Source organism: Kurthia sp. FSL E2-0154 (genome assembly GCF_038003625.1).
Taxonomy (GTDB): domain Bacteria; phylum Bacillota; class Bacilli; order Bacillales_A; family Planococcaceae; genus Kurthia; species Kurthia gibsonii.
On sequence record NZ_JBBOPO010000003.1, the window covers coordinates 1 to 47,428 of the forward strand.

40 protein-coding genes and 4 pseudogenes are annotated in these 47,428 nt (G+C 36.0%); 17 read left to right on the plus strand and 27 right to left on the minus strand.

The genetic code is table 11. The features are described 5' to 3' along the window. Positions 1 to 810: 810 nt before the first annotated feature. Entirely contained in the window at positions 811 to 1,023 is a 213-nt protein-coding gene (locus MHB75_RS14835; RefSeq protein WP_340998865.1) for a helix-turn-helix domain-containing protein, read from the minus strand. 484 nt (positions 1,024 to 1,507) lie between these two features. On the opposite strand from MHB75_RS14835, the gene bcrA reads away from it, so the two are divergent. From bcrA to MHB75_RS14870, 7 genes and pseudogenes are all read left to right on the plus strand, one after another. Further along, entirely contained in the window at positions 1,508 to 2,047 is a 540-nt protein-coding gene (bcrA, locus tag MHB75_RS14840; RefSeq protein WP_031642487.1) for an efflux transporter transcriptional regulator BcrA, read from the plus strand. Positions 2,048 to 2,058: 11 nt separating this feature from the next. Then, positions 2,059 to 2,376, plus strand: a complete 318-nt coding sequence (gene bcrB / locus MHB75_RS14845) for a quaternary ammonium compound efflux SMR transporter BcrB (RefSeq protein WP_031642486.1) — start codon at positions 2,059 to 2,061, stop codon at positions 2,374 to 2,376. 17 nt (positions 2,377 to 2,393) lie between these two features. Further along, positions 2,394 to 2,738 carry a quaternary ammonium compound efflux SMR transporter BcrC gene (gene bcrC, locus MHB75_RS14850; RefSeq protein WP_031642485.1) on the plus strand — a complete coding sequence of 115 codons (345 nt, stop codon included), beginning with the start codon at positions 2,394 to 2,396 and terminating at the stop codon, positions 2,736 to 2,738. A 199-nt stretch (positions 2,739 to 2,937) separates the two neighbouring features. After that, positions 2,938 to 3,513, plus strand: a pseudogene (locus MHB75_RS14855) (recombinase family protein). 150 nt (positions 3,514 to 3,663) lie between these two features. Continuing rightward, the gene (locus MHB75_RS14860; protein ID WP_003725288.1) at positions 3,664 to 4,020 is read left to right on the plus strand and encodes a glyoxalase superfamily protein; all 357 of its coding nucleotides are present in this window, start codon (positions 3,664 to 3,666) and stop codon (positions 4,018 to 4,020) included. Positions 4,021 to 4,415: 395 nt separating this feature from the next. Beyond that, positions 4,416 to 5,279 (plus strand): SDR family oxidoreductase, encoded by an 864-nt coding sequence (locus MHB75_RS14865; protein ID WP_003725287.1) that lies wholly within the window; start codon positions 4,416 to 4,418, stop codon positions 5,277 to 5,279. Positions 5,280 to 5,518: 239 nt separating this feature from the next. Then, on the plus strand, positions 5,519 to 5,767 hold the full coding sequence (locus MHB75_RS14870; protein WP_031642484.1) for a hypothetical protein: 249 nt from the start codon (positions 5,519 to 5,521) through the stop codon (positions 5,765 to 5,767). Between the two features lie 281 nt (positions 5,768 to 6,048). Here MHB75_RS14870 and merB read toward each other — a convergent pair whose 3' ends face one another. From merB to merR1, 7 genes are all read right to left on the minus strand, one after another. Beyond that, positions 6,049 to 6,699 carry an organomercurial lyase MerB gene (gene merB / locus MHB75_RS14875; protein ID WP_031642483.1) on the minus strand — a complete coding sequence of 217 codons (651 nt, stop codon included), beginning with the start codon at positions 6,697 to 6,699 and terminating at the stop codon, positions 6,049 to 6,051. Positions 6,700 to 6,925: 226 nt separating this feature from the next. Beyond that, positions 6,926 to 7,168: a MerR family transcriptional regulator gene (locus MHB75_RS14880; protein WP_049961608.1), complete on the minus strand. Its 243-nt coding sequence runs from the start codon at positions 7,166 to 7,168 to the stop codon at positions 6,926 to 6,928. A 273-nt stretch (positions 7,169 to 7,441) separates the two neighbouring features. Beyond that, the gene (gene merA / locus MHB75_RS14885) at positions 7,442 to 9,082 is read right to left on the minus strand and encodes a mercury(II) reductase (protein WP_031642482.1); all 1,641 of its coding nucleotides are present in this window, start codon (positions 9,080 to 9,082) and stop codon (positions 7,442 to 7,444) included. A 15-nt stretch (positions 9,083 to 9,097) separates the two neighbouring features. Continuing rightward, the gene (gene merP / locus MHB75_RS14890; protein WP_031642481.1) at positions 9,098 to 9,436 is read right to left on the minus strand and encodes a mercury resistance system substrate-binding protein MerP; all 339 of its coding nucleotides are present in this window, start codon (positions 9,434 to 9,436) and stop codon (positions 9,098 to 9,100) included. A 17-nt stretch (positions 9,437 to 9,453) separates the two neighbouring features. Further along, entirely contained in the window at positions 9,454 to 9,756 is a 303-nt protein-coding gene (merT, locus tag MHB75_RS14895; protein WP_031642480.1) for a mercuric transport protein MerT, read from the minus strand. Further along, complete coding sequence (locus tag MHB75_RS14900) at positions 9,753 to 10,022, minus strand: hypothetical protein (RefSeq protein ID WP_033533596.1); 270 nt, start codon at positions 10,020 to 10,022, stop codon at positions 9,753 to 9,755. The genes merT and MHB75_RS14900 overlap by 4 nt, the downstream gene beginning before the upstream one ends. A gap of 13 nt (positions 10,023 to 10,035) precedes the next feature. Further along, on the minus strand, positions 10,036 to 10,434 hold the full coding sequence (gene merR1 / locus MHB75_RS14905) for a mercury resistance transcriptional regulator MerR1 (RefSeq protein WP_031642478.1): 399 nt from the start codon (positions 10,432 to 10,434) through the stop codon (positions 10,036 to 10,038). A gap of 254 nt (positions 10,435 to 10,688) precedes the next feature. Between merR1 and MHB75_RS14910 the strand changes: the two genes are divergently transcribed. The 3 genes and pseudogenes from MHB75_RS14910 to MHB75_RS15155 all read left to right on the plus strand — a co-directional run. Continuing rightward, positions 10,689 to 11,240 carry a recombinase family protein gene (locus MHB75_RS14910; protein WP_031642477.1) on the plus strand — a complete coding sequence of 184 codons (552 nt, stop codon included), beginning with the start codon at positions 10,689 to 10,691 and terminating at the stop codon, positions 11,238 to 11,240. A gap of 36 nt (positions 11,241 to 11,276) precedes the next feature. Beyond that, positions 11,277 to 14,225 (plus strand): Tn3 family transposase, encoded by a 2,949-nt coding sequence (locus MHB75_RS14915; protein WP_031642476.1) that lies wholly within the window; start codon positions 11,277 to 11,279, stop codon positions 14,223 to 14,225. An 84-nt stretch (positions 14,226 to 14,309) separates the two neighbouring features. After that, positions 14,310 to 14,473, plus strand: a pseudogene (locus MHB75_RS15155) (IS6 family transposase); the annotation flags it as partial. A gap of 1,544 nt (positions 14,474 to 16,017) precedes the next feature. Here MHB75_RS15155 and MHB75_RS14920 read toward each other — a convergent pair. The 4 genes from MHB75_RS14920 to MHB75_RS14935 form a co-directional block, all read right to left on the minus strand. Then, positions 16,018 to 17,217, minus strand: a complete 1,200-nt coding sequence (locus MHB75_RS14920; protein ID WP_340998878.1) for a serine hydrolase domain-containing protein — start codon at positions 17,215 to 17,217, stop codon at positions 16,018 to 16,020. Positions 17,218 to 17,864: 647 nt separating this feature from the next. Then, entirely contained in the window at positions 17,865 to 19,415 is a 1,551-nt protein-coding gene (locus tag MHB75_RS14925) for a primase C-terminal domain-containing protein (RefSeq protein ID WP_340998879.1), read from the minus strand. Between the two features lie 775 nt (positions 19,416 to 20,190). Then, positions 20,191 to 20,925: a hypothetical protein gene (locus tag MHB75_RS14930; RefSeq protein ID WP_340998880.1), complete on the minus strand. Its 735-nt coding sequence runs from the start codon at positions 20,923 to 20,925 to the stop codon at positions 20,191 to 20,193. 21 nt (positions 20,926 to 20,946) lie between these two features. Continuing rightward, positions 20,947 to 21,861, minus strand: a complete 915-nt coding sequence (locus MHB75_RS14935) for a Kiwa anti-phage protein KwaB-like domain-containing protein (RefSeq protein ID WP_340998881.1) — start codon at positions 21,859 to 21,861, stop codon at positions 20,947 to 20,949. 201 nt (positions 21,862 to 22,062) lie between these two features. Here MHB75_RS14935 and MHB75_RS14940 point away from each other — a divergent pair, with 201 nt between their 5' ends. The 3 genes from MHB75_RS14940 to MHB75_RS14950 all read left to right on the plus strand — a co-directional run bounded on the left by MHB75_RS14940 (position 22,063) and on the right by MHB75_RS14950 (position 24,213). After that, positions 22,063 to 22,869 carry a ParA family protein gene (locus MHB75_RS14940; RefSeq protein ID WP_340998883.1) on the plus strand — a complete coding sequence of 269 codons (807 nt, stop codon included), beginning with the start codon at positions 22,063 to 22,065 and terminating at the stop codon, positions 22,867 to 22,869. Beyond that, positions 22,862 to 23,269, plus strand: coding sequence for a hypothetical protein (locus MHB75_RS14945; RefSeq protein WP_087681132.1), 408 nt, complete (start codon positions 22,862 to 22,864; stop codon positions 23,267 to 23,269). The genes MHB75_RS14940 and MHB75_RS14945 overlap by 8 nt, the downstream gene beginning before the upstream one ends. A gap of 170 nt (positions 23,270 to 23,439) precedes the next feature. Continuing rightward, the gene (locus tag MHB75_RS14950) at positions 23,440 to 24,213 is read left to right on the plus strand and encodes a hypothetical protein (RefSeq protein ID WP_340998884.1); all 774 of its coding nucleotides are present in this window, start codon (positions 23,440 to 23,442) and stop codon (positions 24,211 to 24,213) included. 293 nt (positions 24,214 to 24,506) lie between these two features. Here MHB75_RS14950 and MHB75_RS14955 read toward each other — a convergent pair whose 3' ends face one another. Further along, positions 24,507 to 25,256, minus strand: a complete 750-nt coding sequence (locus MHB75_RS14955; protein WP_068450220.1) for a hypothetical protein — start codon at positions 25,254 to 25,256, stop codon at positions 24,507 to 24,509. 111 nt (positions 25,257 to 25,367) lie between these two features. On the opposite strand from MHB75_RS14955, the gene MHB75_RS14960 reads away from it, so the two are divergent. Next, the gene (locus tag MHB75_RS14960) at positions 25,368 to 25,538 is read left to right on the plus strand and encodes a hypothetical protein (RefSeq protein ID WP_156422314.1); all 171 of its coding nucleotides are present in this window, start codon (positions 25,368 to 25,370) and stop codon (positions 25,536 to 25,538) included. Positions 25,539 to 25,846: 308 nt separating this feature from the next. On the opposite strand, the gene MHB75_RS14965 is transcribed toward MHB75_RS14960, so the two are convergent. The 10 genes and pseudogenes from MHB75_RS14965 to MHB75_RS15010 all read right to left on the minus strand — a co-directional run bounded on the left by MHB75_RS14965 (position 25,847) and on the right by MHB75_RS15010 (position 39,944). Further along, positions 25,847 to 26,248: a hypothetical protein gene (locus MHB75_RS14965; protein ID WP_325922528.1), complete on the minus strand. Its 402-nt coding sequence runs from the start codon at positions 26,246 to 26,248 to the stop codon at positions 25,847 to 25,849. Between the two features lie 349 nt (positions 26,249 to 26,597). Further along, entirely contained in the window at positions 26,598 to 27,566 is a 969-nt protein-coding gene (locus MHB75_RS14970) for a hypothetical protein (RefSeq protein ID WP_340998888.1), read from the minus strand. Positions 27,567 to 28,135: 569 nt separating this feature from the next. Next, positions 28,136 to 31,186, minus strand: coding sequence for a type I restriction endonuclease subunit R (locus MHB75_RS14975; protein WP_340998890.1), 3,051 nt, complete (start codon positions 31,184 to 31,186; stop codon positions 28,136 to 28,138). Positions 31,187 to 31,214: 28 nt separating this feature from the next. Then, positions 31,215 to 32,438 (minus strand): restriction endonuclease subunit S, encoded by a 1,224-nt coding sequence (locus tag MHB75_RS14980; RefSeq protein WP_340998893.1) that lies wholly within the window; start codon positions 32,436 to 32,438, stop codon positions 31,215 to 31,217. Further along, positions 32,431 to 34,050: a type I restriction-modification system subunit M gene (locus tag MHB75_RS14985; protein ID WP_340998895.1), complete on the minus strand. Its 1,620-nt coding sequence runs from the start codon at positions 34,048 to 34,050 to the stop codon at positions 32,431 to 32,433. The genes MHB75_RS14980 and MHB75_RS14985 overlap by 8 nt, the downstream gene beginning before the upstream one ends. A gap of 56 nt (positions 34,051 to 34,106) precedes the next feature. Next, the gene (locus MHB75_RS14990; RefSeq protein ID WP_340998897.1) at positions 34,107 to 35,948 is read right to left on the minus strand and encodes an N-6 DNA methylase; all 1,842 of its coding nucleotides are present in this window, start codon (positions 35,946 to 35,948) and stop codon (positions 34,107 to 34,109) included. Between the two features lie 241 nt (positions 35,949 to 36,189). Further along, on the minus strand, positions 36,190 to 36,996 hold the full coding sequence (locus MHB75_RS14995) for a tyrosine-type recombinase/integrase (RefSeq protein ID WP_340998899.1): 807 nt from the start codon (positions 36,994 to 36,996) through the stop codon (positions 36,190 to 36,192). A 709-nt stretch (positions 36,997 to 37,705) separates the two neighbouring features. Further along, positions 37,706 to 38,458, minus strand: a pseudogene (locus tag MHB75_RS15000) (IS5 family transposase). Positions 38,459 to 38,904: 446 nt separating this feature from the next. After that, the gene (locus MHB75_RS15005; protein ID WP_340998901.1) at positions 38,905 to 39,138 is read right to left on the minus strand and encodes a hypothetical protein; all 234 of its coding nucleotides are present in this window, start codon (positions 39,136 to 39,138) and stop codon (positions 38,905 to 38,907) included. Between the two features lie 632 nt (positions 39,139 to 39,770). Next, positions 39,771 to 39,944 (minus strand): hypothetical protein, encoded by a 174-nt coding sequence (locus tag MHB75_RS15010; protein WP_340998903.1) that lies wholly within the window; start codon positions 39,942 to 39,944, stop codon positions 39,771 to 39,773. A 1,373-nt stretch (positions 39,945 to 41,317) separates the two neighbouring features. On the opposite strand from MHB75_RS15010, the pseudogene MHB75_RS15015 reads away from it, so the two are divergent. Continuing rightward, positions 41,318 to 41,947: pseudogene (locus MHB75_RS15015) on the plus strand (transposase); the annotation flags it as partial. On the opposite strand, the gene MHB75_RS15020 reads toward MHB75_RS15015, so the two are convergent. From MHB75_RS15020 to MHB75_RS15030, 3 genes are all read right to left on the minus strand, one after another. Beyond that, on the minus strand, positions 41,921 to 42,409 hold the full coding sequence (locus MHB75_RS15020) for an IS110 family transposase (RefSeq protein ID WP_285216450.1): 489 nt from the start codon (positions 42,407 to 42,409) through the stop codon (positions 41,921 to 41,923). The pseudogene MHB75_RS15015 and the gene MHB75_RS15020 sit on opposite strands and share 27 nt — an antisense overlap. Before the next feature lie 261 nt (positions 42,410 to 42,670). Beyond that, positions 42,671 to 42,928 carry a Txe/YoeB family addiction module toxin gene (locus MHB75_RS15025; protein WP_340998907.1) on the minus strand — a complete coding sequence of 86 codons (258 nt, stop codon included), beginning with the start codon at positions 42,926 to 42,928 and terminating at the stop codon, positions 42,671 to 42,673. Next, positions 42,921 to 43,187 carry a type II toxin-antitoxin system Phd/YefM family antitoxin gene (locus MHB75_RS15030; RefSeq protein WP_340998909.1) on the minus strand — a complete coding sequence of 89 codons (267 nt, stop codon included), beginning with the start codon at positions 43,185 to 43,187 and terminating at the stop codon, positions 42,921 to 42,923. Before MHB75_RS15030 ends, MHB75_RS15025 begins: the two co-directional genes overlap by 8 nt. A 445-nt stretch (positions 43,188 to 43,632) precedes the next feature. On the opposite strand from MHB75_RS15030, the gene MHB75_RS15035 reads away from it, so the two are divergent. Then, positions 43,633 to 44,325: a hypothetical protein gene (locus tag MHB75_RS15035; protein ID WP_285216448.1), complete on the plus strand. Its 693-nt coding sequence runs from the start codon at positions 43,633 to 43,635 to the stop codon at positions 44,323 to 44,325. Between the two features lie 107 nt (positions 44,326 to 44,432). Beyond that, positions 44,433 to 45,035, plus strand: coding sequence for a recombinase family protein (locus MHB75_RS15040; RefSeq protein WP_340998912.1), 603 nt, complete (start codon positions 44,433 to 44,435; stop codon positions 45,033 to 45,035). Between the two features lie 1,062 nt (positions 45,036 to 46,097). Here the strand turns inward: MHB75_RS15040 and MHB75_RS15045 are convergent. After that, entirely contained in the window at positions 46,098 to 46,988 is an 891-nt protein-coding gene (locus MHB75_RS15045; RefSeq protein ID WP_340998914.1) for a hypothetical protein, read from the minus strand. Between the last annotated feature and the right edge of the window lie 440 nt (positions 46,989 to 47,428).

Consider the following 47,428-nt stretch of genomic DNA (forward strand, 5'->3'; position numbering starts at 1 on the left):
TAAAAAAACTATTATATATAACCTATATATGCATATTATGCAAAAAACGTCATATTAAAAGTTTTTTCTGTTTCAAACCAGGAACAAAGGGACATCGAGTGATGGTGTACTTTTTGGTTTGTTCATTATTTGCGATAAGATATTTTATGCGATGGCATTTAAACGATTAGCGCATGTGACGAGGTAGCGAGTAGGCGACTTGTTTGATGCACGTGACGGTTCTTTTATAGGGTTTATAATAGAAAGTCATTTCGTGTATGCAAGTAATTGATTTTATAAACAGCTGTCGTCATTACGTTTTCTATATAAAAAATATAAAACATACTAAGATTAGTATGTTTTAGTTTTGGCGTAAACACTTGAAAATATATGAACGGTTGAATAATTCCTAATATTAAATGATCTTAAATAACTAATTCAACCTATTGATTACTGATTTTCTTTTTTCAACTTTACCTCTCTTGAATTCACATCTGTCGGAAGTCCTATTGGCAATTCTTTAACAGTTACCCAAAGATGGTGTACCATTCGGTTGTCATTTTCATATGAACTCTTCGCGGTAGTGTTTTTTTAAAGCTTTTGATAAATTTTGTATCATAAAATACCTCATTTCGCAGTATATTTTTGTAAGTTAAGCTTACTGATAAAAGTATATGGGAGAGTATTGTAAAATAAAATGAACCTAGTGTTCCTATTTTGATAAAACGAAATTAGTATCGATAGATGGACAAATTGAAATGAAGTCTTAGAATGACAACATTTCTCATAAAAACAAAAATCATTTTCTTATTACTAGAAAATGACTTTTCCCTATTCAGCTTTCAATAGCTTATACACCGTACTTCGCCCAATCCCGAATTCCTTTGCAATATCCGTTGCACTTTCTCCAGCTGCATATAGTTTTTTGATTTGTCGTTTCTTATGTTCATCAATTGCCGGGCGACCACCAATCTTCCCTCGTTTTCTCGCGGCTTCTAATCCTGCCTTCGTTCGTTGTTGAATAATATGGGGTATAGCCAACATTTCGGAAATTTTGTACGTTAAGGAACGTTTAAAATATGCAAGATTCTATGCAACATCGTGACGAACGCAGCTATCGCCAAAACACACTCAATCTATTGCTGGCACTGGCTTTTAGTGAAAGTGTATAAAACAACGCATAAACAATGTACCAATAGAAAAGGCGCAAACGTTGATGTAACAGCGTTTGCGCCCTTTTGGTGTGTTACCAAACTTTTATTTGGGAACGTTATTTTGAATGATTTTGCATACTTTATAAATCTTTAATGAACTAAGGTATCTTGAATTTTGAGGCGTTTCTTATATGTATTAAGGACGCTGGTTCATATGTCAGAATAGCGCCCTTTAACAGAATTATTTTCTAAAAAACAATACAAACTTTGATTCTGGAACATCCCTATCAAAATAAATTCAAGGTAAGTTTATTTTGACAAAAAACCGTCCGGACGGTATAATAATCTCATGGAATAACAAAAGGAGGGTAATCATGTCAGCAAAAAAACAGGACAAAAGAGCGCATCTGCTAAATGCTGCAATAGAACTCTTAGGTTCAAACGATTTTGATACTTTGACATTAGAAGCAGTCGCAAAGCAAGCCAATGTTAGCAAAGGTGGTTTATTGTATCATTTCCCCTCAAAAGAAGCATTATATGCTGGAATAACTGAACTTATTTTTCAAGACTTTGTATACCGATTTAATGAATTAGCTGAGAATGATCCTATAGAAAAAGGAAAATGGACTCGCGCCTTAATACATGCATACACTGATGATTTAAACAATTCTCAAGTTCTAAATATAGCATCTCATTCTTTTTCGAAATTGAATCCTACTGTTACAGAAAACATCCTCGTCCACTTCGAGTATATTCAATCAAAAATTGATGAGGATGGTATTGACTCTGTACTAGCAACAACAATTCGGCTTACCCTCGATGGTCTTTATTATTCCGAGTTCTTTAAGTTGGGACAAGTCAATTTTGACTTACGAGAAAAAATCATCGAAAAATTAATTGAATCTACAACCTAGGAGGATATCACATGAATCCATATGTATTATTAATTGGCGCAATCTTATTTGAAGTATTCGGAAGTTCTATGATGAAGGCATCAAATGGCTTTAAGAAATTAGTCCCTACAGTTGGTTTAGTAATAGGTATGGGGAGTGCTTTTTACCTTCTCTCCAAAGCATTAGAACACATTCCGTTAGGAACTGCTTATGCAATATGGTCTGGTGCAGGAACTGCTCTTACTGCGATTGTTGGTATTCTTGTTTGGAAAGAAAAGTTTAATCTAAAAATATTACTTGGCTTACTAATCATTATAGCTGGTGTTGTGGTACTTAAATTGTCTCATTAAAGGAAGGTTGATGGATTATGAAAGGGTATGTTGCATTAGGAATTGCGATTATTGGTGAAATATTCGGAACATCTATGTTGAAATTATCTGAAGGATTTACAAATATATACCCCACAATTGGAGTAGCAATTGGCTTCTTCATAGCGTTCTATACATTATCATTGTCTTTAAAAACTTTGCCTTTAAGTTTAGCTTACGCAATCTGGTCAGGTGTAGGAACAGCTCTGACAGCTTTAATAGGTGTTTTGGTGTGGAATGAACCATTCAACATTCTTACATTTATTGGTTTAGTTATGATTATCGGTGGAGTAATTATACTTAATCAAAGATCTGCTGACACGAAAACAAGCACTTCTGATTAATTAAATGGTATGAGTTCCTTATTGGTATGAGAACATCTTACTTCTTAGAGGGGCAGCATCCGGATTATACGGATTTACAATGATAAAGCAGGAAACCTTGTACAATAAGGTTTAATCTATTGAGATATAATCGAAATTACGTCAAATAAAGCGATTTAGTGTTTTGTTGTATGACTTGTCTCAAAAACGAGGTGAAATTTTGAAGAAAATCGGTTATGTACGCGTCAGTTCGACTAGCCAAAATCCTTCAAGTCAATTTCGGCAATTGAACGAAATTGGAATGGATATTATTTATGAAGAAAAAATTTCAGGAGCAACAAAAGATCGTGAACAACTTCAAAAAATGTTAGAGGATTTACAGGAAGGAGACATTATTTATGTTACAGATTTAACTCGGATCACTCGAAGTACGCAAGATTTATTTGAATTGATTGATTTAATACGAAATAAAAAGGCAAGCTTAAAATCACTTAAGGATACATGGCTAGATTTATCAGAAGATAATCCATATAGTCAATTCTTAATTACGGTAATGGCTGGTGTTAACCAATTAGAGTGAGACCTTATTCCTATGCGTCAGCGTGAAGGAATTGAGCTCGCAAAGAAAGAAGGGAAGTTTAAAGGACGGTTAAAGAAATATCATAAAAATCACGCAGGAATGAATTATGCAGTAAAGCTATATAAAGAAGGAGGTATGACTGTAAATCAAATTTGTGAAATTACAAATGTGTCTAGGGCTTCATTATATAGAAAGCTGTCGGAAGGGAAAAAATAGTCGTTCCCTATTCCATTAAAGGGCCATTTAATGGAGTAATTTAGGTGTTCAAATGAGGGAATTTGATATAATGCTTATTAAGCTATAGAGCAAGAGAATATAACTTAATGATTGGATATAAGAGGTATAACATAATATGAGGAGGTCAATATGCAAAAAGTAATTCCTGCATTACGCATAACTGACTATACAAGAAGTAAGGAGTTCTATATAGATGGGATGGGTTTTCAAATTGACTGGGAACATCGATTTGAACCGCATTTTCCTGTTTTTGCGCAGATCACCAAAGATGAAATGACTATTTATTTGACTGAACATACTGGTGACTGCCAAGTAGGTGGATTAGTACACTTTTTTGTTCCAAATGTTGACAACTGGTACAGCGAATTAAAGAGCAAAAAAGAAGTCCGTATCATTGAGCCTCCAAATGAGGATCTTGAAGGGCTTCGCATGATGACAGTCGTAGATCCTGATAACAATCAATTACGCATTTGTACTTGTTTATAAAAAATCTCTATCATATATAAAAAACACGAAGCATCATAGGTTTATCTAGTTTAGGGAAAGAGAAAATAACTTTTTCATGAGTTGAACAACAGCGGCAAACTATTAAAAAGCTAAAAAGAGGAGTTGACTTGTAAAAATTTTGATTGCACGGCCTTATCTATGATAGGCGCGACAAAATGATAGGAGGCATTCACCTTGTTTAGCAGCACAGGCATAAGATTTGATTTACATTTCTGATGCAATTATAATGGTGGGCAAGAATGGCCGAAATACATAATAAACAGTCATTCCTCAATCCAGTCTTCAATTGCGGCCGCCTTCGTTTATTTTTGGCTTCCGCCACCTAGATGATGTTATTTATTCAAAAAATTTTTAGAAAAAAAGGAGAAATGATTATGTCAATTGCGGTTACAGGTGCTACTGGTCAACTCGGTGGGCTTGTGATTCAACATTTGCTCAAAAAAGTTCCCGCCAGTCAAATCATTGCCATCGTGCGTAATGTTGAAAAAGCCTCTACTCTTGCCGATCAAGGCGTGGAAGTTCGCCATGGCGACTATAATCAACCGGAATCTCTTCAAAAGGCTTTTGCAGGTGTCTCCAAGCTGCTCTTTATCTCAGGTCCGCATTATGATAATACGCTTCTTATCGTTCAACATGCAAATGTCGTAAAAGCTGCCAGAGATGCGGGAGTCAAACATATTGCTTACACAGGATATGCCTTTGCTGAGGAATCAATAATTCCCCTTGCACACGTACATTTAGCAACGGAATATGCCATCCGTACGACCAATATCCCGTATACTTTCCTGCGTAATGCCTTATATACGGACTTTTTTGTAAATGAGGGGCTGCGCGCATCCATAGAGTCTGGAGCAATTGTTACGAATGCGGGAAGCGGGATCGTTAATTCAGTAACACGCAATGAACTTACTTTGGCTGCCGCAACGGTTCTTACAGAGGAAGGGCATGAAAACAAAACGTATAACCTTGTTTCCAATCAACCGTGGACCTTTGATGAACTTGCCCAAATTCTCTCCGAGGTTTCCGGCAAAAAAGTCGTGCATCAGCCTGTCTCATTCGAAGAAGAGAAAAATTTCCTCGTAAACGCTGGTGTCCCTGAGCCGTTTGCTGAAATTACGGCAGCGATCTATGACGCGATTTCCAAAGGAGAAGCGTCCAAAACATCAGATGATCTGCAAAAACTGATCGGATCCTTGACCCCTCTGAAGGAAACCGTAAAACAAGCCCTGAAAATGTAAGAATTGACCAAATGACATAAAATGAAAAAACAGAACATCCAATGACTGCAAACTCGTGACCTGCTTTATCTTAGTTCGAAAATAAGCCCTGTCACGCAGACAGACATTAACAGCCTGAGACCTAAAATTACATAAGGACTCAGGCTGTTTTATTTCTTTTGATCACGTTGGCGGATTTAAAAACGAAACGAGAGTATATCATCTTTTACAAAAGTAGTTGGTAGAAAGGGGAAAAATATATGTCAAGAATAGTGATTGTTGATATAGACAATTGCATTGCCAATGTTAACAAAGCACTTAAAGATAAAGGATACAGAACCGACATATATCCATCACCTGTTCCTTCACGTTTGTTTGATGACGGTTCTATTTTTAAAAATGCAGAACCTATGAAATCAGTCATTGAAAACATCGAAGGAATAATAGACGACAAAAAAGATATGTGTATGTTGGGGTCCTACCAACAAAACGCGGAAAACATACGCTAAGCCAATTTCCGGATGAAAAAAAGCCGATTTCCTTACTTTAAGGAATATCGGCTTGATATTATAAAAGATGGTTATCCTGTACAACAAGATAATTTGGATACATCTTTATCAAACGTAAGGGCAGCCAGCTTTAGTTCTTCTGCCATTGTCAAATAGGGAGCAAGGGTTTCGCGAAGATCTTCTACTGTTAAACACCGCAAATTTCGCAGTCTCACGGTCTCATTCATTGGTTTGGGTTTCGTACTTCAAAAATTAAACAAGACGATTGGTTATATTTAGGATTAGATGTCACAGCAAGACTCATTGGTAGGGCCAGATTCCTCGTAACGTTTTCCCAGAAGGCGACCTAATTCAAAGGCTTCCTTAACGGGTAACACCTTCCCATTTGGATGTTGGTTAAGCCAATTTTGGGCTGCACTTTCCGTGCTAAAAAAATGGACTTCGTTGCAGAATGACGACCGAACAGAGGACGTATCATCCGGTGTTACTATTGAGACAACAGCCGTCGTTGGTTCCAGGCTTAAAACACGATCCGGTTCCACTGTCAATCTTATAGGCTTTCCAGTACTGTAACAAGGCGATTCAATATGAACCATATGCCCTATAAGTTCCGGAAACATAAGGGTGTCAAGAGCACACCACGCATACAATTGTTTCTCATCAACTTCAAAGCGATGGGGCGTAGGGATTAAGGTGAGACCAAAACCGACAACACGACCCTGTTCATCGAGTTCCACACTGGATAAGGTCGAGAGAATGTCCTTAACCTCATCGAGGGGCTTCCCGGTTGTTGTTGCAATGTCCTCAACGGTAACTGGTTCACCTTTTGTTAGCATTTGTAACAACGGGCGAAAGAGCCACTTCATGGAGCCTCCTCCCTCTCCCTTGTTCTGGTCAAATAGGGTTACAAGTTCCTGAATTTCAGTTTTCATGACTTTTTCCTCCTTGGATTTTTTTGTCAGTTTTATTGTTTTTCGATGTTACTTACATGATTATATCTACATTCGATTGTAAAATTCTTAGGAAGATATACTTGATTGAATACGTCTTTCGGGGAATCCAGAAACGCTCCAACATGTTGTCGTAACTTTTGTAGATCTTTAATATGCTCATCTATCATAGTCAGTTTCTCCTTTAACAAATGCTGAAGACGAGGTTCTACCTCCACAGGTTTTTTTCGAAAATCACTACCAGATCCGTCATTTCCTCCAGCGATACGCCTAAAGATCGGAGTTGTTTGATACCATTGATACAAAATACATGCTCTTGGTTATAAACGCGGTAATTGCCTTCACTCCGCTTAATGGAAGGTAGGATAAGTCCCTTTTCTTCATACAATCGAATGGCTTTTCGACTGACTCCTGTTTGTTGGGCTAGTTGACCAATCGTAAATTGCTCCACTTTCCTCCCTCCTCGTTAACTGGTGGTACCATCAGCTGAACTAACTATAACTAGAGTATACAACCTTCACCTAAGGGGAAGGTCAAGAAGAAAAAGATCTTTTCCCAATGAAATTGATAAGTACAGGGGTACCACCAACATTTTGACATAAAACCCACGCTAAGACATTTTTTGGAATACAAAAGACAATTATCTCTATGTTAAGAGAAGAATCGTCTTTTATAAAAGCTTTCTTTAACTGAAGACGTACATTAAGGCTTCCTAAAAAGGTGATTAACCTGCACAACAAGATAATTTTGATACATCTTTATCAAACGTAAGAGCAGCTAGCTTCAATCCTTCTGCCATTGTTAAATATGGAGCCATGGTTTCTCGGAGATCCTCCACGGTTAAACCGAATTTGACAGCCAGTGTCGCTGCATAAATTACGTCTCCTGCATTTTCTGCTACCACATGAGCCCCTAACACTTTCAGTGTCTTCTCGTCCGCCACCAGTTTAAACACGCCTGTTGTTTCCCGATTAACCAGTGCTCTTGGAACGGCATCTAACGGCAAGACGGATGTTTTCACTTCATATCCTTTCTCTTTTGCCTGTTGCTCCGTTAAACCAACCGTTGCAATTGCTGGAGCTGTAAATGTAACCCCCGGAACCACTTCTAAATTCAGCTTTTTGTTCAGTCCACCGATAGCATTTCCTGCCGCAACTCCACCTTGATAAGCTGCTACATATACAAATTGAGGACCAAGCGTGACATCTCCTGCTGCATAGATGCGTGAATTCGTTGTTTTTGAATACTCATCGATTACGATTTCACCACGGGGGCCTACTTCAACGCCTGCATCCTGTAAATTCAAGGTTGCCGTGTTTGGTGTTCTTCCTGTGGCAACCAGTAATTGATCTGCCTCAATGATTCGCTTCTTGCCATTTACCTCTACATGGACCTTTTTAATGTCTCCATCTTGTTCGATTCGTTCAAAAGATGCTCCCGTCACTAAGTTGACCCCTTGTTCTGTCAAGGCTTGCGTGATTGCTTCTGAAACCTCAGGATCGTATTCCTTTAACAAACGCGGGCTTCTTTGCATCAATGTGACTTCTGAGCCTAGATTATGGAAGAGTTGTCCCAATTCCATCCCGATATAGCCAGAACCGATGACCGTAAGACGCTTAGGCACCTTCTTTAATTCAAGCAGAGTTGTGCTTGTTAAATAATCGACTTCATCCAGTCCAGGAATGTTTGGCACTGCTGGTGAAGCACCTGTCGCGATTAAGAATCGTTTGGCTGACAACTGCATGCCATTGACTTCAACGGTTTTTTCATCTACGAATTTCGCTTCGCCTTTGATTAATTCAAAGCCGTAGTCATCAATCAAATCCACATATTTTGAGTTTCGAAGATCCGTCACCAGTTCATTTTTCTGCTTGATCAATGGTGCCAAATCAACGTCGCCAGCTGACGTGTGCAATCCGATGAATGGATTATTTTTTGCCAGATGATTGATTTCGCCAGCCCGCAGCAATGTCTTCGAAGGAACGCAGCCAATATTCACACATGTTCCGCCAACCGTTCCACGTTCGATGATCGCCACTTTCGCTCCGTATTTCACAGCTTCAATGGCAGACGAAAAAGCAGCACCGCCAGAACCGATGATAATGTAATCATAATCGCCTTCATCGCCTAACTGCACCATTTCTTGCGGTTGTAATTCTTCTACCTCTCCTGGCTGGTATTTGGCTTCAGCAATCGCCTTTTTCGCTGTTTCCACCTCCACGTCATTCGTTAGCTCAAATACAGCTTCTCCGCGACGAAAATCCACTTCAATCCCTTTTGCACCCATGTTTTCAAGAGCAACAGCTACATGCTCTTCACAACCCGTACAAGTCATTCCTTGAACGTTTACTCGATATTTTTTCATGTTAAATCTCTCCTTTTACTCGACTCCAAGCCCGAAATTCGAAACTGCCGTCTTAATTGCCTGTAAATCCGTTTTCTTATCATCAAAGGAAACCGTTACTTCGCCCTTGCTTCCACTGACTTTAATGGCTGTTTTGCTAACGCCATCTACCTGTTCCAGGACGCTTTCTACAACAGACGGTGGACAACAATCCATCCCCAAAACCGTGAATGTCCCTGTTTTAGTTGTTTCAATGGTAGTTTTTACTTCCTGCTTAGCATCTATAGTATTTTGTGCTTCTTTTTCGTTGCTACACGCACTAACCACTAACAGAAGGGATAATAGCATCATAATCCTAATTATTTGTACGCTCATATAAAGCACCTCATCTTTTATAGTCCACCTTCAACTAGAAATAAAAAAAGAAACATGCCGAAAACAAAAAACGTCGTAATCCATAACCCAATGACAGAACTTTTTCTTTTTCCCTTTCTCCCATAAACCATATAAAAGGAGTAAGTAAGAAGGATGATGGTGGCAACGCTGAACAATAACCGATACTTAAATGAGTAGAAAGCTAATGCTCCTGCAAACCCAGTTAGTCCAAGAGGTATGAAAATCAGTGGCCCCAGGCAACATGCAGCCATAACAAAAGCTGAAAATATAGTGGCTACTTGCGACACTTTTTCCTTCATGATTTAAACCTCTCCATACTGCAACAATCATGCGTTTTTGTTTCCTTTTTTGTTTCATCCTTTGTTTCTGGGTCAAGTTTTCTCCAGCCCTTGAAAAGAGCAAAGACAAATAACAGACCCATCACGATGAAAATAACATCTTTAAAGTCCGTGAAGTATGAACCCAGTGCCGTTCCTGCAACCAACGGAAGCAGTAAAAACAGATGACACGGGCATGTGATTAGTGCGACAAGAAACCAGCCTGAACTTTTTATTGTGTTTTTCATCCTGTTTCACCTCTTATTTCTTCATCAGTGTTTCAATAATGGGGCATTCGTAAATATCTTTGTTTTCGGGACATCTTTCTTTAAGATCCATCAGCATTTGTTCAATTCTTTTGAGACCTTCAATTTTACTCTGGATGTCCTCTAACTTAAGAACGGTGAAATCATACATATCACGGCACTTTGCTTCATCGCGATCGACGACCCCTAGCAATTTGTCAATTTCATTTAAGCTAAATCCTAATTCCTGCATCCGTTTTATGAAATTTAACCGATCGACCGTTTGTTGTGAATACATTCGGTATCCTTTTTCGGTACGATCAGGCTCTGGAATTAAGCCTAAACGCTCATAATATCTAATGGTCTCTTTGTTAACGTTACACTTCTCTGCGATTTCTCCGACTCGAAAATGCAATTTACTTCACCTCACATATAATATAAACCATGTACCATAGTACATGGTCAATATATTTTACTCCCTTCAATTAAATGATTCCAATACCGAAAACGACCGTTTATGGTACTGATAAATATTTTTAAAAAAACAACCTATTTCTATTAATCTATAGAACCAAAACTCATTCCCAAAATCAAAGTAACATTTTTAGTATCTGATACCGTTTTTGGTGCTAATATAGGGTTATAAACTACTTTTGCAGGTGATGAATGATGGTATTTGGTTATGCACGTGTAAGTACGGAGGAACAAAACTTGGATATGCAAGTTGATGCCCTTACAAAATTTGGGGTAGAAAAAATTTATAAAGAAAAATTGACCGGAACTAGAAAAGATAGATCCCAACTTGAAGAACTTCTTAAAGTCTTACGCAGTGGCGACAAAATTGTTGTATATAAACTGGATCGTATTTCACGTTCTACAAAACATCTAATTGAACTTAGTGAATTATTCAATGATCTGGGCGTAGATTTTGTCTCTATTAATGACAGTATTGATACTTCAACTGCAATGGGGAAGTTTTTCTTTCGTACAATGGCAAATATTGCAGAGTTAGAACGAGATATTATTAGCGAAAGGACAAAATCAGGGCTTCAAGCAGCAAGATCCAGAGGAAGGAAAGGTGGCAGACCATCGAAGAAAAAGGATAAAGTTGAAATGGCGATTAAAATGTATAAAAGCAAGGATTATACAATCAACCAAATTACAGAAGCAACAGGAATCAGCAAAACCTCACTGTATAGATACTTAGACAAAGTAAATTAGGCTCATACCAAAATTATTAATAAGGATTGATTTAACTTGAGTGTGAAAGAACTGCTGACACAAGAACAGCGCAAGGAAATTTTAAACCTTAATAATTTATCAGAATTTGAATTTACTTCTTATTACAGTCTATCTGACTATGATATTGATGTTATAAATCGTCATAGAAGAGAGCATAATCGCTTAGGGTTCGCACTCCAATTATGCATTCTTAGAAACCCCGGTTGTTCTTTAATTAATATGTTAGAAATACCCGAAAGCCTTATTAATTACGTCGCTAATCAAATTAATGTAGATCCAGAAGTTTACTCTTCATATGCTCAACGTGATACAACTAGACGTGAGCATTTAGAAGAAATACGTCAAGTTTATGGATATAGAAACTTTAATAACAGCGATTATCGTACGATTTCTAATGTTCTTTTAAAATTCGCATTGGACAATGGGAATTCGATGCATCTAGTACGCACAGCAATTGATTTATTAAGAAAGGAAAAAATAATCCTTCCTGCCATACTAACAATCGAAAGGATGGTTTGGCTAGCAAGAACGCGTGCAGAGAAAAAAATATATGCCATACTAACAAGCAATCTTTCCGAAAGACATAAGCGTGAACTAGAAAAGTTAATCGATTTAACGGTAAATAATAATAAAACCCAATTAGCTTGGCTTCGGGAAATTCCCGGACAGTCGTCACCAGATTCTTTTATAAAGGTCATAAAAAGATTAAAGTACATTAAAGAAATGAATATCGCAGCCAATACGGCATTAATACACCCCAATAGACTTTTACAATTGGCACGAATTGGGGCAAGATATGAACCCCATTCTTTTAGAAGATTTAACGAAGATAAAAGATATGCATTATTAGTCGCTCACTTAATCACTCTCTCCCAAGACTTAACTGACCATGCCATTGAAATTCATGATAGACAAATGATGGTGTTACAAGCAAAAGGCAGAAAAACACAAGAAGAGATACAAAAACAAAATGGAAAGTCAGTAAATGAAAAAGTTGTGCATTACGCAGATATAGGAACGGCTTTAATTAAGGCCAAAGAGGAAGGTATTGATCCCTATGTGGCACTAGAGCAAGTAATGCCGTGGGATAAAATTGTAGAATCGATTGAGGAAGCTAAATTATTATCAAGACCAATGGATTATGATTACCTTGATTTAATAAAAACTCGATATAACTATTTAAGGAAATATACTCCGAGCCTGTTGGATTCTTTAGTGTTCAAATCTACTAAATCAGCAGAGCCTTTATTAAAAGCATTAGATACCATACGCGAATTAAATGATTCTGGAAAAAGGAAAATCCCTGATGGCTCACCTTTGAGTTTTGTTCCTAAACGTTGGCAAAAACATGTTTTTGATGATGAAGGTAACATTAACCGTCAATATTATGAAATGGCTGCCTTAACAGAACTCAAAAACTATATCCGTTCTGGTGATGTTTGGGTTGAAGGTAGTCGATTACATAAGGATTTTGAAGAATATTTAGTGTCAAAAGATGATTGGGGAAAAGCAAAGAATAAAGGGACTAATATAGCTGTTAATGTAAGTTTTGAACAGTATATACAGGAAAGATGCGAAACTTTAAATACTAAACTTCAATGGATTTCCAAAAATATTGATAAAGTTGAAAGTATCAACATTGAAAAACAAAAGATACATATTGAGAGACTTCAAGCTGATACTCCTGAAGAAGCTAGAAATTTCAGCTTATCGCTTTATAATATGCTTCCTAGAGTTAAACTTACTGATTTATTAATGGAGGTAGCTGAATGGACTGGATTTGATGAATCATTTGTTCACGCTTCTTCAAATCAACCGCCTAAAGGTGAGGAAAAGTCTATTGTGATGGCTTCATTAATGGCAATGGGGACAAATATTGGATTAACTAAAATGGCAGAAGCAACTCCTGATATTTCATATCGCCAGATGGCCAATGTTATGCAATGGAGATTACATGAAGATGCGATGACTCGCGCTCAAGCTACACTGGTAAATTATCAGCACCGTATATCATTAACTTCATATTGGGGAGATGGGACAACATCGTCTTCTGATGGTATGCGCGTTCCTGTCGGTGTATCATCGTTACATGCAGATTCAAATCCGCATTACGGAACGGGGAAAGGTACGACCATTTATCGTTTTACAAGTGATCAGTTTTCTTCCTTTTATGCCAAAGTTATCAATACAAATGCCAGGGATGCCGTACATGTGATAGATGGATTATTACATCATGAATCAGACCTTTCAATTGAAGAGCATTACACTGATACAGCCGGTTATACGGATCAAGTTTTCGGATTAAGTCATTTGTTAGGGTTTCGTTTTGCACCAAGACTAAGAGATATAAGTGACGCTAAATTATATACCATTTCTTCTCCTAATGATTTTCCAAACATAAAAGGCATACTTCGAGGTAAGATTAACACAAACGTTATTAAAGAGAATTTTGATGATGTATTAAGGCTGGCACATTCAATTCGAGAAGGAAGAGTTTCTGGATCATTAATCATGGGGAAATTAGGTTCATATGCAAGACAAAATAAAATAGCTACAGCTCTTCGTGAGATTGGGAGAATTGAAAAAACAATCTTTATTCTTGACTATATAACAAATGAAGCATTAAGAAGAAGGATACATCGTGGGTTAAATAAAGGAGAAGCCATGAATGGATTGGCTAGAGCTTTATTTTTTGGTAAACGTGGAGAATTTAGAGAACGTGGCATACAAGATCAACTCCAAAGAGCCAGTGCGTTAAATATATTAATAAATGCAATTAGTGTATGGAATACTGTGTATTTAAGTGAAGTTACAAAGGAATTTAAGAAAAATAATGTTTTAAGAGAAGAATTACTTCCACACATTTCACCTTTAGGATGGGAGCATATTAATTTTCTTGGAGAATATAAATTTGATTCGCATCGATTACCCACAAATTCCTTAAGACCCTTAAATAAAAATTAATCTATAACATAAGCCAAATCCCTTAGCGTACAGGTATTTGGCTTTTTTTGTGTCGAATTTTGCTTAACGTACAAAATTTCCGAAATGTTGGCTGTACCCCAAAGAGATATTATTACATTAGCCGTTGGCTATTATTTGAGATATGACCTGAGTTATCGAGAAGTTTCTGAAATTATGGCTGAACGAGGTGTTGATGTATGTCACACCATGGTCTGTCGGGGGGGGAAGAATATAGTCAAATTATCTATTTTTGAAAATAAACTGTATTTTTCAAGTAATTGATAGCTTACGATTGTAACAATACAATATGTTTAATCCTCGCTTTTTAGCTTCATTAACGTAACAGATATGTCTTTCCTGCACCTGCATTCGCAACAATCAATAAATCATTATATTCATTGATCCACTCATTTAAATTTTCAGTTGTTATGTAGTCTGATAAATATTTCATTCACGATCTTCCTTTTTGTATTAATTTCAATAGTTATATACATTGAAATGAAAATGACAACGTAAAAAGGACAGAAAATATCTGAAATTAGTTTAGCATGACTAGAAAAGTGTCGAGTGAAAGATATTACTTATTTCACTTCAAAAAAATCACACTACGTGTAATTTTCTTTATCGTTACATATAATTTGAGAAAAAAAGTGTTCATATAGGCTTCAAAATGTTGATATAACAACATTTAAAGAAAATTCAAAACAATTTACGCGAATAGTTGTTTAATTATTAATTATACGTTGCCAATACAAAAAATTTATAAAATAATACATAATAAAAATGCGTATGTTGACGTGTACATTGGTCACTAAAAAGAGAAAGTAAAATGAATAAAGCATATAGCTAATTGAAAGATGGATTTATAACACTTAAAACATCAAAAACCCTTTGGTTGCAAGGTTTAAGAGTGATTCCTTGTGTTTCAAAATGTCGAATGCGTATTTCCATTGGAAATATGTTTTTATTGAATAATGTCACTAAGAGTGATATTTTTAATATATTCATTATGTATTAATTTCTTTACATTAATACATAAAAAAAGAGAGTGTTGGCGCACTCTCTGCAGTAATTAAAGTAGCTAATCTTATTTTAGCTATACCTTCCGCTCACATCGGAAAAAAAAACTTCAACTATTTTTGTTGAAGTTTTTTTTTATATAAAGAACTATTAAATCGATGAATTCTTTCGACAATACTCCAAAAAATGCACCCATTGCTATTTCAAAAATATTAAACATCTGCATATATCACCACCTAGCAAAAATGCTAGAAGATATACTAATTTGAAAGATTCTTTAACTACTGTATTTAAATTGTATCATACTACACGTGAAGGATTAAAAAAATGTACGATTAAATTTTCACGTGAAATATAGCATAAGTTATGTTTTTTAAAAGATCAACATAATAGAAATTAAATTTAATCTAATTTAGTTACTAATAGCATAATTCTACACGATAAAATATACAGTATTTTATACAAAAATCTGTTATTAATACAGCTGCAATCGTTGATTTTAAAGCAATGTATGAAAAATGAATAAACAATATAAAAAAGAAGTAGCCAGAACCCTTATTTATTAAGGTTTCGGCTATTTTTTTAGTTGACATAATGTGAATTCTGTTTATAATATTCGTCATTTACTTTTGATTAACCTTTTAAAAACATCCTTAAAGCGGGATTTGGTAGCTTTCTGTTCTTAATGTTTTAAATCCGTATCTTTTCTGACAAACCCACGCGTTCAGTAAAATCAGCCCCATAGTGTATAGGTATAACTTTCTGGTCTATTTCAATCGATTTTCTGATAAGGTATTTCAATCCCCTCATCTATAAATAATTGATTTGCAAAATCTATATAACTCATTGTATTACGTATCCAATAATAAGATTTGGCCGTTTTAAAAAGGGGGATGGATAACTGATGGTCGAATTTAATCATAAATTGTATATCTTTTTCAATCGTAAAACTTGTACTGAGCCCATCTACTAATTCATATCGTCCTGTAATATTATCGCTATTAGTAAGTGGTAGAATTTTTAGATGTTTTTGTGTCTCAACAACAACGTGTTTACCCATTAAATAATCTATGATATTTTGTTCATATTTTGGAAATACTTCTTGATTTGTTGCTAATACAATCACATCCTCTGTAACTATATTTATAAAGGCTTGAGCTGAGCAACCAACCCATCCGCCTATATGCCCAATCCAATGATCTTCAAGCAGAAAACCATAGCTGTAATGCTCAGCAGCTTCCGTTGGGGTTAAGATGAGTTGTACATATTGTTTGCTGGTGTATTGACCATGCAAGAAGGCTTTTAAAAATTTTGCTACTTCTCCAACGGTCGCATAAATCCCACCATCGCCATATGTTTCATTATATTTATCAAATTCATGTAAATAGGGGTCGTCAGTAATTTTTCGATATTGCTTCTTATCATAATCATACGTTTGACCATGAGCTTGCCATTGGGGTGTTGGTTGAGTCGTTGTATTGGTCAGATTTAATGGTTCGCATATATATCGCTTTAAATACATTTCATACGATAAACCACTTACATTTTCAATGATTTTTGCAAGTAATACATAATTCGTATTGCTATATGACCAATATTCACCTGGTTCATATTGTGGTACTGACAGTTCTAGAAATGTTTCGAAATTAATTGTTATATTTTCTGCTAAATATTCCGGAATACCAGAAGTATGTGTGAGCAAATCCGCTATTGTAACTTTTTCAAAATGCGATACATTAAACCAAATTGCACTATTATCCTCTAAATGCAACTGTTCTTTTTCAATTAACTGGAATATCATTACTGCTGTATACATAGCTGATTTACTCAATGATGCTAAGTTAAACTGTGTGTTTCTGTTAATAAGATGTTGCTTTTCGAATTCTTGATAACCTTGATAATACTGCTTAATTTGTCCTTTTTTTTCATAATATACCGCACCATTAAACCCATGATGACTTAATTGATACACTCGTTACACTTTATCAAGATTACAACACAACAAAAACCGCTCCTGAACAAAACCATAACGAATAATTCATTACACAAACTAATTGCTGAAAAAAATCGACTAGAACTGTAAATCACAAAACTCACAAAGCAACAAACCCGCAATGAACGTACACATACACTCATTCAAAAAGGCACTTTACTAAACAAATACTTTGATTAACACCATTTATCCATTGAAGAGACAAAAGAATTACTCCAACTCTTTACAAGCTTCGTAAAAGAAAAACGACAACAACAATTTAATAAATCTACCTAACAAAGGTGGAAATTTCTACTTTTGTTAGGTTACTAAAGGAGCTTATCTATACAAGTATTATCAAATACAATTTGAGAACATATCAAAGACCTCATGCAACCCACAAAATGATTAAAGCCCTGAATATATCTGTTCCAGAATTCTTTAATCATCCTAAATTTAAAAACCTTGAATAACTTCAAACAAAAGGTCCTCGTCCAGCAAGCTGGCCTGCGGAACGCCTCCCGCTCTGGGCTCTACTCTCCTACAAAAATAAAAATATACCTAAGAAACAACAACTACTCTAGCCTCTCTCCTACACCAAAAAGCACGCGTAATTAGAAATATGTAAGGCAGACTGGAGTATTAATTTAACTAGAGCCACGAATACGATGTTCATCGGTGACGGATGGGCTTTCTTTAAAGAATAGAGATTCTAAATAGCTCATTAACGGCGCATAGCCGGCAACGATTTCTAACTCCTCTGTCCATTCCTTTATAACTTGAATCAGCTGCTTGCGATATGTTGCTTTTTTCTCTCTTGCCGTATTCATAAGCTCCATTGCATACTGAATAAACAGCTTCACTGTTGTCCAACCTGTTTTGGCACCTCTACCTTTCCCTGTTACCGTTTTAACGAGCTGTGTAGAACGCTTTAGCACCTCATTTAAAGTACTTTGCGCCATACCGATTGCCTCACAAAGCTCTTTTTGTGTACGCCAAATAAACGGCTCTGAAGACGCTTTTTCAGCCGTAATGTACCCTATAATATCTTCTTCCCATTCATCATAATGGCTACGTGTACGATCCTCTCGCTCCTTTTTAAACTTGTACCAGGCACGACTGCCAAAAGACACCGTATACTCAGTCCCATTTTTCACGTGCAGGGCAAGTATCGCCTCTACATATTCTTTACTTGGACCACTATATTTACCTGAATACGCTGATTGTAAAATAGCATATAAGTCCTGACCATTTAATGAATCTTGTAAGCGAGCATTAAATTCATCTAAAAAGTTCTCCGTACGCTCTAAATCCCAGCCTTCTGCGTAGCAAATAAGCGCTAGTGTAAACAGCGTATTATTACGCCCTAGCATGCCTTTATTGCCTTTAATATTCACTGTATGAACTAATGCATCAAACCACTCTGTATGCACGACAGACTGCTTCTGTTTCTTTGTAGGTAACACAAATAAAGGACGCTGCAGATCATCATCCTGACGCATCGACCACTGTATCAGTGCCGCAATCGAATATTGATTATCGAAACCCTTATACACGACATTTTTTTCTGTTGGTAAACGGAAGAAGCCAAAGTCATTGCAAAATAAATCGGCTTCTACCGACTGCAAACTACGCTTTAAATTATCACTAATACGCTTGGCCACTTTTAAGCCACGGAAGTTTTCTTTATTCGAAATAAACAGTGGTGATTCCAGTACAAAATACAGCTGATAACCACGATCCGATGCAACAATAAACGTCGGTAAACCAATTGAAGCGTCCATGCAGACAAGTAGCAGCTCGTTCACGCTATATTTTTTCGTATCAATATCGACGACGAACGTATTAATCTGCTGAAGATTACGCTCCTCAAAGCCGTGGATATAACGACGCGTGTCATCCGTATAACTAAACGTACGGTACACGTTCGGTGTGAAGTGTGTAAGCGTGTGCGCGTCCTCTAATAACGTTTCCTTCGACGTCACGATGTACCCCTTTACGCCATTTGCTGTAAAGTCTGCTTTTTGACGCACCACAAAGACAGCCCCTTGACGTGTCGATTTTTCTTTCTTCTCTGCCTCAACACGTGCTGGCAAGCTCGCTGTAGAATGCTTCTTTTTATATGTGTTGATGCCTGTATGTAGCAGCGTATCAAACAACTGCCCCATCTCCTGCTTTTCTAACGTAAAAATAGCCATGGACATTGCTCTCCTTTCCTCTAGGTGAGCGTCCACGGCTATCTCATTCAAAAGCACACTTAAAAAAAGGTGCTTGAAGCCAATTTTCAATCAGAAATATTGAAAATGTCGTCTACAGTTGCTATAATTAGCGTAATATTGTTTTACTAATGGCGTGTTTCCAGCACACCATTTATTTAATCTAATTATAGCAACAAATAGGCTTCGACCAAAAAGCTCATTTTGTTGTAGATCAACGACGATAAGTTAGTTACCAGCTAACCGCTCGGACGCTCACTTATTTAGTTGTTCTGTGTTTGAGTCATTCCTTGTCCGGCAAGACATAAGAGGAATGGCTTTTTATTTTGCCTAAAATCTTTATTACTACTAAATAAAACATAAAATACGAGGGTTGTAAACTCATAAAAAGCGTTGATATCCTTATGTTTCCTCGCACTTTTCTACTTTTCCACTTTTGCGAGGAAGTTTGCTTTAGGTAGAAATTGCAAATTTCCACTTTTCCACCTTTGCAAAGTAGAAATGATTTTTTGCGTTTTAAAATGTACATAAAAATCCCCTCTCACGCCTTATATAGCAAGGAGTTTCGTGAAAGGGGACAAATAAGAACTTTATTTCAAAAGTAGAAATTTCTACTTTTGTTAAGTAGATATAGTTCTCACAAAAGTGGAAATTTCTACTTTTCCACTTTTGTGAGGGAAAGGGCGTTATATTACATTTTTGTTACAGCTTAAATTTATGGTCAACGAATTTATAATTTTAAATAGAGTATATTTTTTCATTTAATTAATACCGCTATTTTCAATACTTCCGAAATAATAATAATTTTATTAGGTACTCCTTCTGTAACACTTAAATCTTTACTTTTGGATATTAAAAAATATTTTTTTTCATCTGACAATGTTACTTCATGTAAATAATACCAAATCATAATGGGTAAATTAAAATAAAATAAATCTAACCTAATAAATATAACTACTAATATAGCGAAAACATACACTATAGTAATTTTATCTACAATCAAGCCACCTATAGTAATAAAAGGAAGTATCATTACTACAAAATATTCCATTAATTTAAACGAGTCTAAACCTTCTGTATGGACCTTAATTATATTCATTTCATTTACATCTTCTGGGTTTTGCTTAAAACTATGAGTAATAATAATCAACTGTATTATTAAAGGGATAAATAAACTAACTACTATTATAACTAAATTTGCCAGATATAAATTGTTTATACTTTTTAAATCTTCTATTATGTTAGCACTCATTCTAATTACAACTAGAATAATAGATGGTAATAAAGAGCAATAAATCCACAAGAACTTTTTTGTATATTCCTCATGCTTACCTGGAATTAAATACATTGTGACAATTGCTAAACTACAAATAAAAAACAGACCCAGAATTACATTTTCACCAATTACTTTTAAGAAATTATTACCGAATGAAAGTAGATATGACGCAGCTACATGCAAGTTTAAACTGATTGTTAAATTGAGTAACTCCATTGAAATCTTCCTTTCTTGAAATTAATTTGGTAATTTAAATTTCTCATTAAAGGTTACAATTTCATTATAGATATCAATACCGATCAAACCATTAAAAATATGTAGTACTGTTTTGATATGTAAATCTCCAACTTGTACTTTTTTATTTTTTTCATCCCATTTTATTTTACCTAAGGTGTCTTTTTGTAATTTTATTATGAATGTTTTATTTGAGAAGGCCTTTTTAAAATCCGTATTTTCATTTACTTTTCTAAATGCACGATAATAACCTGACTTATTACAAGCTTGGGCAAATTGATCAAAATCTTGAATAATATCTGCTTTCCTTATATTTACCATTATTTTTTCTTTATGTTTTTCATAAACAGTATCATAATTTACAATCGACTCAAAAGAAAATGAATTCCTCATTACAATTTCTTTCTTGTCTATATAAAAATCAAAGTTCGTCTCTAGTAACATCAATTCTTTTTTATTAAATTCTTTAACCGTGTCACGTTTCAAGAGAATACCATACTTGTTTTCCATAAATAATCTACTATCACTACTTTTCTTAAAGTATATCTTCTCACTATCTTTTATTGCATAAAACAACACTGGAAATTTAGCCATTTCTAATTTATTCAAACGTTTAACACTTAAATCTTGTTCGACATAGTCCTTAACTTGGTTATCTACTATAATACTTTTATAAATTTCCATCAACTTCGATTCATTAATCGTTTTTTCTAAATCTAAAACTTCTAAAATATTTTTCTCTTTCTCTAAGGATAATGGATTAAATTCTTTTTTAGCAAAACTACTTATTTCTTTAGAATAATCTTCCACACCCTGTTTAAGTTTTTTTGCGATATGTTCTATTGATTGATATTTAAAATACTCATAATTTTTCTGCTTTGAATTAGACTTTGATTTAAAAAAGATAAATAGTTCCATTGGTTTCCTCCGAATCTCCTACTTAATTTAATTATACACTATCTAAAGTTATCCCTACATATATCTGACATAGTATTCAAAAAACAAATCAACATAAGTAGAAATTTGAAAAGAAGTTTTTTGCAAAGTATCTATTGATAAGTTATACTTTAGTTATTAAATGATAAGTTCGAAAATATACATCTATGAGGAGATGATGAAATGGCGATAACAATCGTGGTTGGTAACTTTAAGGGTGGCGTTGGAAAGACGAAAGTATCGGTAATGGCGAGCTGGGAGCTAGCGATGGCACGTGGGAAAAAGGTACTTTTAGTCGATATGGACCCCCAAGGCAATGCGAGCACATTAATTGCACGTTCAACAGGTGTTACAGAAATTAACACAAGTATTTTTGAAGGGTTCCAAAATGGCTCGTTAAAAGGGTGCATCGTCGAAGTGACGGATAACCTGCATATGATTCCGGCACAAGTATCGTTCAAAAACTTCCCGAAATTTTTATATGCCAATGTAAAAGAAGAAATCGATCAAGTTTCTTATTTAAAGAAGCTACTTGATCCAATTCGTGACGAGTACGACTACATTTTCATCGATGTACCACCAACAATTAGTGACTTCTCGGATAATGCAATGATGGCTGCGGATTATGTATTAATTATCCTTCAAGCTCAAGAATTGTCGCTTGAAGGTGCTGAAACGTATGTGAAATACCTACAATTCATGGCCGACAACTACGATGCCGACATCCAAGTGGCTGGCGTATTACCAGTACTACTTCGTCCAGGTGGTCGCGTGGACATGTCAACAATCGAACGTGCGAAAGAGATGTTCGGTGAAGACAACGTAATGGAAAACGTTATTAAGCACTTAGAACGCTTAAAAGCTTGGGACGTAACAGGCATCACAAATAACGACATGCACGATAAAAAAGCACACCAGGTATTTTTAGATGTAATCGATGAACTTGAGGAAAAATTAGCTCAGTTCGAGGAGGCTGGTAAGTATGAGTAATGAAAAAGGCGGTTTAATTAAGAAAAAGAAAAAGCCGACAATCATGCAGCCTTCTATCCCAGTAAAGAAAAATGATATGGACTTCGGTTACTCTGCTCCTGCCAAACAGGAAGAAACGCCACTATCTGTTGCAGCTGTACCAGTTGAAAAAAAGGTCACAAAAATCGAGCCGGCTCAGCCGCGTAAAAAGCTTGGCGTTGGGAAATCTAACAGTACGAAAAGCTTAAAAGTACCAACTGTCATCCATAGTGAACTCAACTTACTTGGTTCGTTTATGGATGAAGGGAAAACGTATGTGATTTTACAGAAGCTTATTGATAGCTATGTAAAGAATGAGCTAACGAATCGCCAGCAGCGTCAATTTAAGTTTATGGTTGAGGCGTTTCACGAGGAGAAATAACAAAAATAAAAAAGAGAACGCGTGTACCAAGCGACACGAGTTCTCTTTATCTGATACGCTAACGCATGTACCAAGCGACATGAGTTAAACGTTTGTATACTATATTGTATGCCCATTATAACAAAAATTTAGACGTTTTGTCTAGATAAAAAACGGAGGTGCTTTTTCTGTTGCAACAATCAATCTCAAACGAAATCCCAGACTTACTAATTTGTTTCGATGAAAGTGGAAAACAAAATAGTGATCCTATACAGTTAATGGGCGCTTTTTCTATCCCTAAAAATATTTATATGCACCCTCAATATGAAACATTCCACTCGCTAAACAAGGATTACCATTTCCATTGGACTGAATATGGTGGCGATGCTAAAACTCGAAATGGTATTGAAAAATTATTTGAATTTGCACTCCCACTTGCAGAGTTTATGAATTTCAACTTTATTCGTTATTCAAAATCCAATTTGGCGAAGCAAGCACAAGTATATATGGATATTTATGAATCCAAACAAATTATTGTAAGTAACACAATTTATGCAAAACTGCCTGAACGTATTTGTTATGGTTTACTCCGTGGATACGGTGAACATAATCATGTACAAGCAACAATTTTAATAGAAGACGCTACGGAGTACCGTACAAAAAAATTACACGAAACAATAAAAGACTCTTTAAATATTCATTCCTTATATCGTGGTGAAGCATTCGTTATTCGAGAATGTGATTATCGTGCGAAAGGCGAAGAAATCGGTGTTGAATTTATCGATATTTTACTGGGTATTGTTAGCACGATTTTAGATAACCCTTCAGCTAGGGGTCTCGTCAGAAAAATGCGGATTTACAACGTTAAGGGATTTTTTCTGACGGGACCCCATATACTTCTATTATCCAATTATCAACCTCATCTTCTAACTCATCATTGGAATCTAACATTATTTTATCTTTAGTATTTAAGTTCATTTTGAAAAAGAAAATTTGCGAGAAGACTTACTAAAACATATTTCATATTTTGGATGGATCATATCAATGTCCTTTGGAAATCCACCTTTGATATAAAAAAATAGCCGAAGACTTAGCGTATGTTTTTCCCTTGGACTGTATTTATAGAAAGTAGGTGGAAAACATATTGAATATGATAAAGATGAAGTACAAAAAAGAGCTTACTTGTAGTAAGTAAGCTCTTTTTGATAGAAGTTATGCATGATGTTGATAGAAATTGAGATTTTTCTTCTATTTAAAATTACCATTTCGATACTCTAGTTTTGTTATAAATAGGTGTTTCCTTCTTCTTATATGATTTTTTTGAAGACCAAATTTTGGTTTGAACATTTAGTCCTTTGCTATTGTAATAAGTTTTAACTTGATAATATTGACCCGCTACTTTTGGAGGAAACCCTTTTACAACACCTAACCCTGATCCTGTATAAGTCATCAACCATCCTGATGCTGCTGCTGTAGTTATTTTTCCACCAGGAAAGAGTTTTATTGCATAACCTATACCTGTTACATAAATATATTCTGATATTGCGGAAGATTTAGTGATTTCAAATCTTTTTATTGTAGTACCTGTAGGATAATTAAATACATTTTTTAGAAATTTTGATGTTGAATATCTGCCAGCCGACAATTTAAATTGAACTTGTTGCGTGCCTATCACTTTTAATTTAGGCTTTGGAATAGTCATACTATAGGTTCCTTTTTTATTCTTAATTGCCTTATAGTAGTTATGGTGGCTTCCAATTCTATATTTTGAAGGCCATGAATATCCTGCTGAAATATTTACAGATGTTATTGAATGCCCTGGAGAAAAACCTTTTTTTACTTTATACTTAATTGTAATAGTTCCATCTTTATTTTTTGTGACAGATTTTGCTGTAACATATTGATCTATAACAGGGTTATTGTCAGCACTTGCTTTATTAGGAATAAATATAATGCTAGATATAAAAACTAGGTTGACTATCATTATTAAACTAATAATTTTTTTCATTAAAACCACTCCTTTTTACATACTTTACATTAAAAACCATGTAAAATTAATAAATAAAAGGAAAACAAGAATTTATATCTATAATTTTTATAAAAGGAGGTCTAATGAACTGTGAACAAAAAAGTAAAATATACCTTTTTTATAATAGGTATTATTATGATTTTTGTAGGATTACCTTATTTAATGGGTTATACCACAAACAATCTAATTAAGTACTCTTTATATTTAGGCCCAATAATTGCTATCCTTTTTATTCCTATTCCCCAAAAAAGAAAAGAATAATAAAGCATATATTCTGAATCGACTAGGGGGCTTATAAGAAAAGGCATTGTTATAGAAGATACCATCAGTGTAAAATATCGATTGAAATTTTCTCCTTTTTATGATTTTATCTATTTATTTTTGTAACACAAATGTAATATTTCGAATAATTTCTCGCAAAAGTAGAAAAGTAGAAATTTCCACTTAGCAAATTTATAAAAAAGACATTGAAGTTATCAAAAAAATCGTGGTTAAATAGATTAGCATCTAATACTTCTTAGATTGCAATAGATTCCGGTTGATAATCATATTCTTTTTGAACAATAACCCTAACTTTCTCTACATCTAGCTGCATATTCCCATAACACCCCTTTACACGAAATAGCCAATCTTTTCCATGCAAAAAAGTAGCCGTAATTGGTTACTTTTTTTTTCGTTTTTTTCATTTTTGCGTCAGCAAATTTTGCTTTTAACGGTCTGAAAAAATTTGGCTCATCGGTACGATCCGCCAAATTTTTGTGCCAGGGATTTTTGATTTTCGCACGCATCATGAACATGATGTGTAAGTGCGCCCTGTTCCTTGCAGCTCTTTTATTTTTCATTTCGAGTGCAACGACACAAAAGGTTTTAGGAATTCCTAACAAGCAAAAATGAAATTTTAGGGAGTGTGACCACACTCCCGTAGCTTGCCCTTTTAGGGCGAGCGAAAAAATTTTATGTGGGTTTGTCATGACAAACCCGTAGCTTGCCCTCACCAAAAATCGAAAAAAATGTGTGGGCAAATGGTGGGCATTCGATTTTTTTTGGTGGGCAAATGGCGGGCAAAGCCCTCAAAAGTGGTGGGCATACGGTGGGCAAATGAAAAAAATCGCGCTATCACGAAAATACTAGGCTCTGCCTAGACTATCACGTAAGTGATAGCACATTTCCCTTATGCTCTTTCTCACTAATCGATCAATTGCGTGTTCAAAACGAATTTCAAAAAGCGTCAAAATATTTTTAGAAAAACGGAACAGAAAAATAATTTTCCCCACAAGAAAAAAACGAAAAGTTGACGTGCCTCTTTTTGTTTTTAATTCCCTAGCGATAATATTTTTCAAGTTCACTTTCGTAAATCGCGTGTTGTTCGTTCAGCGCATTTTCATACAAATCAACAATTTCTTGGCTCACTTTTTTATCAGGTGCTGGCGTTAATTTTTCAATTTCGTTGAAAACATACGCATTTAATTCTTCGTCTAAGCAATGATTAATATAGCCACGCATGGATTTAATGTGGTCTAGTTTTTTATTTTTGCGTGCGTCTAAGCAGACCTCAACAACTCGTAATAAGTGTTCAAGCATGATGTCTTTATGTTCTTTCCACACGTCAAACTTCGTAAAGCTGTGTACTTTGCTATAAATCATTTCTGTTACGGCTTTTACATCGGATCTGCGGTTCATTAGGCTGTTGTACATGACTTGTTTTAATCGACTAATGAATTTTAGTGGCTTAAAGTCCGTTGGATTTTTCACTGGTTGTGTAAGCAGCGTGATTTTTCGTTCTTGCTTAATAGCGATTGATTTAGAAATGGTTTTAAACCCGTATGAATACGTATTTAATAATTTATTTTTAATGGCTTTAATAAAGACAGATTTATGTGGTGACATTTCCATATTTGCGTTTGGTGACTGTGCGACTTCGTCTGATTGCTTGCTACGCTTGAGTTCTTCGCATTCTTTCGCAATTTTTTCGATGTTTGTCCCCACTTTCTCCGTAGGGACATTTTGACATTGGTACGGTTGCCATACATAAATAGATGGGCCCTTTAAATTTGTTTTTGCTGTGCGTGTTTCGAGTGTCACAAGCATACCTAAGTTTTTCGCTTTGGCTACCGCACGTTTGGCTGTACGTAAATCAAAACTAAAGTCGAATTCTTCTTTTGCGACTTTAACAACGGTCTTTAATTTTAGTGTAGCGATTCCTGGCACCTTTACAGAGTGTCTCACAATCGTTTTAAGGGCTTGTAGCTCTTTTCTGCCGAATTCCTTCTTGTTATCCGCTAACCACATCTCAAAGGCTGTATTGAGGTCTTTAGCGGTTGTGACGTTGGCAAATGCCTTATAAGGGGTAGCGTCAGATTTCCGCAGATTTACAACGATAAGGAGTTTTAATAACGTTGGTTAGTAAGATTTTGTTTTTGAGCAATGTTTTGAAACAAATTATCCTCAAAATATAGCCAATTTTAGCAGCATTACTAGGTTGTATCAAAATCCGTCGTTTATAGGACAGTTATTCCTTATCTTTGTTATATCAAGCAGTTTAAAGTAACTATAAGGGCTTAACGTTGTAAATCCGCATTTTTATGACGGGACCCCAGCTACTTCTAACAAGAAAAGGGCAAAAGTTCATTTAGTGCTGAAGCTACTAAAAGGAAATAAGTTACAACCTTTTTTGAAAAATCTCCGTCTCTTCGAGCTACAACAATCTAATCAATTAAAGGAAGCTAATATTGAAGCCAGTATTAAACTGTTTATTGCTAAAAATTATGAGCAATATATCAGTTTATAATTCATTATTTAAACAGCAAGTAACACCTAATACATATTCTATTAGGTGTTACAATTTCAAATAATTATTCCTATTTGTGCTGTAGAGGTAAAATTTCCTCAACCATCATTTCTTCAAATGCTTGTTTAACTGTCTTCCAATAAACTAACTTTTTCACTGGGTTATCAGCATGCTCTTTATACGCCTCATAGTCGCTAGTTCGCTTCAATTCGGCTTCGCCATTTTGCTTTTCTAGATTTGGTATATAGTTATTTACGATAAACGCAAGTTCCGGTTTTTTTACATACCATGTACTCACAAACTCATCTAATAAAGCGTTAATAGCTTGTGCAACCATTTGCTCTAACAATGAAGATACGTGTTGATCACGATAGGCTTCGGGGTTTTCTTGAATTTTCGTCCAAAGTGTTTCCATTAACCCTGCGAGTTTCAGATTGCTCTTTTTCAAACTCGCTAAATATTGATTAATTTCGTCCATAGCTTTTTCGTTCGACTGTGCATTCTTCTCAATATATTGGGTATGTGGTAAGAAGGCCTGAATTAAATTTAGTATATATTCATAGTTTATCGCCTCTGTTTTTACAGACTCCAGCTCATACTCAATGTTAATTTCAATTTCTTCTGATCCACCTGTCCCCTGACGTAATCGTTCTAGGACATTGACGTATTTCCCGTGGTATTCTTCAATTTCGTCCATTTGAATAGGATAATCTACACCTAATGTCATGTCACTGTATTTAGTGTAAACTTGAATGTTGGCAAAAGACTTATCTAAAGCTTGATATGCTTTCGCAAATTTCTTTAGATACGCCATATCTGAATTATCTACATCAATTCCTTCTGGTGTAGGGGCTATTTCTCTCAATTCTTGAATTGCTTTTAAGAACGCCTCATTTGCCTCTTCCCATGTAGGGGCTAAAACCTCATTTTCACCGCCATTTGAATAAAGGATAAGAGCAGCCTTTACCTTTTCTTCGAAAATAGTATGTTTTTGGAACGTTACAATTTGACCATATTTTTTCGATTTATCGAATAGACGATTTGTACGTGAAAATGCTTGAATTAAATCGTGTGGCTTCATAGGTAATCGATCTATAAATAAAGTTGATAGGCATGGTGCGTCGAATCCTGTTAATAGTCGATCTACTACAATAACAATATCCAATTGTTCTGCTCTAGATAAAAATTTTTCTCTCTTACGCGCTAGACGATCATTTACATTTCGATTATAGGCACGCATTGTTTCGAGCGTGTAATTTGTTGAAAATTCTTCGTTATAATCACGCATTATTTCCTTCATCTTTTCTTGATTTTCAATTGAAGATTCCTCATTTTCAGAAATTGAATATGTAATTGCAACTTTAGGAAAATCAGGTAACACGCGTTTTGTTTTCTCACTTATTTGAATACTTGTCTCTCCTGCTTTTACACGTTTAAACAGATCATAATATCGTTGTGCTTGTGTAATTGAAGAAGTGGTCAAAATAGCATTATACGTTTGACCTGCTCCATTTTGGAAACCTAACTTATTCCGAGATTTATTGATAATCGAATGAATAACCTCTAGCATATGGTCTTCATCTTCGTAAACACTTTTTGGTAAGAGTGCTTCTTTCTGTGCTAATGATAGTTCATCCAATTGAATCTCGCTATCTAATTTAGTTAGTGCAGCATCTAACTCTTCTTCTGAAAACGTACTTTTATATTCAACTTGAAAACCTAACACCGCTTTATCATAAATTGCATTTTTCACAGTATATTCATGGAGACACTGACCATATTGCTGCTTTGTGGTACGTGGAAGGTTTCCTACAGCTTTTTTTGCATTTTCTTTGAAAATTGGTGTGCCCGTAAACCCATACCATAACGAATGGATAAAGAACTCTTTAATTTCTTGTTGCTTTTGTGGTGAAACAGCTCTATGGCATTCATCGACAACAAAAGCAACTTTTAAGTGCTTTAATGCAAGAGCTTTCCTTGAATCCTCTTTCCCTTGAAAGCGTTTCATAACGTAGTTTAATTTTTGGATGGTTGTTACTACAACATTTCGATTATTTGACAGTAATTTTTTAATTAAATCGTTTACATGGTCTGTATCATCAATATCAATTACGTCGTGTTCCGCATATGACTCAAATGAACCTGTAGTTTGCTGGTCTAAGTCTACACGGTCTACAATGAAAATTGTTTTCTGTAACGATGGAATTTGTAGCAAATTACGAGCTACTTTGTAAGACGTCAGTGTTTTTCCTGATCCAGTTGTATGCCATACATAACCTGACTCTTGACGTTTCGATGCTTCTTTTACAGCCTCAATTGCATGAATTTGATATGGTCTTAACAAAATCAATGCTTTTTTAGCGCTATCGAGAACCGTATATTGAGTGACCATCTTATGTGCTTGTGGAATAGATAACACGTCCCTAGCAAATTCTAAGTAATTATCTACAGGCTGATTAACATGATCTACCCACTTAGTTAAAAATTGCTCATTTAATTTTTCATCACGGGCTGTCGCAATATATCGCGTATCTGTACCATTCGATACAACAAACATTTGAACTGTCGAAAAAATACCTGTAAATTTTCCTTCTCTAAGATATTTTTTTATTTGACGAAAACCTTCCATATAAGAGTGCTTTCGATTTTTTAATTCAATATGAATCATAGGTAAACCATTAATAAGTAAAGTTACATCAAAGCGACGATCTTGATCTTCTTTTGAACGTCGGTTACTTTGATATTGATTAATCACTTCATAAGAAGACATTCCACCTGCAACATCTGCACGATTTAATACTTTTAACCGGATTGTACCAAGTGCAGCATCTTCACGCTGCACCTGTACTTTCGCAATCCCATTTTCCCCAGCTAGCCACTTAGCAGCCTCATAAAAATTGATGAAATGAAGTTGATCTTTAATTTGAAGAAACTCTTGGGCAGTTAACGGAACATCATTTAACACATCTTTATTATTAATTTCAAGCTTATTTTTAAAATTCTCCCATAAATCTTCCTCGGTACGAAGATCTCCTCTATACGTCCATTGAGATTCACCGCGTACTAACTGTTGAATTAAATTATCTTCTAACTCTGATTCAGGTACAAAAGGTAGGACCATGTTATCGCCTCGTTTCAGATTTTATAAATTAAATAAACATCTTTTGTAATAATGTTTTTTTCAACTGTTGATAGTTAGCTAATTTTTTTTCATGTAAACCAATTGTAGCATTAAGTTCTTTGAAAAAATCTCCAATTTTCTGTTGTTCATTTAAATCCGTTGGATATAAAAAGCTCCACTTATCCAGTTTAGTAGTAGAAATAAACGGTTGGTCCGAACCAACAGCTTCTTTTAAAACAAATCTAAATATCTCATTTTCTAATAACTGGTATGAAAATTCCTTATCTATGTTTTCTGTTTTAAAAATTATTTTACCTGCTCTCTGATAAAGTAAAGAATTATTTAAACTTTCAGGTACTCTAGCTATTTTTAGTTGATTATTCGTTATAGGTCGATTTAATCCAAGCACGATGTCATTGGTCTTTAAGATAAAACTCTCGTACTTCTCTAAAAAATCTTCTGGCAGGTAATTCCAAGCGTTAGAGAAAATTTCACCATGTTGAATCGACTCCCCATTAACAATAGGTGTTCCTTTTTCAACATAGTTCGATTTCTTAAATGCATAGCCAGAAGAAACCTTAAATAAATCACTAAATACAACTCTCTCCCAAATTTTATCAAATCCTGAAAATCGAACTTCAGGTACGCTTTCACATTGTTGAGGAAACATTTTTAAAAGCATCATTTTTTTATACTTTTTGTACTGTCCAATGGTTTTTTTTTGCAAATCTATTGTGTCATCTAACTGCTTAAAAAAAACGCCAATTTTTTGTTGTTCTTTTATAGTTGAACTATAAAAATTCAAAGTTGAAAAATCACTGTAGCTAATACTTCTACCATCACGAATACCATACGTAACTGTTTCTAGCCTTTTAATAAAAGATGAACTGCGTAAAACTTCCTTCCAAAATAAAGGACTATTTTCATCCTTCTTTTTAAAATCTAAAATTGTATAGGCAGGAGATGTTATTCCTTCTTTATCTGAATACGCAAACCCTCCTTGAAATGAACGTAAATGAATAACAAATTGATTTGGAGTTACCCTCTTATAGTTTTTTTTACTTTTCTCATCATATGTTATATTTATTCCTACTTCATCACGATATACCATACCTTTATCTTGTGTAGCTGATAAAACAGGTAAGTTCTCATGATTTTTATCTGAAATAGATTTGAAAATATCACCTGCTCTAAATTGAACCCATTCCGTATCAAATCCTTTAAATCGAATTTTTGGTATTTCATTATTCATTATTTGTTCCACCTAACTCAAAAACATTCATCAAACATTTTAATTCTTTCGAAGCATCTTCAGTATTCCCTTCTAGCTCCTCTAACATTGATAACAAATTCCTCTCAGCCTGATGAAATTCTTTTTGTATTTTCTTCATTTCTGCTGCTAATTCAATTAATGAAACTTCTTCTTCTACTTCAAATGTATCTACATATCGTGGAATATTTAAATTGTAATCATTTTGAGTAATTTCATCGAAAGTAGCTAAATATGCATATTTCTCAACGCCCTCATCGGGACGTTTGATATAAGTCTCTAGCATCTTATTGATATGCTCGTCTTTGAGTAAATTTTGATTTTTGCCTTTTTCAAACTCTCTTGATGCATCAATAAATAAAACATCTTTTTTTGAACGATTTTTCTTTAATATAATAACCGCTGTTGGAATAGATGTATTAAAGAAGATATTAGCTGGCAATCCAATTACAGTATCAATGAAGCCATTATATAATAATATTTTTCTAATTTTACCTTCATTTCCACCTCTAAATAAAACACCATGTGGTAAAACTATTGTCATTACCCCACTATCCTTCAAATGATATAATCCATGAAGTAAAAAAGCAAAATCTGCTTTTGATTTCGGTGCTAATACACCATATGGCGAAAAACGTGGATCATCTAAAAAACCTTTATCTGCATTCCATTTAGCTGAATAAGGAGGATTCATTAAAACTCCATCAAAGTTAGTCGGTTCGTCTGTCGGCCAATCCTGATCTAATGTATCTGCATTATTCAAATGTTGGTTAGCTGTATCTACGCCATGTAAAATCATGTTCATACGTGCTAAATTATATGTTGATGTATTTAGCTCTTGCCCGTAGTATGAAATTGTTCCTGGTTCATTTGAGAATTTCTTTACATTTAAAAGCAGTGAACCAGAGCCCATTGTTGGATCGTATACCGAGAACCCTTTTTGATTTTCCTTGCCATGTAAAATAATCTTCGTCATTAACGTTGAAACAGGCTGAGGCGTGTAAAATTCACCCGCTTTTTGTCCTGAATCAGAAGCAAATTGACCAATTAAATATTCATACGCGTCACCTAATACGTCCCCATCGTGTCCTGTTAAATCTAATGTTGATAATTCTTTCATCACATCTGCAATCATTTGATTTTGCTTTTGTGGTGTAGCCCCTAATTTCTTTGAATATAAATCGATATCTTCGAATAAATTCTCAAATATCTCACTTGATTGTTCGATATTTCGGAATGCTTGTTTCAAGTTATCTAATTGGAATTTTCCCTTATGAATATCTTGAACAAGTGCTGTAAAAGTTAAATTTGGCTCAAGTGTATATGAAAAGTCATATTGTAATTCATTAAGTAAATCTCCTTTTACATCTTCATCTTCATATGCCTCTGCATAAACTTTTTGAGCAACTTCTAAATCCGTTGTATTTTCTTCAAGTAACGCTGCTGCATGAATTAATAATTTATCTGATAAATATTTATAAAAAGTTAATCCTAATAAATAACTCTTGTAGTCGTTCGCAAACATTTTTGAACGCATAATATCCGCTGAATTCCATAGTGCTTGATATAAGCTTTTTGATATATTTTCTGCCATGATGTATTCTCCTAAATCTCTATTATTAGAGTAAATTTTTTGAGGAATCCTAGCCTTTACTGAATAGTAAAGGCTTTATCGATTCCAATTGCAGCATACGCTTCTAATTTCAGCTCTTTTTGACGAGCTTCAATTCTCTTAAGTTCCTCTGTAAGCTTTTTTTGTTCTTCATCAAATACTGTAATAATTTTTTCCTGTTCCTCTAAAGACATTACAGGTATCGGTAAGTTTTTTAAGTCCTTTAAAGAGACATTCATTATTGTTGTTCCTGTTGTATAAGAATCAAGATAATATTGTGCAACCGGTGATTCCAAGTAAAGCTGTAAAAATCTTGGATTTAATGACTCGTTACAACGCATGCCCGAAAAGTTTTGAGACATTAAAATATCTTTCTTATCTCTATTAAAAACTGCAACTTTACGGTTTACTCCACGAATTGATAATAGAACATCCCCTTTTTGGATACGATAATTATCAACCTTCGCATTATTAGTAATCGAATAGCGTGTAATGGAGTTGTATTGAATCTCCCCATTTTGAATGTCCGAGATTTTTAAAACACCTAGCTCGCCATCTGCATTTTCATCTTTAGTTGGGACATTAAAGCCACGGTAAAATTCAACAAATTGTGATAAAGGCTTCATTTCAATATTCTCTAACTCATCCATATTAAAAATTAGGTTTCCAAATTCACTACTGTGCGCAACTTTTTTAACAATATATTTATTAGGTGTTAATTGCGCTAATTTAATTTCTTCACTTGCTACAAAACGACTAACTTCATCGATTTCTTGTCCTAATAAAATAATCTCACTAATTTTTTGAATATCCTGTTCCCCTAATATCGTTTCTTTTCTATTATTCACGCCAAAATCTTCTGCATCGATCATTAATACTTTGCCTTTTCTACTTTCAACTTTATTTTTGTTACAAAGTACTAAAACCGTATTGATACTTGTATAGGAATGTAAAGAAGAAGGTAACGCTACTACTGCTTCGATCACATCAAAATCTATTAAATTTTGACGAATCACTTTTTCTGGTCCACCTCTGAATAAAACACCAGCTGGTAATAGAAAGGCTGCTTTCCCATCCGATTTAGTCGCACTTAATCCACAACTAACAAAGGCTAAATCCCCTTGGGAACGTGGAGGTACACCATAAACAAATCGATTATATTTATCCTGTGTCATATCCTCTTGTAAATCACCCCCAAGCCTTAAACCAAATGGTGGTGTCATATAAACTCGGTCAAATTGCATTAGTTGCTCGTTCTCTACAAATGCTGGATGTTGAATGATATCACCAATGGCTAAATTGGCTGACAAATCTTTCATAAACAACCTTAATCGAAGACTCAGAATAGCATTTTTATTAAGATCCTGTAAAAACAACTGGGATTGCTCATTTTTTTCTGCATACTTTACTGCGCTTACACCATAGCCCACTGTTCCATCATGAAAAGTATGTTCTGGATTAACCCCATCCATTAAATAATTGATGGCAATCTCAGAAATACTATTAGGTGTCGCAAAAATATCTCTACCATTTACATCTAAAATAGAAATCACCATTTCATATAATTCTTCAGTTGAAAAATCTTTCAAATACTTTTCTGTAACAATTAATATTTTCACAAAAATACTTGTATGCGATTTTGAGATTTTCTGTTTGAAATCTCCCATTAAATGTTGTTTATATACATCTTCAATTTCTAACTTATTAATTGCATCAAGAAAATCCTCTAATACATTCTGACTTTGGGCGATAGTAGTTAATACCCCTTTGTCACCTTTAGCTACTGCTAAAACCGATCCTACCAGTGTAATTAAATCTTCCTGACGACCAAAGCCTCTGGCTAAATCGCTTACTTCCCAAACATAATTTTCTTTTACCATATCTAAATCCTCCTTCAACGTGTTATTTACTTCTTGAGTTAATCATAATATAAAAAAGTTAGTATGTGAAATAGTAAAATTTAAAAAGTTTTGTACTTTTTAAAAGTATAGTGTTATTTAAATATTTATATTTATGTTATTCATATTTAAGAACGAAATAAAAAGCATGCCCACGCTTAATCGGACATGCTTTCCTTCTATCTAATTTCTTATACATTTCTTTGTAATATTAGGTAACATTTTATAAAAATTCATCGACATCATCCGATTTCAATTTAATATAATGTTCCATAATCGTTTGCTGCGACTTATGACCAGATTGCTTGGCAATCGTCGGAATATCCGCACCCTTTTGGTACATAGCCGTAATTTGTGTTTTACGGAAAGTGTACGGTGCGAATCCAAGCCAGCTTTGAATGGCTTGGTTGTAGCTGACTTCACTAATTTGTCGACTCGTGTGGTTGCCCCATTTATCGGCAGCTCCGACGAAATAATCCTCTGGCATTAATTCGCATGCCACGATATAGTTTCGAATCGCCTGCACGCACTCTAGCGTCAGGCGTTTTTCTTTCATCTCACCCTGCTTGACCATCATTACTTGAACTGTGCGATTTTCTAAATCGAAGTCACTCACTTTTAACCGGACCATTTCAGACGGCCGATTCGCTGTAATCAAATTCACTAGACAAATCGCACGCTTACGAATATCACTTTTTTTATCTGTGTCATATCGATCAATGAGCCGTAGCACATCACTTTGCTTTTCTGCACGTTTCCCACGCATTGGCTTTAAACGTAAATACTCCTCTTGATCGTATAAGCTACGCAGTAATTTCACACTTGCCTCGTGCTCTGAGGTGAATTGAAATCCGTATTCATGCACTAACCAGTACTTCACACCGGCTAAGCGTCGGTTAAATGTCGATAATCGGACTTGTTGCTGAGTAATTAAATGATGAAGATACAATTCTAACGATTCAAAATCCAGCTTTAATAAGTGTTCATCACAAAACGCATGGAACTGTTTAAAATCAGATTGATATTGCACCAGCTTCTGTTGTTGAATTTTCTGCAGCATCTCATCTTTTTGCTTCGTCATTTTATATTGCTGCAACGAAAACAGAGTTTCTTCCATTATATATGACCTCCTCCCTCTTATTTCGAGTAGAAATTTCAAAAGTAGAAATTTCTACTTTTGAAATGTTTTCTTCTGTTAATTCAATTGAATTAGATGAGAACTTACGTTTGTTTTATTATAACATAATCAACCTTAAACAAGCATTATTTTTTAAGATTGATTATGTTGTTTTGGTGTAGCTTTAGAAGAATGTATGCTCAAAAACAACCCACAGCCCCATAATTTAAGCTAAATTAAAAGAGCCCGTTTTGAACAAATTTTGTTCAAAACGGGTTAATTCTTTGTGAAACAATGTGCAATTTTTATAAAAAAGTTTGATCATTTTCTACTCTTGATGTTCCACAATCGCGCCCGATTGTGGAATATTGGTTTTCTGTGTCACCAAACTTTGATTTGGGAATGTTATTTAACTATGAGATACATAAGCTATTCGTAAAATTATAGCGTTATACCCATTTAAACTAAGCACCTTTCTGATATTTTTTATTCTGAATAGCAAAGAAAATCCAAATTATAACTAAGGTTGTAGTAGGTCCCTTTACTGAAAATTTATATTAAATATCCACTTAATCAAGCCTTGGGTAATTATAGATATTAGGACATGTCTAAAAACTCTATCTTACTGTGTCAATTTGAAAATGGAAGCGATATAAACGAATGCAAAAAAAGAAGTGGCTAATTTGTCATAACGCGTGGCCACTCGTCGGAAATGTTTGATTTTATTGAAAAAGCATTCGACTACATGACGTTCTTTGTAGAGATACCAATCGACAGACCACGGTTCTTTCGCGTTCGTATGTGGTGGAATCGTATAAGAAGCGCCTTTACTAGCCAACTTGTCGCGAATCGTTTGTGCACCGTACGCTTTGTCACCTAATACGTTCCTGCCTTCGATTGGAAGCTGGTTGAACATGTCGCAAGAAGGTTGGCTATCATGCACATTCCCACCTGTTAGTTGAAATAACAATGGGTTGCCTAACGCATCCACAATGGCATGGATTTTCGTGGCTTTTCCGCCACGACTTACACCTATGTGTTGGGCAACTTCGGTATCGATGGCGTTTTTTTTGCCCCCGCACTATGTTAAATCGATGCTTACGTTTTCAAAATCAGGTTCGATTTAAAGCGCCTGAAAAATCAAAATAAGTGTCCCGTCATTGCGCCATTTACAAAAGCGGGCATACACTGTTTTCCAAAAGCCATATCGCTCAGGCAGATCACGCCAAGGGGCGCCACTACGTGCAATCCACAGCATTGCATTGAACATTTCGCAGTTGCTTCGTTTCGAAAGACGACCGGTTGTGTACGGTGGGAAGAACCCTTCAATTTGTTTCCGCTGTTCATCTGATAATTCGTAACGACTTGGCGGCATTTCATCCACCTCAATTTCTTCTTTTTAACATTGTATCACGAGGTGGAAATAGTTTTTAGACACAACCTAATGTTGTTTTTAACATCAGTAAAATGAATATGTAAATGAATATCAAAAAATGTACATAATCGTTGATATAACAATGTTTATAAACCTTTTTTAATCGGCTACTATTTTAACTCTTTTATCTTTTAAAACAATCTATTTAATATTAATTAATATATAATACGATTCGCTTGCAGCTTTTAAAAAATTAAAATCAAGTTTAAAAGAATAATTCGTAATAAATCGAATACACTATGTATTTAAAATCATTAGAATGCATTGTAACGCCATTTAAATTTTTCTATTATGAAAAATATGTATAGCTGCAAAAAACGCTTGTAAAGGCTTCAGAACGCATACAGATCATGTTAAATCGTAATCTAACATTTTAGTCACGCCTTTTAGTGTTTTTCGAATGATTCGTTTAATGACAACCAATTGCGTGTATGCATTGTGAGTTTCGTCCCGTCATAGCGAATGGGCGGTTTTTCTTCGATACGAGGGTTCGATTGATTGTATTTTTTTACAGGTCTTGCCCCATTTAATTGATACGTGACGATTGGGACGATTTCATATGTATCCGTTGGTTGATGTGTATTTCCGTTTCGTTGACGTTTTTTCGTGTTGATTATCATTTCATTTTTCGTTTTAGATCGGTGCGTTTTTCTTCTTTTTTTGCGAAGGTTTTTTCGTGTAAATTGAAGTCTTTTCGTTTCGTGTTTTGCCCCTATCTGATTCATTTTTCTGTTCGTTTTTCTTTAACGAATAGCCATTTTGATTCTATCATAAAATAGCAATGTCATACGCCCTTCTTATGCTCTTACACCCACCCACATCGCAACGATAGCCCGCATCGACAAAACGGAGCGAAAAACCCGTAGCGACAGGTTTTTATCGGTCAACCGTATCGAAAGGGGGCGACCACCGACACCACTGAGTACCCATGCGAAGTGAGTGCTGACGTGACACACGTGACGGTGGACGGGGTGGGTGTGGTGTCTTACGATGAAATCGCCTGGTGACAACGTAACGGGAAAGGGAAACGGACCATCAGTTCGTCCTTTCGTTACGGCATGTCGAGGCGATGAACGGTGCGTTTGAACGGGTGGAATCGTGTGTGCAGTGAGGGCGTTTCGAATTGTTACCTTTGCAGTGTTTCGTTAGGCTAATTCGCGGCGAATGTTCGTATGAATTTTTCATCACGGCAGACGAATCGGTGTTGTTTGGTTTGATGTGTATATAGGTATGCGAGCTATCCGTTTACGTTTCATTTTGGAATTTGGTTTATGCATAAATCGCGGCGTAACCGTTTCATTTTTTCGTTACGGTGTTTGTCGTTTTGTTGTTCATGCGGTGATGACTTCGTTTTACGTGCTGGATTGTGTACCATATCATGGTTTTTATCTGCTCCGTCTGACAAAAAGGTACAAAAACGGTTCATTTTGAACGGAACGAGGCGTGTGTACGCTATGCGATACGTCGTGCGTGATGGTATGTGATACGTCACGCTATGTGGTACGTCATGCGTGATGGTATGTGATACGTCACGCTATGTGGTACGTCATGCGTGATGGTATGTGATACGTTACGCTATGTGGTACGTCATGTGTGATGGTATGTGATACGTCACGCTATGTGGTACGTCATGCGTAATGGTATGTGATACGTTACGCTATGTGGTACGTCATGTGTGATGGTATGTGATACGTCACGCTATGTGGTACGTCATGTGTGATGGTATGTGATACGTCACGCTATGTGGTACGTCATGCGTGATGGTATGTGATACGTTACGCTATGTGGTACGTCATGTGTGATGGTATGTGATACGTCACGCTATGTGGTACGTCATGCGTAATGGTATGTGATACGTTACGCTATGTGGTACGTCATGTGTGATGGTATGTGATACGTCACGCTATGCGGTACGTCATGTGTGATGGTATGTGATACGTCACGCTATGCGGTACGTCATGTGTGATGGTATGTGATACGTTACGCTATGCAGTACGTCATGCGATACGCGACGTTGTGTTATATGTTGTACGATATGTAATGTATGTACAGATTCTCTGTATCGGTCAGTTATTAATCAACGGGGCGGTCTTTTCCGATAATGCGTCACACGTGATAGCAGATAGTTATCAAAAAGTGTGTGGAATTCAAAGAAAAAAACGCCGAATCGTGTTCCTACTTTGTTCCTTTTTCGCCCGATTTGTTCCTTTTTGGTTCATTTTGTTCCTTTTTTTCGAGCGATTTTTAGGAACAAGCCTCGTTAAAATTCCTAATTTTTGGTAAACGTCACATCATAAATATGTAAAGTCGTGAATGGTTATTCGTGTCGAATCGTGTCATATTTTGCGATGTTCCTGCTTTGTTCCTTTTTTGAATCAAATGTCCCTCCTTTGTTCCTTGTTTTTTGGCAAAATAGGAACAACAAAATCGTTTAATAACAACGGTTTGAAATGTTATGTCCCTTTGTTCCTTCTTCTATTTAAAAAAAACTATTATATATAACCTATATATGCATATTATGCAAAAAACGTCATATTAAAAGTTTTTTCTGTTTCAAACCAGGAACAAAGGGACATCGTGGAACGGTGTGATTTTCGGTTTGTTCATTATTTGTGGTACGACATTTTTATGCGATGGTGTGTAAACGATTAGCGCATGTGACGAGGTAGCGAGTAGGCGACTTGTTTGATGCACGTGACGGTTCTTTTATAGGGTTTATAATAGAAAGTCGTTTCGTGTATGCAAGTAATTGATTTTATAAACAGCTGTCGTCATTACGTTTTCTATATAAAAAATATGAAAACACTCGTGCCCTTTTTACAAGATATTCAAGCTCATTATTTTGAATTACCTGAACATATCGTCGCTGATGCGGGTTATGGTAGTGAACCAAACTATCAGTACGTGGTAGAAACACTCCAACGTAAAGCATTAATTACATATGGTATGTATCGCAAAGAACAGCAACGAAAATATCTTAAAGATCCTTTTAAAACAAGCAATTGGGCATATGACGCAACGACCGATTGTTATACTTGCCCGAATGGACAATTAGTAACGTACCAATATGATTCAACACGTACGGATAATACAGGATTTACACGTCATTTTAAAATCTATACATGTGAAGACTGTTCAGGATGTCCTTTCCGTCAATCTTGTACAAAAGCACGTGAAGGAAACAATCGAAGATTGGCCATCAATACGCATTGGGAAGAACAAAAGAAAATGATTCAAGCGACGCTTTCAGAAGCAAAAACAGGCGCCATTTATCGAAAACGAAAAATCGATGTGGAACCAGTTTTTGGATTTTTGAAGGCGAATTTGGGTTTCACTCGATTTTCACTTCGCGGAAAATCGAAGGTCCGAAATGAAATCGGACTTGCCTTAATGGCAACCAACCTAAGAAAGTATGCGATGAGAGGGTAAAACCCTCCCATCACTGATGAAAAAAATCACACAAAAAAGGAGATTGCCTGCGCAATCTCCTTTTTTGTGTGACTGAGAGCTATTTATGTCCCAGCCTCTAGTTTTGGCGTAAACACTTTTGAAATGTGTTTTTGCGAGTTCATGAGCATCGCTTATATCCGTTTTATGTCGACGCATTGTAGCCATTTGTAAATTTGCTTCAAGTGGATTCATACGAATGTATGCATAGCCATTATCTTTAAAAAACGCCTCAACAGGTTTGGAATAAATGCCTGTTGCCTCAAATACGATCTCAGGGGCTTGTCCATCTAACTCAGTGATTGCATCTATTCGTTCGTGTAAACGATTGAAATCAACACGTGTGTGGTACAGCTCACCTTCGAATTCACATTGACGATTATGATTATAAATCGCGATTGTACTTTTCCCTTTACTGACATCTAACGCAATGACATGTTTCATCTAATTTCTCCTTTTTCGCCAATTATAGAAGTCTTCACATTGCCTTATCGATTCCACTTTCTTATACACGATCTCTTGGACCCAACAGACTAAACTGATTCAAATAAGGGTGTGAAGTTAGCCGGTTTTAAATACGGATTCTAAAATGATCCCAGAGCCTGGTCGGCTTTTCTTCACTTCTACTATAAAAAAATAGTAGCACAAACCATGACCTTGGTCTGTGCTACTAATCTTAGTATGTTTTATTTGATTTCAGACCCGTTAATAATGGTCTTTGACGGAATAAATATGTATCATGTCATTCGCAATACGATAAATCAAACGATGTTCATCTGTAATACGACGGGACCATTTCCCTGACAATTCATATTTTAAAGGTTCTGGCTTCCCAATCCCTTCAAAAGGGGTACGGTCAATATCTTTGATGAGCCGATTGATTTTTTTGATGGTACTTTTATCGCCTTGATCATGCCAATACATATAATCATTCCAGGTATCATCTGACCAAACTTTAATCATCTTCTACCTCAATTAATTCTCGGATTTTTGCGGAACCTGTTTGAAATTGTTCCTCACCTCGACGAATTTTGTCCATCACATAGGCATTTGATAATGTACGCAAAGTTTCTTGCATGGTATCATAATCGCGTTTCGACATCACGACAACGGTATCTTCCACGTCTTTTGTTGTGACAATAAACGTATCCGAATCTTCGTTAATTTGTTTCATGTAGCCTCGTAAATTTTGGCGGAAATTAGAGTACGTTACGGTTTCCATTTGAGCACCTCAATTGTACAATATATTGTACAATTAATTATAGTTCATTCCTGTTAATTTTGCAAAAAGGAATCGGCTGCTAATCGGATTTTTCGATTAGTCACAGATTCCTTTTTTGCTTTTGACCTGTCGGAAACACGGTGCGCTCCAGCACGTTTTCGCTCGGGCGACTGCCCGAAAAAGCTTCGCAGAGCACGTACCAAATGTTTGGTTGCTCGCCCTGAAGTAGAATGGTTATGTAACGATTTTTTTACGCACTTAACTTGCGTAAGCTGCCTAATTGTTCTCTTGTCTTGAGAATGCTTGAAACACATGGGGGGTGGTATGGCACATGTCAGCAAATACAACACAGTAAATGAATTCAAACCCTTATTTAATACAACAATTGTTTTGTTTGATTTAATGCAACTTCTGTTGTATTATTTGTGTAAAGGAGCTGATTGTCATGGAAGAACGTATTTACACAGTTGAGCAGTTATTTGAGGTACTGGAAGGTTACAAAATTACAAGTAACATCGAGAGTGTACGCAGATGGCTTCGTAATGGAACAATAGAGGGTATCGCACCAACAAGCCGTAAAGTTGGCTGGAAGGTCACGCAATCGGCTTTAGATGCGTTCTTAAAAGAGCGTTTACCTGAAAAGGCAATTACAACAAATATTACAAAAGAAGATAATACAACTGATGTTGCATTAAGCGGAGAAGTAGCGAAACTTAAAGAGCAATTAAGTATTGCTCAATCTAAATTACACCAATCCCGTGAACGTGAGATTCAGACGATAGATAGAGACGCGATCAGGGCGCAAATGTGGCGTGAAATCACTTCGAAGAACATTTGGGAGGGGTATGTGTCGATAAAGCGGTCTATGTTAAAAGCCGCAGCGGAACATCGTTATTACACGCCAGAGCTAATTGAAAAGGTTTGGGAGCGTCTTACAACCGACAGTAGCAATAGAGGGTACAAGCAACCGAGAGTTAGTTACTTATTGGATGCTTTTTCGTTCGATGGAGAGCGTGTCCTAATGGATAACAGTTTTGCCAGCCTCGAAGAGCAAGTTGTATATGCCCTAATTGAGCATGTAAAAAAAGAATTGTATCAAGCGCAACGAAAAACAATGATATTGCAAATTAGTGAGTAATTTGGTGTCTTAACTTTAAAAGTATTGACACCAAAAAAGCGGTACTGTAATATCAATGCATTAAGCGGTATCATAAATAAGTGCCATTAATGGAGGGCGATTTTACGATGATTTACGGATATGCGAAGGTATCAACAGCAGGACAAGACCTAGAGGCTCAAAAGCAGCAGCTTGAAGCGGCAGGCTGCGAGGAAATTTATAACGAGAAGTTTACAGGCACGACAAAAGACCGCCCACAATTCAAAGCGGTACTGAACGCACTAGAGGCAGGCGACAAGCTGATCGTTACAAAGCTAGACCGCTTTGCTCGTAGTGCCGAGGACGCAATACATATAATCAAAGAGCTGCACACGAAAGGCGTTAGCGTTCATATCTTGAATATGGGGCTAGTAGACAATACACCGACTGGAAAGCTCATGCTGACGATCCTTGCAGGCTTTGCCGAGTTCGAGCGTGACATGATTGTCGAGCGATTAAGCGAGGGCAAGGCGATAGCAAAGCAGAACGCCGACTATAAAGAAGGACGCCCAGCAAAATATACAAAGCAGCAGCTCGATCACGCTATGAAGTTGCTGACGAGCAATAGCTTTAAACAAGTAGAGGCATTGACGGGTATTAGTATGAGTACATTAAAACGGGAAAGTCGAAAGCGTAAGGTAGCAGGCGAGGCGCTTCAAGTGCCAAACTTAAAAACGATTGACGAGGCGTAGCAGCAGCTGTGTCTTTTCTTTTCATCGCTTAACGTTGTAAATCCGCACTTTTATGACGGGACCCCTTGTTTATTTTTCGGCTTTTTCTGCGTCCTTTAGGGCGTTTTTCTTTTGGTTTTTGCACCGTTTGTCATACGTGTTTTGGTTTGTTTCGTTGACGTTTTTTCGTGTTGATTATCGTTTCATTTTTCGTTTTAGATCGGTGCGTTTTTCTTCTTTTTTTGCGAAGGTTTTTTCGTGTAAATTGAAGTCTTTTCGCTTCGTGTTTTGCCCCTATCTGATTCATTTTTCTGTTCGTTTTTCTTTAGTGAATACCCATTCTAATTTTATCGTAAAATAGCAATGTCATACGCCCTTCTTATGCTCTTACACCCACCCGCATCGCAACGATAGCCCGCATCGACAAAACGTAGCGAAAAACCCGTAACGACAGGGTTTTATCGGTCAACCGTATCGAAAGGGGGCGACCACCGACACCACTGAGTGCCCATGCGAAGTGAGTGCTGACGTGATACACGTGACGGTGGACGGGGTGGGTGTGATGTCTTACGATGAAATCGCCTGGTGACAGCGTAACGGGAAAGGGAAACGAACCAACGGTTCGTCCTTTCGTTACGGGATGTCGAGGCGATGAACGGTGCGTTTGAACGTGTGTTATCGTGCGTGTACCGCGAGGGCGTTTGAAAGGCTATTGGTACGTTTTTTGGTATGGTATGTGCGGGGCGAATATTCGTGTGAATTTCTCGTCACGTCAGACGGAGCAGGAGCATTTGGTTTGATGTGTATCTAGACGTGCGAGTTGTCCGTTTTATACCGATTCGTGACTTGGTGTATGCGTAGATCGGGGCGGGACCGTTTCGTTTTTTCGTTACGGTGTTTGTCGGTTATGGCTGCTTCAATTTTACGTGGTTTTCGTGTTACATGTGGAAGTAGTATAAATCGTGTTGTGTTACAGATCGGCCTTCTGGTTGCTACATACGTTTCGATACGTGTTTGTCGTTTTGTTGTTCATGCGGTGATCACTTCGTTTTACGTGCTGGATCGTGTACCATATCATGGTTTTTACCTGCTCCGTCTGACAAAAAGGTACAAAAACGGTTCATTTTGAACGGAACGAGGCGTGTGTACGCTATGCGATACATCATGTGATACATTATGCGATACATCATGTGATACATTATGCGATACATCATGTGATACATCATGCAATACATCATGTGATACATTATGCGATACGTCATGTGATACATCATGTGATACATTATGCGATACATCATGTGATACATTATGCGATACATCATGTGATACATCATGTGATACATCATGCAATACATCATGTGATACATTATGCGATACGTCATGTGATACATCATGTGATACATCATGCAATACATCATGTGATACATCATGTGATACATTATGTGATACATTATGTGATACGCTATGCGATACATCATGTGATACGCTATGCGATACGTCATGCAATACATCATGCAATACATCATGCGATACGTCATGCAATACATCATGCAATACATCATGTGATACATCATGTGATACATCATGTGATACGCTATGCGATACGTCATGCAATACATCATGCAATACATCATGTGATACATCATGTGATACGCTATGCGATACGTCATGCAATACATCATGTGATACATCATGCGATACATCATGCAATACATCATGTGATACATCATGCAATACATCATGCGATACATCATGCAATACATCATGCAATACATCATGCGATACATCATGCGATACGTCATGCAATACATCATGCAATACATCATGTGATACGCTATGCGATACGTCATGCAATACATCATGTGATACATCATGTGATACGCTATGCGATACGTCATGCAATACATCATGCGATACATCATGTGATACGCTATGCGATACGCGACGTTGTGTTGTATGTTGTACGATATGCAATGTATGTACAGATTCTCTGTATCGGTCAATTATTAATCAACGGGGCGGTCTTTTCCGATAACGCGTCACATCTGATAGCATATAGTTATCAAAAAGTGTGTGAAATTCAAAGGAAAAAACGCCGAATCGTGTTCCTACTTTGTTCCTTTTTCGCCCGATTTGTTCCTTTTTGGTTCATTTTGTTCCTTTTTTTCGAGCGATTTTTAGGAACAAGCCTCGTTAAAATTCCTAATTTTTGGTAAACGTCACATCATAAATATGTAAAGTCGTGAATGGTTATTCGTGTCGAATCGTGTCATATTTTGCGATGTTCCTGCTTTGTTCCTTTTTTGAATCAAATGTCCCTCCTTTGTTCCTTGTTTTTTGGCAAAATAGGAACAACAAAATCGTTTAATAACAACGGTTTGAAATGTTATGTCCCTTTGTTCCTTCTTCTATTT

Coding starts and splice junctions, on each gene's coding strand:
- MHB75_RS14835 (WP_340998865.1), bottom strand. CDS start 1,023: ATGTTGGCTATACCCCATATTATTCAACAACGAACGAAGGCAGGATTA.
- bcrA (WP_031642487.1), top strand. CDS start 1,508: ATGTCAGCAAAAAAACAGGACAAAAGAGCGCATCTGCTAAATGCTGCA.
- bcrB (WP_031642486.1), top strand. CDS start 2,059: ATGAATCCATATGTATTATTAATTGGCGCAATCTTATTTGAAGTATTC.
- bcrC (WP_031642485.1), top strand. CDS start 2,394: ATGAAAGGGTATGTTGCATTAGGAATTGCGATTATTGGTGAAATATTC.
- MHB75_RS14860 (WP_003725288.1), top strand. CDS start 3,664: ATGCAAAAAGTAATTCCTGCATTACGCATAACTGACTATACAAGAAGT.
- MHB75_RS14865 (WP_003725287.1), top strand. CDS start 4,416: ATGTCAATTGCGGTTACAGGTGCTACTGGTCAACTCGGTGGGCTTGTG.
- MHB75_RS14870 (WP_031642484.1), top strand. CDS start 5,519: ATGTCAAGAATAGTGATTGTTGATATAGACAATTGCATTGCCAATGTT.
- merB (WP_031642483.1), bottom strand. CDS start 6,699: ATGAAAACTGAAATTCAGGAACTTGTAACCCTATTTGACCAGAACAAG.
- merA (WP_031642482.1), bottom strand. CDS start 9,082: ATGAAAAAATATCGAGTAAACGTTCAAGGAATGACTTGTACGGGTTGT.
- merP (WP_031642481.1), bottom strand. CDS start 9,436: ATGAGCGTACAAATAATTAGGATTATGATGCTATTATCCCTTCTGTTA.
- merT (WP_031642480.1), bottom strand. CDS start 9,756: ATGAAGGAAAAAGTGTCGCAAGTAGCCACTATATTTTCAGCTTTTGTT.
- MHB75_RS14900 (WP_033533596.1), bottom strand. CDS start 10,022: ATGAAAAACACAATAAAAAGTTCAGGCTGGTTTCTTGTCGCACTAATC.
- MHB75_RS14910 (WP_031642477.1), top strand. CDS start 10,689: ATGGTATTTGGTTATGCACGTGTAAGTACGGAGGAACAAAACTTGGAT.
- MHB75_RS14925 (WP_340998879.1), bottom strand. CDS start 19,415: ATGGCTATTTTTACGTTAGAAAAGCAGGAGATGGGGCAGTTGTTTGAT.
- MHB75_RS14930 (WP_340998880.1), bottom strand. CDS start 20,925: ATGGAGTTACTCAATTTAACAATCAGTTTAAACTTGCATGTAGCTGCG.
- MHB75_RS14935 (WP_340998881.1), bottom strand. CDS start 21,861: ATGGAACTATTTATCTTTTTTAAATCAAAGTCTAATTCAAAGCAGAAA.
- MHB75_RS14940 (WP_340998883.1), top strand. CDS start 22,063: ATGGCGATAACAATCGTGGTTGGTAACTTTAAGGGTGGCGTTGGAAAG.
- MHB75_RS14945 (WP_087681132.1), top strand. CDS start 22,862: ATGAGTAATGAAAAAGGCGGTTTAATTAAGAAAAAGAAAAAGCCGACA.
- MHB75_RS14955 (WP_068450220.1), bottom strand. CDS start 25,256: ATGAAAAAAATTATTAGTTTAATAATGATAGTCAACCTAGTTTTTATA.
- MHB75_RS14965 (WP_325922528.1), bottom strand. CDS start 26,248: ATGACAAACCCACATAAAATTTTTTCGCTCGCCCTAAAAGGGCAAGCT.
- MHB75_RS14970 (WP_340998888.1), bottom strand. CDS start 27,566: ATGTGGTTAGCGGATAACAAGAAGGAATTCGGCAGAAAAGAGCTACAA.
- MHB75_RS14975 (WP_340998890.1), bottom strand. CDS start 31,186: ATGGTCCTACCTTTTGTACCTGAATCAGAGTTAGAAGATAATTTAATT.
- MHB75_RS14980 (WP_340998893.1), bottom strand. CDS start 32,438: ATGAATAATGAAATACCAAAAATTCGATTTAAAGGATTTGATACGGAA.
- MHB75_RS14985 (WP_340998895.1), bottom strand. CDS start 34,050: ATGGCAGAAAATATATCAAAAAGCTTATATCAAGCACTATGGAATTCA.
- MHB75_RS14990 (WP_340998897.1), bottom strand. CDS start 35,948: ATGGTAAAAGAAAATTATGTTTGGGAAGTAAGCGATTTAGCCAGAGGC.
- MHB75_RS15005 (WP_340998901.1), bottom strand. CDS start 39,138: ATGATAATCAACACGAAAAAACGTCAACGAAACGGAAATACACATCAA.
- MHB75_RS15010 (WP_340998903.1), bottom strand. CDS start 39,944: ATGAACCGTTTTTGTACCTTTTTGTCAGACGGAGCAGATAAAAACCAT.
- MHB75_RS15020 (WP_285216450.1), bottom strand. CDS start 42,409: ATGAAACATGTCATTGCGTTAGATGTCAGTAAAGGGAAAAGTACAATC.
- MHB75_RS15025 (WP_340998907.1), bottom strand. CDS start 42,928: ATGATTAAAGTTTGGTCAGATGATACCTGGAATGATTATATGTATTGG.
- MHB75_RS15030 (WP_340998909.1), bottom strand. CDS start 43,187: ATGGAAACCGTAACGTACTCTAATTTCCGCCAAAATTTACGAGGCTAC.
- MHB75_RS15035 (WP_285216448.1), top strand. CDS start 43,633: ATGGAAGAACGTATTTACACAGTTGAGCAGTTATTTGAGGTACTGGAA.
- MHB75_RS15040 (WP_340998912.1), top strand. CDS start 44,433: ATGATTTACGGATATGCGAAGGTATCAACAGCAGGACAAGACCTAGAG.